The following is a 53,286-nucleotide window of genomic DNA, read 5'->3' as shown; positions in this document are numbered from 1 at the left end:
AATTTACTTTTTGAATAAATGTATGTGATGGGAAATTATATCTAAGTGCTTTATCTGTGTAAAATATAGAAAATCTTCTTTTTGCAACATCTGTTAAACTATAATAAGGTGTTTCTAAAATAAGTTGATTTGGCATTTTATTCGCTGCTAAATAAGTTGCTATTCCTGTTCCTAAAGAACGCCCATAAATAGTAATTTCTGATTCATTATAATGTTTTAAAACGTAGTTATAACACATTTCTGCATCTGTATAAAATGCTTCTTCACTTAACGTTCCTGTACTTTTACCGTAAGTTCTGTAATCCATTATAAAAACATCGTAATTCAATTCAACAAAAAACTCGGTAATTTTTCCCCATCTACTTAAATCTCCCATATTTCCGTGAAAATAAAGTATAACTCCTTTTGGGTTTTCTACTTTAAAATGAAGCGCATTAATAATTGCCCCATCTTCAGATTTTAAGAACAGTTCATCAAATTTATTCGAAAAATTATAGGAATAATTCTGTGGTAATATGGTTGGCCTAAATATTATTTTTTCTTGAAAAAAATACAACGAAGATGCTATCATTATGTATAATATTATGAAACTAAAAACGCCTATTTTAAGCCTTCTCATTTTTTGTTTTTTTAGCATGATTTACATGAATGCTAGAACCTTCTAAGTTAACTTCTTTGGGAACAGAATTTATGATTTCACCTAACATTTTATGGTAAGACTCAAAGTTATTTAAGTTTTTATGACCGCCACCAATTACTGTATACAATCGAGTAATTTTAGGTTGAATTTGGGATAATTTTACACTTGTTTTAAACGGAATTAATTTATCATGTGTTCCATGAATAATATGAATTGGACATTTAACATATTTCAACCACTTGTACGTTGGTAAAGGGTATTTCATTAAAATTGATAAAGGCATAAAAGGCATATAACGCCCTGCAACCTTTCTTAAACTGTAGTAAGGCGCATCTAAAATTAACATTTTAGGGTTGTTCATGGAAGCTAATTTTGAAGCAAAACCAGAACCCATTGAACGACCATACACAATAATTCTTTCTTCTGATGATTCTTCTTTTACTCTATTATAAATCACTTGAAGATCTCTTTTAATTGCCTTTTGAGAACGTTTCCCTGTACTCTTTCCAAAACCTCTATAATCAACCATAAGTACGCTAAAATCGTGTCTAGTAAAATCAACTGCAAACTTTCCCCAGCCTTTTATACTTTTAGAGTTTCCTTTAAGGTACAAAACAACACCACGAGATGCGTTTTTAGGTTTAAAAAGCAAGCCATTAAGTGTCGCTCCATCTCTGGTTTCTAAATTATATTCCTCAATCTCCTGATTGTCATAGTAAAACTGAAAATCTTTAGGTAGTTTTTCAGGCTTAAATAAAAAGTAATCCTGAACGTAATATAAAATGATACTTAGCACCAAATAGGTTGCTAAAATTAAAACCAATACGTATAACCAATAAGGCATGTTTAAAAAATTTAAAAACCCAATGTACAAAAATTAAGATTAATGTTTTTTAACACTTCTTATTTTGCTTTCATAAAGTTGAATTTTAATGAAATTTAAAACTTAAATAGTTAGTTGAATTCATAAAAATAATAAACAAAAAATAAGCCTATTAATTTTAAATTAATAGGCTTATTAAATTAATTTACAGTGTTTTATAAAATTTATTTTGAGAAATCTAAGTTTAAAATTTCTAAAATTTCAGTTGTTACATTGAGTGATTCATCACCATATAAAACCGTACCTTGTCCTGAAGTTCCAAGAATAAGTTTATACCCTTTATTTTTAGCAAAATTAGCAACAAAACTATCTACTTTTTTAGTTAGTATTTCGCTTTTCTCTTGGTTTTCTTGTTGTAATAATTGAGAAGCTTGTTGTTGTTTAGATTGCAAAAATTGTTGTTCTTGTTGTAATGCGCTTTCAGTTTCAGCTCTTTTTTGAGTTGACATCTTTTCAGCTTTTTGATAATACTGCTGAACTTTCAACTGAAACGGAGCGCTAATACTATCTAATTCTTTTGCCATTGATTCTTGTTTGGCTTTTAATGAAACTTCTAATGCTTTGGTAGCTTCATAATCTTTCATTAATGCTTCAATATCTATATATGCAATTTTGGTTTGATTACACGATGCAAATATAAGTGCAATAGCTACAATTAATAATTTTTTCATTTTTAAAGTGATTTGGATTGTTGTATAAATTTTTGCGAATATATAAACAAAAACAGAAGTTTCCCCTAATATTTCTCAGTATTAGATTAATTTATTGTTAAGTAATAAACCATCATAAAAATTTATAAAAAATGGATTTACCACAGCTTTTTTACGTGGTTTTCATAAAAACTGAATATTAGTTCACATATTACAGGTTAAAACGAGCTTAAATCGCTTTAAAATAGATTTTATGTCTTTTTTATGACATAAATTAATGAAGAATACTCTTTTGTTCCCATAGCTTTTAAATTTGATAGGAAGCCAATACAAAAAGCTTTGACAAAATTGTTTTTACAATTTTTATATTTTTCACTTAGAAGGGATACATAAAACGAATCAAATTTCATTGGAAGTATTTTTACAACATTCATTTGTTGTGCTGAAAAAAGTAATTGAATTGATTTTTTTGAAAAGTGCCATAAATGTCTTGGCACGTCAAAAGCAGCCCAAAATTGTTTATAGTAACTAGCGTCGTAACTTTTATAATTTGGAACTGCAATAACTAAAACTCCGTTAGGTTTTAATAAGTATTTCAGTTTTGAAATATATTCTGAAAGGTTTGGAACATGTTCTAACACGTGCCATAATGTAATAACATCAAATTTTTCTGAAGTAATTTCAGTTATATCTGAAAATATTTTAGAAGTTTTAATTTTTGAAAGTTTAGTTTCAGCTAAACTATAAGCATTTGAATTTGGTTCTACTCCCACTACATTCCAACCATTATTTTTACACTTCAATAAAAAATCACCTGTACCACAACCAACATCTAAAATATTTTTCTCTTCGGTTTTAAACGAATTTATGAGCTTTAATTTTTGATTTAAAGCATAACCTTTTACAACTTGATATAATTTATCAATAACAGATTTCTTTGAATCTGTGTGAGAAATATAATCAACACTTTCATAATATTTACCTAAGTCTTCAATTTTTGGTTGAGGAAATGTTTCTAATAATTCTAACTTTATATTATAAACCAACTCAAATTTTTCATTTGAAACTGTATAATCTTGACACGTTATCTTATTGTTTTCAAAAAAAATCATTCTTAAGAATTAGTTTTATTAGTTTTAATTGACTTCTTATTTCTAGACCATTCACTCCAAGAACCAACATATAATTTTGGAATATTAAAACCTGCATATGTAAGTGCTAATAATGTATGACAAGCTGTTACTCCAGAACCACAATGAACAATACTATTCTCTGATTTGGTGTTTTTAAAAATTGCTTGATATTGTTCTTTCAACTCTTTTGGGTTTTTAAACAAACCATTGTTATTTAAATTAGTAGAAAAAGGAATGTTTATTGCTCCAGGGATATGACCAGCAATTAAATCAATTAGTTCTTCAACTCCATTATAACGATCCTTTTCACGAACATCTATAACTTTATAGTTTTTATTTAATGAGTATTTTTCTACTTCTTGTATATCTGCTTGTGGAAAAATCCAAGAAGTTATTTTATATTCTGTAGTTTTTTTAGAAATTACCACATCTGAATTCACAGGAAAACCTTTTCTTTCTGCTTCCTGAAAACCTCCATTAACAACTTGTACTTTATTGTGTCCAACTGCTTTTAACATCCACCAAAAACGAGCGGCTGAATTTGATCCATTTTTATCATCGTAAATTATTACGTGACTTTCTTTAAAAATACCTAACTTATTTAATGTCTCAGAAAATTGATTTATTGTTGGTAAAGGGTGTCTTCCTCCTATTGAAACATCTTCTTTTATAGAAGATAATTGTGTGTTTAAATTAACTACTAAAGCGCCTTTTAAATGCTTTTTTATATAGTTTGTTTCATCTCCATTACACGCATCAATAATAATTACATCTTCTAATTTGTGTATTTTTAAAAGTTCGTCAACTTCTATTATTGGAGAAATAATCGTATTCATTTTATGCTTTTTTATTGAAATTATTTTAAACGTTCCACGTGGAACGTTTAAAATTACCTTCCCATATACACCAACAAAACAGAAATATCGCTAGGTGAAACCCCACTAATTCTACTTGCTTGTGATATAGTTATTGGTTGTATTTTAGTTAATTTTTGACGAGCTTCAATAGATAAAGATTGTACTTTAGTATAGTCAAACTTTGAAGGGATTGATACGTTTTCTAATCTGTTTAATTTATCAGCTTGGTTCTTTTCCTTCTCTATATAACCAGCGTATTTAACATGTATTTCTGTCTGTTCTACAATTTCTCTATCAATAGAATTCTCTTGAACAAATGCTTCAACACTTTTAAGTTTTCGTACATCATCAAAGTTTAATTGTGGTCTAGCAGCTATCTTAAATAACTTCATAGATTGAGATATTTTAGCAGTATTATTCTCTTCTAAAATAGGATTTATATCTTCAGGTTTCACACTAGTTTGTATCAAAAACTTAACAAACAAATCTGTTTTAAGTTGCTTTTCTTGCACTCTATCCATTCTTTCTTTTGAAGCTAAACCTAATTTAAAACCTAAAGGTGTTAACCTTAAATCAGCATTATCTTGCCTTAATAAAGTTCTATATTCAGCTCTTGATGTAAACATTCTATAAGGTTCTTCTGTTCCTTTAGTAATTAAGTCATCTATTAAAACACCTATATAAGCTTCATTTCTTTTTAGTATAAATGGCTCTTTATTCTGAATACTTAAAGCAGCATTTATTCCCGCCATTAATCCTTGAGCTGCCGCTTCTTCATAACCAGTAGTCCCATTAATTTGACCAGCGAAATATAAATTTTTAATCAGCTTTGTTTCTAGCGTATGTGTTAATTGTGTAGGTGGAAAATAATCGTATTCAATAGCATAACCAAACCTGAGAAATTTCACATTTTCAAAACCAGCTACTTTTCTCAAGGCTTTATCTTGAACATCTTCAGGTAAAGAAGTTGAAAACCCATTTACATAAATTTCAACAGTATCCCAACCTTCAGGTTCTACAAAAATTTGATGACGTTCTTTGGTTGCAAATCTGTCAATTTTATCTTCAATAGATGGACAATATCTTGGACCAATACTTTGTATTCTACCATTAAACATTGGCGACCTATCAAAACCTGTTCTCAATAAATCATGTACTTCTTTCGAAGTATAACTCATATAACAAGAACGTTGATTTTGTAATGATTTTGTAGTGGTTGAATAAGAGAATTTTTCAGGGTTATCATCACCAGGTTGTTCTATCATTTTTGAAAAATCTAACGAACGAGCATCCACTCTTGGAGGAGTTCCTGTTTTCATTCTTCCAGATTCAAAACCAACTTTTACAAGATCTTCTGTAATTCCAATTGAAGCACTTTCTCCTGCTCTACCTCCACCAAAAGTTTTATCACCAATATGAATTAATCCGTTTAAAAAAGTTCCTGCAGTTATAATAACTTTCTTAGCTTTTATTTCAATCCCTAAACTTGTTTTAACACCTACAATTGTATTTCCATCAAAAATTAAACCCGTAACATTATCTTGATAAAAATCTAAATTATTAATTTGCTCTAGCATAGTTCTCCAACATTCAGCAAAACGCATACGGTCACTTTGTGCTCTTGGACTCCACATTGCTGGACCTTTAGATTTATTCAACATTTTAAATTGAATCGCAGTTTTATCTGTCACTATTGCACTATAACCGCCCAAAGCATCAATCTCTCTTACAATTTGTCCTTTTGCAATTCCGCCCATTGCTGGATTACAACTCATTTGCGCAATATTTTGCAAATTCATTGTAATTAAAAGTGTGTGCGCGCCCAAATTAGCACTTGATGCCGCCGCCTCGCTTCCTGCATGACCACCTCCAACAACTATAACATCGTAAACTGTATTAAACATATTTAATTAAATTGTGTTCCACGTGGAACGTTTTTTAAGATTCTAATAAAGCTAAACATTTATCTTCTTCAACTCTCATTTGAGCTTTATTTGTCTCATTTTTATCTTTAAAGCCAACATAATGCAAAATACCGTGAATTAAAACTCTACTTAACTCGTTGTCAAGTGTTTGACTTAATTTTTTAGCATTTTCTTTAACTCTTTCTACAGAAATAAAAATATCACCACTAATTAGCTTTCCAAGTGTATAATCAAAGCTAATAATATCGGTTAAAGTATCGTGTTCTAAAAATTCAATATTTAACTTTAGCAAGTATTCATCATCGCAAAAAATATAATTTATTTCACCTTCAGAAAAACCATGTGAAGCAATACAATTAGAAATCCATTGTTGAGTTACCTCCTCATTGTCTAGTTTAAAATCGGTTTCGTAATTAAATAAAATCATTATAAATTTATTGTTGCTCTGTTTTAAAATACTCTTGTACTTTCTTTTTGTAAATAGTGCGCAAAGGTAATGATTGTCTGTTTAATATTTCATTATAATTAAAATACAGATTTTGTAATTTTAATTTATCAATAGTTCGTTTTTGAAATTGTTCAATATTAGTTTCAGATGTGCGTTTTTTATCTTCACCTTGTTGTAAAGTAGCTTTCTCTAATTTTAACAATTCATAATTTAATTGTTGCATTTTTTGAATAACTTCTTGCGTAAAACCTTTCTCTAATAATTGCTTTTCAAGTTCTTCCATTTGCTTCACGGCATCACCTGATCCGTTGCCTTTTTTGACTCCTTCTTTACCTAAAATTTCTTTTAGTAATTCTTTTAATTGAGATTGTTGTTTGTAAATTTCATACAATTCACCATTCATTTGCTCTTCTCCTTCTCCTGGTTTGTTACCTTTTTTTTCTCCAGGTTTATCTCCTGGTTTCTTACCTTTTTTCATTCCCTCTTTCATTTTATCCATCAATTCACCTTGCTTTTTAATAATGTCAGGCAAACTAAATTCTTGCGGACTTCCTTTTCCTTTTCCAAAACTAGGTGAAGCATTCATTAAACTTTCTAATAAATTACTTAAAGAATTCGCTAAATTATTTGCTGCAGTTATTACAAATTGTTGGTTTGAAATTCCTTGATCAAATCTGTTTTCGGTAAAATTTAATAATGACTCATCAATATGATAATGTGCGTCTGAAACTTCCTTTTGAATAGCGCTACTCATTTTTACTAAACGTAATGAAAGCACATACAAACTATCATCAATATGTTCAAAATATTCTTTTAACACATGTTGCTGTTTAATGTTTTTTGGATATTCAGGATGGTGATTATCTGAACTTGAAAATCGATCTAACAAATCTTCTTGTTGAAAAGAAAACTCAATTAAGTTTTCTACAATTTTTCGTAAATCTTCAATGTTTTCATCAATAAATTCTCCTTCTGAAGCTTCCATAGATTGTTCCATAGCTTCGCTCAATTCCTTCATTTTTTTGGAAGCTGATTTTTGACTTTTCTTTGCGCTATTTTTATCTTGCTTTTTTAAATCGTCTAACGCTTTGTTTAAATCTTTATCAATATCACTTTTCTCATCTTCACTATCAGGAAGTTTCATAGGGCGTTTTAAATCCTTATTCTGTTTTTCTAATTCTTCAAAATCTTTTTTAATCGCTTCAAAATCTTTTTTAATTTCTTCTTGTTTTTCAGAAGTATTTTCTTCTTCGTTTTGTTTAGATAACTCTTTTTCTTTTTTAGCAAGTTCGTCTAATTTTTCACTAATCTGATTTGCCTTTTGTTCCACATAAAAACGTTTAGTGAGTTCTAAAATACGCTCTAAACTTTGCTCGTTTTGTTTATTCTTTTTTGCAAGCTCTTTTAACTTATCAACCAAATCTTCTTTATCCAGTTTTTCAGTAAGTTCTTTTAGCTCGTCTACTAATTTTTCCTGTTCAGCTAATTTTTTTGTTTCTTCAATTCTTTTTTGAAGTTCTTCTTGTTTGTCTTTTAAATCCGGATCTTTTGATTGTTCGTTTAAATTTTCTTCTAACTGATTGGTTTGCTTTTTAAACAATTCCTGATACTTAGTTTGACGTTTTATAAATTCTTCTAATTTTTTAGTATCGTTCCAATTTATATCAGCTTTCTTTTGAAGTGTGTTTTTAAATTTTTCAACTTCAGCATTTGATAGTTTAGATTTTTCTAAAGTCTTTGAAATATTATGAATGGTTTCTTTTTGTTCTTTTAACAATGCTTCTTTTAATTCTTTTTCAGTTTTGTTGTAATAACTAAAAACGTTGCTCTTGGTTTTTTTACTTCCATTTACAGCATCGTTATCAAAAACCTCAAAATACAGTTCATAATCTATACCTTCTTCAATAGAAATTCCTTCAGGAAAAACATAGTAAAAATCTGAAAAAGAGGATTTTGAAACTGTAATTAAATAAGTTTTAAGTACGTTTTTCTCATTTTTATTATAATATACTAACTGAAGCTTTTTTATACCGTAATCATCACTTATTTGACCAATAAACTGTGCTGGTCCTCTGCTAATTGAATCAATATCAGATTTTACTATTATTTTTGGATGCTCATCTAAAATTACTTGAATTCCAAAATTTAAAGATTCATGATTGGTTAATTGTGTATTTGAAGTTGCTATTTTATAATTTATAGATGAAAATACGTCTTTTGAATAACTAAAATAATCATTAGAAACTTGTTTAAAATTAACAGCATTTTGTTGTTCAAGAAAACTTATACTATTTGTTTGATGCGTTTCTATTTGCCAAGAAATATTGGTTCCTTGTGGCACAATTGCATTACCCGTATTTTGAATTACTTCATTACGTTTTCCTGTGTAATTAGGATAATTCAACACCATTTTTAAATTGGTAATAACAGGTGTAGCAATACTATTTATTTGATAGGTTTTTGAAATTACACCATTTGCTTCTAAAGAAAAATGAATCGATTTTTTTACACTCGAAAACACATATTGAAATTTTCCAAAACCTAGATTTTCTAAATAATAATTTTCATTGAAAAAATTAATTTTAGCATCTTCTGGAATTATAGTTCCTTTCGTTTCAATTTGAAGTGTATAAGAATCTCCTTCAACAACATTAAATGAGGTATTTAAAATAATAAAAGAAAACGGCGCGGGTGGTTCAAATTGTGTATTATAATGTACAACTCTTGAAAAACTATCGTTAAAAATTGTGATATTTCCTGTTACATAAACCAATAGCCAAATTACAATTGGAATTAGCGCATATTTAATAAATTTCTTGTTTTTAGAGAAGTCTACAGCGCCTCTAAATGGAATGGGTTGTAATTCTTTAGATTTCTGCTCAATACTTGCTGAAATAAGTTCAGAATTTTGTTCAGTATTATATAACTGCAACATATTCAATAACTTATCATTTATTTCAGGAAAATGATTTCCTATAATTTTAGAGGCTTCAACTTCTGAAATTCCCTTTTTAAAACCTACTAATTTAACAATTGGAATTAATATATAGAACGTAAATAAACTTAATTCAACAAGTATAAAAACCCAAAATAAAGCAGTTCTCGCAAAAGGTTTTAACCATAAAAAATGTTCAATAAAAAGAGTAGCAATAAAATACAATAAACCAATACCAAAAAACAATAAAAGTCCTTTTATAAGTTCATTATAATAAAACTTTTTAATAAAGTTTTGAAGTTTAACTTCTATGCTTTTATAAGTGCTCAATAGTAAATTTTTAACCTTTAGTAAAAGCTAAATTAAACTAAAAATAAATTATAGGATTACAATTTATTCTTAAATAATATTCAACACATAACCAATACGGTGTTTTTGATTCTAATTTTTTGAATAAAATTCACATATTCCTATTGAAAAATTATCTTTGCACTTTAAAACAAAACAAAATGAAGAACGTTAGAGTACGATTTGCTCCAAGTCCAACCGGACCTTTACATATTGGCGGTGTTAGAACTGCCCTTTTTAACTACTTATTTGCTAAAAAACACAACGGTACTTTTATATTAAGAATTGAAGATACAGACCAAACACGTTATGTGGCTAATGCTGAACAATATATTATTGATGCGTTAAACTGGTGTAACATTCCTTTTGATGAAGGACCGAGAAAAAATGAAAAATTTGGACCTTATCGTCAATCTGAACGAAAAGACATTTACAAACAGTATGCAAATCAATTAATTGAAAGTGGAAATGCTTATTACTGTTTTGATACTGCTGAAGAACTTGATTTTCATAGGAAAAACCATGAAGAAAAAGGGAAGACATTTATTTACAATTGGCATAATAGAACTAAATTAACCAATTCAATTTCTTTATCAAAAGAAGAAGTTGAACAACGTATTTCAAATGGAGACAACTATGTTGTTCGTTTTAAAATGCACGATCCTTTGAAAGATGGTGAAAGTGCCATAATTTCATCAACAGATATTATAAGAGGAAATGTATCCTTCAAAAAAGAATTATTAGACGATAAAATTTTGTTTAAAAGTGATGGAATGCCAACGTACCATTTAGCAAATATTGTTGATGATCACTTAATGGAAATTAGCCACGTAATTCGTGGTGAAGAATGGTTGCCTTCACTCCCACTTCATATTGCTTTATACGAAGCTTTTAATTGGGAAATTCCTGAATTTGCACATTTACCTTTAATTTTAAAACCTGTTGGAAAAGGAAAATTAAGCAAACGTGATGGAGATAAACTAGGGTTTCCTGTATTTCCGCTAGCGTATACAAATTCTGAAACTAAAGAAGTTTCTAGAGGTTATAAAGAAGATGGTTATTTTGCTGATGCTTTTATAAATATGCTTGCTTTATTAGGTTGGAATCCAGGTACTGAACAGGAAATTTTTACGCTAGAAGAATTGTGTAAAACATTTACTTTAGAACGTGTAAGTAAAAGCGGTGCTAAATTTAGTCCAGATAAAACCAATTGGTTTAATCAACAATATATGATGCAAAAATCAAACAGCGAATTGGCTGAATTATTTAGTGCAGTATTAGTTGAAAAAGGAGTTTCTTCAGATATAAATTATACTAAAAAAGTTGTTTCGTTAATTAAAGAGCGTGCCACTTTTGTAACTGATTTTTGGGAATTAAGTAGTTTCTTTTTTGAAGCTCCTCTAGAATTTGATGCAAAAGCTTCAAAGAAAAATTGGAAAGAAGGTACTCCTGAATTAATGAAAGAATTAATTGAAGTTCTAAATACTATTGAAGATTTTAATTCTCAAAACATTGAAACTATAGTTAAAGAATGGATCACTTCAAAAGAAATAGGTTTTGGAAAAGTAATGCAACCTTTTAGATTAAGTTTGGTTGGTGCAATGAAAGGTCCTCACCTGTTTGATATTACTGAAATGATTGGGAAAACTTCAACTATTGAAAGAATTAATAAAGCTATTAACACTTTATAACAGAAAAAAAGGAGCTAATTAGCTCCTTTTTTTATATCTCAATTTTTACATTGTATCCTTTCAGTAATTCACTGTAATTATCAGCAGAAAAGTTTTTATTGCTAAATTCAATCTTACGTTCTTTACGCATTTTAATGTGTTTAATGGAACGTAAAAAACGCCGTAAACCGTTAACGTCTTCAATAATAAGACCTGGTACTTTTACCGATTTTCCACTTTCATCTCTAGCTACCATTGAAAAATAAGATGAATTACAATGTTTTATAACGCCTGTTTTAATATTTTGAGATTCAACTCTAATACCAACAACCATAGAAGAACGTCCAACGTAGTTAACTCTAGCCTTCATAGTTACCAATTCGCCAACTTCAATAGGATTTAAAAAATCAACTCTATTAACAGATGCTGTTACACAATATTCTCCCGAAAATTTAGACGCTGAAGCAAAAGCTGCTTTATCCATTAATGACAAAACAAACCCTCCGTGAATTTTACCACTGAAATTAGAATGTGACGGAAGCATTAATTCCGTTAATATAATTTCAGATGCTGCAGTAGTTTTGAATTTTTTATCCATAAAATTTAATATAATATTCAAATATGAGTATAAAATCTCAGTTTAATATTAAATCATTGTGTTTTCTTTAAGTTATAAATATTATTTCTAACTACTTTGTAACATAACCAAAATTAAAACTACATATAGATAAAGATATTAAGGATTGTTGTATCTTTAAATTGAATTATTAACCTTATAAAAAAAATTAAAATGATTGGAACGTATATTATTATTTTTGTTGCTGTTGTACTTATAGCATCAGGCTTATTTACCGTAAAACAACAAACAATTGCGGTTATTGAACGCTTTGGTAAATTTCAAAGTACTAGAAACGCAGGTTTACAACTTAAAATACCTTTAATTGATAAAGTAGCTGGACGTGTAAGTTTACGTGTGCAACAACTAGATGTTATTGTTGAAACCAAAACTCAAGATGATGTATTTGTACATTTAAAAATTTCAGTGCAATTTTTAATTAGACAAGGTCATGTGTACGATGCTTTTTACAAACTTCAAAACCCACATGAACAAATCACAGCATTTATTTTTGATGTTGTACGTGCTGAAGTACCAAAAATGATTTTAGATGATGTTTTTGAAAAGAAAGAAGAAATAGCTTTAGCAATTCAACGAGATTTAAAACAAGCGATGCTTGAATACGGATATGATATTATAAAAGCATTAGTAACAGATATTGATCCTGATGAGAATGTAAAAATAGCCATGAACCGTATTAACGCAGCTGATAGAGAAAAAATTGCTGCACAACACGAAGGTGATGCACAACGTATTTTAATTGTAGAAAGAGCCAAGGCTGAAGCTGAAAGCAAACGTTTACAAGGTAAGGGTATTGCAGATCAACGAAGAGAAATTGCACGTGGTTTAGAAGAAAGTGTTGATGTATTAAATAATGCAGGTATTAACAGCCAAGAAGCATCTGCATTAATTGTAATTACACAACATTATGATACATTGCAAAGTATTGGATCTGACACAAAATCTAACTTAATTCTATTACCAAACAATCCAAATGCAGCTAGTTCAATGTTAAATGATATGGTTACAAGTTTAGTTGCTGCTAATAAAATAAATGAATCAGATTTAACTCCTAAAAAAACTAAAAAGTAATGATTTTAACAACTACAAATACATTAGAAACTCATACCGTTAAAGAATATATTGGTATTGTATCTGGTGAAACTATTATTGGTGCAAATATTTTTAAAGACTTTTTTGCAGGTATTAGAGATATTGTAGGTGGTAGATCTGGTTCTTATGAAAAAGTACTTAGAGAAGCTAAAGAAATTGCGTTAAAAGAAATGGAAGAACAAGCACAAAAGCTTGGAGCTAGCGCAATAATAGGAATAGATTTAGATTATGAAACTGTTGGCGCTAAAGGAGGTATGTTAATGGTAACTGCTTCCGGTACCGCAATTAAATTTTAAAAATTATTATCTTATATAAACGAAAAAACCTGTACAAATTGTACAGGTTTTTTTATATACTATGGTTCAAAACTATTTTTTTTCTTTTTCTTCTTTTTCTTTATCGGCTTCTTCTTCTTGAGAAGCTTTTTTAAACTCTTTTATTCCACCTCCAAGGCCTTTCATCAACTCCGGAATTTTCTTTCCACCAAACAATAATAATACTAAAACAACAACTACCACTATTTGCCAAGGGCCAACCATTCCTAAAAATATATGTAATGCATTCATAATTTTAAATTTTGAGTTACAAAGATAGTAATAAATTCAAAACTAAAATTAGTTTTTACTTTTAATAGTACCTCCAATTATTTTTTTGGTTTTTAAAACTTCAGGGGTTCCTTTATAATAAATTGTACCACCAAAACGTACTTTCGCATCTAAAACCTCACTTGTTTTAACTTCAACTCTTGCTCCTGAAGCTGCTGTAGCAATTACTTGTTTACTTTGTAAATAAAATGCTTCATAAATAGCACCGGTTGTAGCTTCAATAGTTTGATTTTGAGTAGCTCCTCTTAATTTTATAATACCTCCTGATACTGCTTTAACAACTAAATGTTTTGTTTCTACAGGTATTTTAATAACAGCTCCTTCTTGTACTTTAACTTCTAAGTGTTGCTGTTTAATTGTAGTCTCTGAAATAATTCTAGCACCTTCATTTGCATCTAAAATATCAATATTACTATTATAATAAAGTGTTATTTTAACATCTTCCGAAGTAAATCCTTCAGGAAATTTTAATCTTATTTTTAGTATTCCATTAGCATTTTTGATGGAAACATTTTCCGCTTTTTCTCCTGAAATTACAATTTTAGCATTTGCTGATTTTTCTAGTTTAACTGTTAAACCATTAAAAACTTTTAAGGTGTTAAAATCTCCAAGGTTTTTTGTAATTGGTTCTTGCGCAAAAAGTATTGAACAAGTTAATGTAAGTAATAGTGCTAGTTTTTTCATTTTAAATTCATTTTTATCATATAACTCACAAAATAAACAATAATTGTGCCTTTTTAAGTTAATTATATATTAATCTTATCTAATAAGGTGAAATCTAAATGTTTTCTTTCTAAATCGGTATGTTTTACTTTTATTAAAACGTGATCTCCTAATTGATACATGTTTTTTGTTGATTGCCCAACCAATGCATATTGCTTTTCATCGTAAATATAATAATCATCTTTAATTTCACGAATTCTACACATTCCTTCACATTTATTTTCAATAATTTCAACATAAATTCCCCATTCAGTAACACCAGATATCACACCTTCAAATTCTTGATCTTTATGATTATCCATGTATTTTACCTGCATATATTTAATAGAATCACGTTCAGCTCTTGAAGCTAAGTATTCCATTTCTGAAGAATGTTTACATTTTTCTTCATAAATCTCAGCTTTTGGTGATTTTCCTCCATCTAAATAATGTTGCAATAATCTATGTGTCATTACATCTGGATATCTTCTAATTGGTGAAGTAAAATGACTATAATAATCAAAAGCTAACCCATAATGACCAATATTTTGTGTTGTATATTCAGCTTTACTCATAGAGCGAATAGCTAAAGTTTCAATCATATTGGCTTCTCCTTTTCCATGCACATCATTTAATAACTGATTTAATGATGTTGAAGTCGTTTTTTTACTAGTTGTATCTATCTTATTTTTATAACCAAACTTACTTACAATTGCTTGAAGACCTTCTAATTTATCTAAATTAGGTTCATCGTGCACACGATATATAAATGTATTTTTACTAGCTACACCTTTACTTCTACCAATAAATTCAGCTACTTTACGGTTAGCAAGTAACATAAATTCTTCAATTAACTTATTAGCATCTTTAGACTCTTTAAAAAATACTCCTAAAGGTTCTGCATTTTTATCTAAATTAAATTTAACCTCTACTCTATCAAAAGTTATAGCGCCTTGCTGTAAACGTTTTTTACGAAGTTTTTTTGCGAGTTCATCTAATTTTAAAGTTGCTGTAACTATTTTAGGTTCAACCGTATATTCTTCACCGGTTATTGAAATTTCAGAAGAAATAGTAGTTCCTTTAGTTTCAATTATTTCCTGAGCTTCTTCATAAGCAAATCTCTTATCGGAATATGTAATTGTTCTCCCAAACCATTCATTTACAATTTGTGCTTTTTCATTCATTTCAAAAACTGCTGAAAAAGTTAACTTTTCTTCATTTGGTCTTAATGAACAGACACCGTTTGATAATACTTCAGGAAGCATTGGTACTACTCTATCAACTAAATAAACTGAAGTTGCTCTGTTATATGCTTCTTCTTCTAAAATTGTTTTTTCTTGCACATAATGTGAAACATCTGCAATATGAATTCCTATTTCATAATTTCCATTTTCTAATATTTCAAAAGACAACGCATCATCAAAATCTTTTGCATCTTTTGGATCAATGGTAAACGTTAAATCTTTACGCATATCTCTACGTTTTGCAATCTCAGCTTCAGTAATTTCTAATGGAATTTTACCAGCTTCTGCTTCTACATTTTCAGGAAATTTATAAGGTAAACCATATTCTAATAAGATAGAATGAATTTCAGTATCATGGTCGCCTGGCATTCCTAAAATTTCTTTTATTTTTCCAAAAGGATTTTTAGATTTATCTGGCCAATTGGTCATTTCTACTAAAACTTTTACACCATCTTCGGCACCTTTTAATTTATTTTGAGGAATAAAAATATCAGCATACATTTTTGAATCATCTGGAATTACAAATCCAAAATTTCTGTTTAATTGCAAAACACCTACAAATTCAGTTTTAAAACGTTTTATAACTTCAACAACATCACCTTCTTGCTTTTTACTGTTTCTACGATTGTATAAATAAATTTTAACGGTATCCTTATCTAAAGCTTTATTTAAATTACGTGCAGGAATGTAAATATCATGTTCTAAATCATCACAAATAAAATACCCATTTCCGTTAGTTGTTGCATCAATTGTTCCAATATAATACTTATCTAATGGTAGTATTTTAAATTTTCCACGTTCAACTTCTTCAACTTTTTGTTGACCTTTTAATTCTTCTAATTTTTGAATAATTTGATTTCTTGCATTTGCATCAGACAACGATAATTTTGACGAAATTTGTTTGTAATTAAAACTATTATCTGGTGATTGATTTAATATTTGTAATATTTTTCGAGTTAAATCTTTTAGAATATTCCCTTTCTTTTTATATATCTTTTTTTTACTTGACATTCATTTATATTTTAATCAAAAGTACAAATATTTACAGTTGATGCGGTTATTAAATGATTTTATAAACTACAATTTGTATTTTGTGCAATATTTAATTTTTATTTATGATTAATAAATGGTTTGTAATTGTAAATCCGGTTGCAGGAAATGGCGCTGCTAAAAAAAAATGGCCCAATATTTACAATGAATTAAAAAATGAGAATTTTAAGTTTGAAGTTACTTTTACAGAGTATGAAAATCACGCTATAAAATTAGTTGAAAAAGCTATAAAAAAAGGATTTAAAAAATTTATTTGTGTTGGTGGTGATGGTACATTACATGCTATTGTAAATGGTATTTTAAGTTTAAATTCTATACATCTTTCAGAAATAAAAGTAGGAATAATTGCAATTGGAACTGGAAACGACTGGATAAAAAATTACACTATTCCACAAAACTATAAAAAAGCTATTCAAGTACTTAAAACTTCAAGTACAATTAAACAAGATATTGGAAAAATTATTATTTCTTCAACTAATAAAACTGTGTATTTTAATAATTTAGCTGGTATTGGTTTTGATGGATTTGTTGTAAAAAATGTAAAGAAATATAAAAAGTTTGGTGTGTTAGCTTATTTAATTGGTGCTTTGGTAAGTTTAAAAAGTTATAAAAAACCATTATTAGAAATTACTTTTAATAACAAAGTTTTAAAAGGTAAAACATTACTTTTTTTAATTGGTTTGTGTAAATATTCTGGAGGTGGAATGCAATTAACTAAAAATTCAAATCCAACAGATGCACTTTTTGATATTTCTTATATTAAAAAAATAAAGCTACTAACAATTTTAGGTAATATAAAAGGGTTATTTAATGGTACTATTACCAATCATAAATTAGTAAGTACTTATAAAACTTCAAAAATAAAAATTAAAGTATTAGATACTACTAAAACATACATTCAAGCAGATGGAGAGCTTATAGGTACAGGTAATTTTACAATATCTATATTGCCAAAATCTCTTAATTTTATAGTTCCTTAACATAAAAAGTTAAAATTTTCTTAATAAGAGTGTAACAAATGTTAAAATTAATCGTCTTTTTAACATACAACACTATTACAATGAAACGGTTATATAAAATTATCATCTTATTTTTAATTATATTTTTTGCAGGAATTTACTTCACTGTAAAAAGTATAAATAATTCATTTTCTTCAGATGAAACTATAGAAACTGTAACACCTAATTCTACCCTTTTAAAACTTTCTATTAAAATATAATTATTAGTTTATAATAACTTTTTTAATACCTATTCCTTTATTAGTTTCAACTTTTAAAAAATATACACCTTTAGATAAAGTTGAAACATCTAACATAGTTTTTTTACTTTTTAATACATTTTCACCTAAATAATCAAAAATATTTACTGAAATAAATTTTAATTCACTTGTTAATTGAATGTATAAATTTGTACTAACAGGATTAGGATATATAGTAAAATTTTTAACTACAAACTCATCTGAAATACCTAAAATTTCAGATGATAAATCATAAACTCGTGCATGACCTGAATCAGCACCATTTCCATTATTTGTTGGTGCACCAATAGCTACAATACTTCCGTTACTAAATAAATAAACACTATTACCTAATAAATCACCTCCTACTTCTCCATTAATATTAATACCTACCTGAGTCCAGTTTCTTTATATATTTTGATAAATTCATGACCTGAATCACTTCCTGTTTCATCATTATAAGGTGCAGTAATTGCTAGAATACTTCCATCACTAGATAAAGAAACACTATGTCCTAAATTATCTCCAGCTGCTTCACCATTTATATCAACTCCTATTTGAACTTGTGAAAATGTAATTAATGGTATAATAAAAAATAAATAATGTAGTATTTTTTTCATAACAATTAAATTATATAGTGTAAAAATAGTATTTTTAATTTTAAAATTAAGCTACAAAGGTTATTAACAACTATAATAATAATAGTAAGTTTTATTTAAATTTTAAAAAAAGAATGATGTCTATTATAGCGTGTTAATATGTACAATAAATAAGTGATTATATATTTTTATTTATCACTTATTAATAGATATAAACAACTTATAATTTTTTAAAAGCTTCAAAATCAATCAAATTATATAGGTTATAAACAATCTACTAAAAACGTTAGTTAACAGTTTTTTTGAATAAGTTTACAAGTACTAAATGTTTATAACAGGTATAAAACTAGTTGATAACTTCTTTTGAAATAATAATAAATAAATTTGGGTATTAAATAGTGATTTTTGCATTATGAAATAATTGTTACATACCAAATATTAGTTATCTTTTTTAAGTCATTATTTATCCACAATCTTAATTTAACGTAAAGTAATTGTAAATCAAGTTTTTAAAAATTACTATTAACAATTACTTTTTTTACTGTTAATAACTGTGAATTTGTACTTTTGTACTTTAAAAATATAATTAAAACACTATTTATGACAATTGCAATTGGTAATGATCACGCCGGAACTGAATATAAATTCAAAATTATAAAACTGTTAGAAAACAAAGGTATTAAAATTTTAAATTTTGGTACAGATTCTAATAATAGTATGGATTATCCTGACGCTATTCATCCAGTTGCTGATGCAGTAGAAAACAATAAAGCTAGTTTAGGTATTATTATTTGTGGAAGTGGTAATGGTGCTCAAATTACAGCGAATAAACATCAAGGTATTAGAGCTGCGTTGTGTTGGAATAATGAATTGGTTGAATTAGCACGTTTACATAACAATGCAAATATTTTAAGTATTCCTGCTCGTTTTGTATCCTTACAACAAGCGTTAGGTTTTGTAGAACTATTTTTAAATACTAAGTTTGAAGGAGGAAGACATCAAACACGTGTTGAAAAAATACCAACTAAATGTTGTTAAAATATGGGTCATAATCATTCTCATAATCATTCTACATTATCAGGTAAAAATTTATTACTCTCAATAGTTTTAAATCTTATAATAACAATTGCACAACTTATTGGTGGTTTTATTTCAGGAAGTTTAGCATTAATATCAGACGCTGTTCATAATTTTTCTGATGTTATTTCATTAATTATTAGTTATGTAGCTAATTTATTAAGTAATAAAAAAAAGCAAACACTTCATCAAACTTTTGGATATAAAAGAGCTGAAATAATTGCAGCTTTTATAAATGCAAGTACGTTAATTATTATTGCAATTATTTTAGGTATTGAAGCATTTAAAAGATTTAACAATCCACAAGTAATAAATAGTACATTAGTTATTTGGTTGGCTATTTTAGGAATAGCTGTAAACGGTTTTAGTGTTTTATTACTTAAAAATGATGCTAAAGATAACCTAAACATGAAATCAGCTTATTTACATTTATTAACTGATATGTTAACATCTGTAGCTGTTTTAATTGGTGGTTTATTAATGAAATATTACCAAGTTTATTGGGTTGATGCAACGTTAACGTTACTAATTTCATTATACTTAATTTATTTAAGCTGGGATATTTTAATTACATCTTTAAAAATTTTAATGCTATTTGCTCCCGAACATATTAAAATTGAAGATGTTGTAAATGAAGTTTTAAAAGTTAAAGGAATTAGAAATATACACCATGTACACATTTGGCAATTAAACGATCACGATTGTCATTTTGAAGCACATATAGAATTTAAAGAAAACATACAACTTTCAGATTTTGATGTGATTTGTGAACATATTGAAGAAATTTTAACTACAAAATTTCAAATTCATCATTGTAATTTACAACCAGAATTTAAAAGAAACGATAGTAAAGAAATTATAATTCAAGATTAACTATGTTACAAGTTTTTACTAAATCTTTTTCTGAATTAACAACCAATGAATTGTATGCAGTTTTACAATTACGTTCAGAAGTATTTGTGGTTGAACAAAATTGTGTGTATCAAGATATTGATGATAAAGATCAAAAAGCATTGCATGTAATTGGAATTAAAAACAATAAAATTGTTGGGTATACTCGAATTTTTAAACCAGGAGATTACTTTGAAAAAGCTAGTATTGGTAGAGTAGTGGTTGCAAAAAATGAGCGAGAATTTGGTTATGGACATGTAATTATAAAACATTCTATTAAGGCTATTAAAACTTATTTTAATGAAACTATTATTAAAATTTCAGCTCAAACGTATTTGAAAATTTTTTATGAATCTCATGAATTTCAACAAGTTGGTGAGGAATATTTAGAAGATGGAATCCCACATATTGGAATGTTAAAAAACTAAAATTATATGTCAAATCCAAAAGTTAAAATTAAGAATATAAAAAACTTATCTAACGATTGGTACACTTTAGACAAAGTGAATTTTGAGTATCAAACTAAAAACGGAGAATGGCAAAATCAAAACAGAGAAAGCTACAATAGAGGAGATGGCGCTGCTATTTTATTGTATAATTCAACTAAAAAAACTGTAATTCTTACCAAACAGTTTAGAATGCCAACATATTTAAATGAAAATACGAATGGTATGATGATTGAAGTTTGCGCGGGTTTATTAGATAAAAATAATCCGTTAACTTGTATTATAAATGAAGCCGAAGAAGAAACAGGTTTTAAAATAACGACTGCTAAAAAAATATTTCAACTGTATTCTTCACCAGGTGCTGTAACCGAAATTATTCATTATTTTATTTCTGAAGTAAGCGATGAAATGAAAATACACAAAGGTGGTGGTTTAGCTTCAGAAACCGAAGAAATTGAAGTGTTGGAATTAGACTTTAATATAGCTTTTAGTATGATTTTAACAGGTGAAATACAAGATGCAAAAACTGTAATTTTATTGCAATATGCTAAAATTAATAACTTGTTGTAAAATATTAAAAGTTGTTAATTTGAAATTATCGCAAGTGCTTTTAGAAGTGTTATTTCAGAATTTCACACTACTAATAATCAATTATTATAAGAAACTGAATGCTATTCAGTTACCTCAATTACTCGCTCAACAGTATCTAATTTAGATAATGTTAAACGCACAATACTATCTTCTTTAGCAACCAAATCATGTGGTATACTTGCTTCAAGTGAAACCAAATCTCCTTTTACTAAATTATAAGTTGTTCCTTTTACACCAAAATCAATAGCGCCTTCAAAAATTTCAACAGTAATAGGAAATGAAGTTTTGTGTTCTTTCATTAACTGATCTTTTTTAAACACAATTCTAATTTCTTTTGTGGTTTCTGTTTCAAATAATACTGAAATTGAAGGTTTCGTTTCGTTGTAAGTTATATTTTCTGATAAAGATGATTTTTTCATTATAAAAATTTATGTGTGATTACCAACCGCTATATTTTGGAGGTTTAATATTATTTAAGTTCAAATATACAATTAATTGTCCTCTATGATGCGTAACATGGTCTTGTAATAAGTTTAAAATTTGTAATTTACTTTTCGGTCCAGTAAAAAAATTGACTTCAGTAGTTAAATCATCTAAAGAAATTGTTTTAACAATAGCAGAAACTCTATTAAAAGCAATTTCTAATTCATTAATAATTTCTGTTTTAGTTTTTGGTGTTATTTTTTCTGATTTTATAAAATTAGTACCTGTAAAGTAAGTTTCACTTAACCAAACCATATTTTCTATTATATGAAGTAGTTGTTCTTGAAAACTCATTTATTGCTCTGTAGGTTTATAATTATAAGTGTCTTCAGGCATTATTGTTGCTATTTCTAGTAAGTAATTTTTTGAATTCTCCCATTTCAATAAAAAAGCAGAATTCACGTCATTTTGTGCGTTTAAATTAGTTAAAATCAACACACTAATTAAAATTAAATTGACTATTTTTTTCATTGTAAAAACTGTTAATATTATTTATAAAGAGTCTAAATATACTCAATACTTTTTTCTATTTTAGCATAAACTATTTTATACACATTTTAATTCAGATTATGGCAGACGATAAAGAAAAAGCAGCAAAATTAAAAGCATTACAACTTACATTAGATAAATTAGATAAAGCTTACGGAAAAGGAACAGTTATGAAAATGGGTGATGTTGCTATTAATGATATTGATGCTATTTCATCAGGGTCATTAGGGTTAGATATTGCTTTAGGAGTTGGAGGTTATCCAAGAGGTAGAGTAATTGAAATTTATGGTCCAGAATCATCAGGTAAAACCACATTAACTTTACATGCAATTGCTGAAGCTCAAAAAGCAGGTGGTATTGCAGCTTTTATTGATGCAGAACACGCTTTTGATAGGTTTTACGCTCAAAATTTAGGAATTGATGTAGATAATTTAATAATTTCACAACCAGATCACGGTGAGCAAGCATTAGAAATTGCAGATAATTTAATTAGCTCTGGAGCAATTGATATTATTGTAATTGACTCGGTTGCAGCATTGACGCCTAAAAGTGAATTAGAAGGTGAAATGGGAGATTCTAAAATGGGATTACACGCACGTTTAATGTCTCAAGCACTTCGTAAATTAACAGGTACAATTCATAAAACAAATTGTACAGTAATATTTATCAACCAATTACGTGAAAAAATTGGTGTTATGTTCGGTAATCCTGAAACAACAACAGGTGGTAACGCATTAAAGTTTTACGCATCAGTTCGTTTAGATATTAGAAGACGAACTCAAATTAAAGATGGAGATAAAGTAATAGGAAACAGTACAAAAGTAAAAGTGGTAAAAAACAAAGTAGCACCACCGTTTACTATTGCTGAATTTGATATTATGTACGGTTTAGGAATTTCTAAAACAGGTGAAATATTAGATTTAGGTGTTGAATTTGGTATTGTTAAAAAAAGCGGTTCATGGTTTAGTTATGGCGAAACAAAATTAGGTCAAGGTCGTGATGCAGTAAAAGCATTGATAAAAGACAATCCAGAATTAGCTGATGAATTAGAGGGAAAAATTAAAGAAGCTCTTAACAGTGAAGAATAATATTTCTTAAAAATGGAAATTCAGTTTCAAATATTTAAAGAGAAAAACCTTTTAATTCAAAAATATAAAGGAAATTTTTCTATTCCAAAATATAAAGCTCAGGTTATTAAGATTATCAATAACCCCGATTGGAAAAATATTGATAAAGTTCTAGTTGATTTAAGAAATATAAATTTAAAAAATGTATTGCAACATATTGAAGAATTAGTAGAAATTAAAGAAAATATTATTAATAAAAAATATGTTACAGTTCACCTTGTTGACGAACCCTCAACAACTGTTTTTTCACACCTTTATAAAGAAGAATTAAAGGAAGAAAGCTATAATATTAACTATTGTAGTACTATAGAAAAAGCTATAGAATTATTAAAATCGAATACATCAAAAAGGGAATTAGAAGAAATGATATCTAATTTAAACTCTAGCTTTTAAATCAATTTTTAAAATATAAAAAAGAAAACGCCTTAATAAAAACTAAGGCGTTTTTATTTTAAAATGCTCAAAATAAACAATATATCGTTTGGTTATACTTCAAAAGAAGTACTTAAAAACATTAGTTTTCAAGTAAATAAAGGTGAGTATATTGCTATTGTAGGTGAAAGTGGCTGTGGAAAAAGTACACTGTTAGAAATTATTTACGGCCTACTTCATATTGCAAAAGGTGCTGTATATTGGAATAACGAAAAACTACTTGGACCAAAATTTCATTTAATTCCAGGCGAAGAATTTATGAAATATCTTCCGCAAGATTTTGACTTAATGCCATACATAACTGTTGAAGAAAATATTGGTAAAAATATATCAAGTCTAGACCCAAATAAGCAACAACGTATACAAGAATTACTAGAAGTTGTTGATATGGCAAACTTTCTAAAAACGAAAGTTAAAAATTTAAGTGGTGGTCAAAAACAACGTGTAGCTATAGCAAAAGTAATAGCAAAAGAGCCTAAAATTTTATTGCTAGACGAACCTTTTAGTCATATAGATAATTTTAGAAAAAATAAGCTAAGAAGAAGTCTTTTTAAGTATTTAAAATTAAAAAATATTACGTGTATAGTTGCCACACATGATACAACTGACGCACTTTCTTTTGCTGATGAAATTATTGTTTTAAAAGATGCTAAAATAGAAGTAAAAGGAACTTCTGAAGAACTATATAACCACCCAAAAAGCGCTTACGTTGCTTCTTTTTTTAATGAAATTAACGAAATAAAGTTAAGTGAAATTGATTCAAAATTAACTTCAAAAGAGACAATTTTAGTGTATCCAAATCATATTAAAGTTGTTAAAAAATCAATATTAAAAGTAACAGTAATCTCTTCTTATTTTAAAGGAAACCATTATTTAATTGAAGCTAAATTAAAAAACACAATTGTATTTTTTGAGCACTCAACTTCAATAAAAATTGGTAAAGAAGTGTGTATTGAAATTCGTTATTCTGAATAATGTCACACTGAGTTTGTCGAAGTGTTATTTCATAATCTTATTATATTGGTTTCCAACCATTATGAGAACCTGAATCAAGTTCAGGTTGACGTAACTTGTATTTTAAAAAGTTCAGCAATTAAACAATTTAACAGGAATCATTAAACACCAGTACTTCCAAATCCACCAGTTCCACGCTCAGTTTCACTCAATACATCAACAATATCCCATTCTGCACGTTCATGTTTAGCAATTACTAATTGTGCAATTCGTTCACCATCATTTATCACAAAATCATGGTTAGATAAGTTTACTAAAATTACGCCAATTTCACCTCTATAATCAGCATCAACAGTTCCAGGAGAATTTAATACAGTAATTCCTTTTTTCGCTGCGAGCCCACTACGTGGACGTACTTGCGCTTCTGTGCCCACAGGCAATGCAATAAATAAGCCTGTTTTAACAATGGCGCGTTCTAAAGGTTTTAAAGTAATTACTTCAGAAATATTTGCACGTAAATCCATTCCGGCAGATGCAATGGTTTCATAATTAGGTAGTGCGTGTTTTGATTTGTTAATGATTTGTACTTTCATTTTTATTAAATAATATTGATTTTTTAATAGAATTTTATGTTGTTTTTCAACTACTATTTTATGTTATACAACCATGAAACAACTTCAGAAAATTCACTTTTCCAAAATGCTTCATTATGATTTCCTTCGGGATTTATTTTAGAGGTTAAATTACTTGGTTTAAAACCTGTTTCTAACAATAATTTTTTAATTTTTTTAGTTCCAGAAACCATATCATAACCTTCTTTTTCACCAACTAATAAGAATAGCTTAACCTTTTTAGTATTTCCAAATTCTTTCGTAAAACTTTCTACTTTATTAGAAAACCAAAACGAAGTGGATAGCGCACCAATTTTCCCAAACACAGTTGGGTATTTAAGTCCACCATAATATGAAATTAAACCACCTAACGAACTTCCTATTAATCCTGTATGTTTTGCTTGTTTTTTAGTACGGTAATTGGCATCAATATATGGTTTTAACGTATGTACCATAAAATCGATATAAACAGCGCCTTTTCCACCACCGTATTTTTCATTTTTCCAAGGTGTATATTCGTTAATTCTTTCAGTTCCTCCATTTTCAATACCTACAACAATAAATCCTTTTCCAGTTTTTTTAAACAATGAATTTAAGGACTCATCTATTTCCCATTCACCAATGTATGAAGTTGCATTGTCAAATAAATTTTGAGCATCGTGCATATAAATTACAGGATATTTTTTTGAAGTCTCAGCATAATTTGGAGGTAAATACACCCAAATTTTATGACTGATTTTATTTAAACCTGAAATTACAAATTCCTTTTTAATAATTGAAACATTTTTAGAAGCTGTAGATTTTTTTTCTTCAGTACTTTGTGAAAATAAAGAGGAAACAGTTAAACAAAAAAGTATAAAAAATATATTAAATTGTTTCATGATTTTATCGTTTTAGAATTGTTGTTATTTCCTTTTTTTCATTCCAAAATATTAAAATTCCGAAGGCTAAAACAAAGCCAATTGAAATGATATAATTTTCTCTAAAAAACTCAAATGACACAAATGAAATTAAAATTGCAGCAATTAAATAACTTCCAGATTTTTTTAAATTATACGGAACTGGATAGTGTTTTTTTCCAATAAAATAGGAGAGAACCATCATAGTTCCATACGCTAATAAAGTAGCCCAAGCCGAAGCAATAAACCCAACAATTGGAATTAAAAGAACATTAATTAAAATAGTAATTAGAGCACCAATTATGGAAAATAACATGGCAAAACGTGTTTTATCGGTTAATTTATACCAAATAGCTAAATTGTGATATACACCTAAAAATAAATTTGCCAACAATACAATTGGAACAATAATAATTGCTTCCCAATATTGTTGATTGATAAAAAGTTGCTTTAAAATATCAATAAAAACTACAATGCCAACAAAAACTAGTGACCCAATAATGATGAAATAATTTAGAATTTTAGCATAGGTTTCTTTTGCATCTTTTTTATCGGCGTAGTTAAAAAAGAAGGGTTCAGCACCTAAGCGAAAAGCCATAATGTATAAATTCATAAAAATAGCCAACTTATAACAAGCTGCGTAAATACCCATTGTATTTTTATCTATTAATTGTCCAATTAATATTTTGTCTAAATTTTCATTTATTACATAAGCAACACCCGCAACAGCAATTGGCCAAGAATAGGAAAGCATTTTTTTAAATAAAACAGTATTAAAACTCCACTTAAATTTTAATAAATAAGGTAGTAATAAAAGTAATGAAATAGCGCTTCCAATTATATTGGCTATAAATATAAAGTTAACAATGGCAGTACTGTTAAAAATGGTATCTAAAAATAGCGGAATGTCTTTTCCATTGTTTTTAAATTCAGGAATAAATTTTAAAAACAATAAGTTAATGCTTACTATAATTGCAACATTTATTAATTTTATAGTTGTGTATTTTATTGGTCGGTTTGAAGCTCGTAAATACGCAAAAGGAATAACCGCCAACGTATCAATTGCTAAAATTCCAATCAATAATTTAAGTTGTAATGGATTTCCACCAAAATCAAAGATGTTGGTAAAAAATTCAGAAAAAGTAAATGCTAAAACCATAAAAATTAATGCAGTAGCAAAAACACTTATAAATGCAGTAGAAATTAAGGCATCTTTTTTTTCTTCAGCTTTATAAAACCGAAAGAAAGCAGTTTCCATTCCAAAGGTTAATAGCACAGAAAATAAGGCTGCCCAAATATAAAAGTTGGTGTTTTCAGCGTAATTATTGGTTGGTAAAGCATCAGTATGAACACGAACTAACAAAAAATTAATTACGCGTGGTAAAACGGCTGCAATACCATAAATTATAGTGTCTTTAAAAAATCGTTTAAGTGCGCTCAAGAGTGAATTTTATTGTAAAAAAGATTTATCGCATAAATGTACAAAAGATTTCGGTTTATTTTAGTGATGGAAAATTTGAATGGATTAATATATCTTTTTAGTATTGTTAAACCTTAAGTTTTGGACTTTATTTTAGTTTGTTTACATTTGAAATCTAAATACTTTATAAATGAGTAAAAACCCTAAAATTGCCGTTTTCGGCGGCGGAAGTTGGGCAACAGCCATCGTAAAAATGTTATGTGAAAACTTAGAACAAGTTGGTTGGTATATGCGAAATCAAAGTTCTATAGATTATATAAAAGAAAATGATCACAATCCAAATTATTTAAGTTCGGCAGAGTTTGATGTAGAACAACTGTATTTGTCTAGCGATATAAATGAATTAGTGAATTATGCAGATATTTTAATTTTTGCGATTCCTTCAGCATTTGTAAAAGCAGAATTAGATAAAATAACAGTAGATTTTTCTTCAAAAATAATTTTTTCAGCAATTAAAGGTATTGTTCCTGAAACAGGTTTAATTGTTGGTGAACACTTTCATGAAAAATACAATATACCTTTTGAAAATATTGGAGTAATTACAGGTCCTTGTCATGCAGAAGAAGTTGCTATGGAGCGTTTATCTTATTTAACAATTGCATGTACTGATACAAAAAAAGCAAAATTGGTAAGTAAATGTCTTTCTAGTAAATACATAAAAACCAAAACATCAGATGATATTATTGGTGCAGAATACGCGGCTATGTTGAAGAATATTTATGCAATTGCAGCGGGTATTGCACATGGATTGGGTTATGGAGATAATTTTCAGTCGGTATTAATGTCTAATTCTATTCGTGAAATGAAGCGTTTTATTAAAAAGGTTCATAAAATGAAGCGCAATATTAATAACTCTGCATATTTGGGCGATTTATTAGTTACAGGTTATTCAGTTTTTAGTAGAAACAGAATGTTTGGAAATATGATTGGTAAAGGATACACCGTTAAAAGTGCTCAAATGGAAATGAGTATGATTGCTGAAGGTTATTACGCTTCTAAAAGTGCTTATTTATTAAATGAAAAAAACAAAGCTGTTACACCTATTATTGATGCTGTTTATGCCATTTTATACCAGAACAAAAACCCGAAGAATATTTTAAAAAAATTAACAGAACATTTAGATTAGCAATAGGTTACGTTAGTTCATTTTAAAGAAAAGAAAATAATTTATTAAAAAAAACAGACACAAGTTTGAAATAAAACTATCTTTGCACTTTAATATATTTATATACAATAATGAAAAAAGGTACAGTAAAATTTTTTAACGAATCTAAAGGTTTTGGATTTGTAACAGAGGAAGGTTCAGGAACAGATTACTTTATGCACATTTCAGGCTTAATTGACGAAGTGAGAGAAGGTGACGAAGTTGAATTTGAACTAAAAGAAGGTAAAAAAGGGTTGAACGCGGTTAATGTTAAAGTACTTTAATAGCGTAATTCTTTTGAAAAACTTAAACCAGTCAATTTTTTGACTGGTTTTTTTTGTTTTACAATTTAGCTATTTACCTGAGTTCGACATAAAGACTTCTGATTATTAGTCATTTACGAATTCTATAGTGAAAAAGGATGTCATTCCTGCGAAGGCAGGAATCTAAACTCATCATGTTTATGGATTCCTGCCTTCGTAGGAATGACAAAAGAACTATAAAGCGCACTAATTCAATAACTCACATCATTTTGCTTATATCGAACTCAGGTTATTTGTAAGATTGATTTTTAATTGACATATATCATACGAACACTTTATAGAGTTTTGTAAATTTACAAGTGTTTAAACAATATTTAAAAACCCGTTGTGCATTTTGATTTATTTTATACATTTGAATGTCAGTTCGAGTAATTTTTGATAGAAAATTGTATCGAGAACTATTTTGAAAACGAAAATTTGATTCTCGATACTAATTTTACTCATTTCCATTCGTAAAATTCACTAGAATTGACAAATTTTATTCAAAAGATACAACGCGTATTTAATAGTTTAATTTTAAACTACAACTATGAAAGTTAAAATTGGAATAATCTACGCAACGGTTGATGGTCAAACATTAAAAATTAGCAAAGTACTTCAAAAAGAATTATTAAAAAGTGGCAACCTTGTTGAAATCTATTCAATTGAAGATTTTAATGAAAAAATCACTAATTTTGATACACTTATTATAGGTTCAAGCATTAGATATGGTGTACATCACAAAAAAATTATAGAATTTATTAATTCAAACAAACCTAAATTAGACACTATTAAAACAGCCTTTTTCTCGGTTAATTTAGTAGCCAGAAAGCCAGAAAAAAATACACCAACTGCAAACCCATACGTTGTAAAGTTTTTTAAAACTATTACTTGGAAACCTACTATTGTTGAAGTTTTTGCAGGAAAATTAGACTATAAAAAGTATCCTTTTTTCGATCGGATTATGATTCAATTTATTATGTGGATGACCAAAGGACCTACAGACAAAACGGTTGAAATAGAATATACCAATTGGGATAAAGTAGCAAAATTTGGGAAAACACTTCAAAATTTATGAAATCCTTTATTGATAAATGTCATAGTATCAAACACCTACTTATTGTAAATTTAGAGATTACACAACTATTAAGAATAAGATTTTTAATGTGATTGTGTTTTTCCCATTCAAATTAATGCTAATTTATAAGATTTGTTGCTATGAATACAAAACCCACTTACCAAGAATTAGAAAAAGAATTAGAAAATTTAAAAAACCAAGATTGTTTTAAAACGGCATTAGAATTTAAACAAAACTTACTTGTTGAAATAGGCACTAATGGTAATGTTACACATGTGAACCCCAAAGCCTGTGAAGTTTTAGGTTATAGCGAAAAAGAAATTATTGGTAAAAATTGGTTTGATAATTTCATTCCCGATAAAACAAAATTAATTGTTAGTCCAATTTCTAAAAACTTACTTCAAGGTGAAATAGAAGGAAATAAAAGTAATGAAAACCGTATCTTAACTAAAGATGGTGACGAAAGAATTATCAGGTGGCACAATGCAATAATAAGAGATAATAAAGATATTATTACCGGACACTTAAGTATAGGTGAAGATATTACAGAACAAAAAGAAGTAGAGGAAAAACTTTCCCAAGCAACAGAAATTATTGAAAGAAGCCCATCGGTAGTTTTTTTATGGAAAAATGAAAATAATTGGCCAGTTGAGTATGTATCTAACAATGTAAAATTAATTTTTGGTTATTCAGCTGACGAATTTCTAACAAACAAAATAAATTACAATCAATTAATTCACCCTGATGATGTTGATGTGGTTTCAAAAGAAGTGAAGTTTTTTAGTGAAAATAACGAGATATCATTTACACATAAACCTTACAGAATAATAACCAAAAAAGGAAAAATAATTTGGGTAAAAGACCAAACACAAATTCAAAGAAATGAAAATGGAGAAGTAACACATTATGAAGGAATAATTTTAGATATTACTGAAAGTATAGAAACTGAAGAAGATTTAAAAAAATTAAACATAGCTCTAAATAATAGTATTAACGAAGTCTATATTTTGGATGGAGAAAACTCAAAATTCACATATATAAACAGAGGAAGCATACATAATTTAGGATATACCTATGAAGAATTGCTAAAAATATCTCCCCCAGATATATCGTCAAATTTTACTTCAAAAAAGTTTAAATCATTAATTAAGCCTTTAACAACCGGAAAAGTTGATAAATTACAATTTGAAGCAACCCATCAACGAAAAAACAAGACCATATACCCTGTTGAAGTAAATTTAAGTAAATTTAAGCTACATGGTAAACTTCATTTTTTAGCATTGATAATTGATATTACAGAACGAAAAAAAACAGCGGCTAAATTAATTGAAAGTGAAGTTAACTTTAAAGCATTTACGAGTCAATCTTCAGAAGGAATAAGTGTAGCCGATTTAAAAGGAAATTACACCTATGTAAATCCTGAATTTTGTAATATGGTTGGTTATACAGAAAAAGAGTTACTAAAAATGACGGTTTTTGATATTACTGCAGATAAAAAAGACAAATCTACATTTAAAAAAACAAAAACAGTTAAAGAAGGAGAACCTGTTTTTGTAGAACTTGTTAGAAAAAATGGCACTACGTTTATTGCAGAAGTTATAGGGAAAAACTTATTAATTAAAGATAAAAAAAGTATTTTAGGAACTGTTAGAGATATTACAACACGTAATCTTTCTGAAAAAAAAATAAAAGACAATGAGTTTTTATTAAAAGAAACTCAAGAAATAGCTCAGTTAGGATCGTATGTTTTAAATATTTCTTCTGGCCTTTGGACAAGTTCTCCTGTTTTAAATAACATACTTGGAATTGATGAGAACTATAAAAAAGACATCTCAGGATGGTTAGGAATCATTCATTCTAAAGATGAAAAAGAAATGTTTAAGTACCTATCAACAAACGTACTTATAAACCATGAGTTTTTTGATAAAGAATACCGTATTAAAAGAATTAGCAATAAAGAAGTACGCTGGATGCACGTGCTTGGTAAATTAAAATTTAATAAAGAAGGAACTCCAATTGAAATGATTGGAACCATTAAAGATATTACAGATCGTAAAAATGCAGAGAAAGTACTGTTACAACAGCAACAAAGTTTAAAAACAGTTAATTCTGAAATTAAAACGAAGAATAAAAAACTTATTGAAAGTGAAAAACGATTTAAAACCCTATTTGATAATAATCCAGTTTCACTTTGGGAAGAAGATATTTCAGAAGTATTAAAATTGTTACATAAAAAATCTAAAGAAGTAGATAACCTAAAGCTTTATTTAGATGAAAATCCTGATTTTGTTTATAAGTGCGCTTCAAAAATAAAAGTGTTAAATGTTAATGAGAGCGCGTTAAAGTTATTAGGCATTAAAACTAAAGAAAAACTGATAGCTAATTTAAGTATGAGTTTTAATTCAAATTCTTTTGAAACGTTGAAAGAAGAATTACTAATACTACTTACAAAAGATAAAACATTTGAAAGAAATACAGAGTTTGTTAGAAGTGATGGCGAACTAATTTACGTGACTTTAAAACTTGTTATTATTGAAAAAACAAAAGTTATTATTTCATTTAGTGACATTACAGAATTAAGAAAAGCGAAAGAAAAAGCAGAAGAAAGCGACCTTTTAAAAACAGAGTTTATTAACAACATGTCTCATGAAATTAGAACACCAATGAACGGTATTTTAGGATTTTCAGAATTGTTAATAAACCAAGATGTTACAAAAGAAAAACGTGAGTTTTATGTAAAATTAATTAAAAATAGCGGTCATCAATTATTACAAATAATAGATGATATTTTAGAAATTTCAAGACTAGGAACAAAAAAGGTAAAAGTAATAGAAGAACACGTAAACATTAATGATTTATTATTAGAATTATTTTCAATTTTTGAGCCAAAAGCCAAAGAAAATAAAACACCTTTATATGTTGAAAAACATTTAACAGACAAACAAAGTACCATTATAACTGACAGAACCAAACTAAATAAAATACTAAGTAATTTATTAGAAAATGCGTTAAAATTTACAAACGTAGGAAATATAACATTTGGGTATCATTTAAAACCAGAAGGCGATAAAAAACAATTAGTAATTTATGTAAAAGATACAGGCGTAGGAATTGCAGAAAAAGATCAAAAAATGATTTTTGAACGCTTTTCTCAATCGGGTAAAGAGGCTTCAAAAAAAGTAGAAGGCCTCGGTTTAGGATTGTCTATAGCTAAAGAAAACACGCTATTATTAGGTGGTGAAATAACTGTTGAATCTGTAAAAAGAAAAGGAACAACCTTTTTTGTAAATATTCCTTACAAGCCAGTGTTTACAACTATTGAAACAGAAAACTTAAAAAATAAAATAACCATTTTAATAGCTGAAGATGAAGAAGTAAATTATTTGTACCTTCATACGTTAATAAAAGATGTTTTTAACTTAAATTGCAACCTTATTCATGCAAAAAATGGACAAGAAGCTATTGATATTTGTAAAAGTAATACAATCATAGATTTTATACTTATGGATTTAAAAATGCCTGTATTAAGCGGTTATAAAGCTGCAACAGAAATAAAAAAAGTACGACCAACTATTCCTATAATAGCGCAAACAGCCTATTCTACAAAACAAGAACAACAAAAAGCCATTGCTGCTGGTTGCACAGATTTTATTTCAAAACCAATTAGTAAAGACGAGCTCTTTAAATTATTAAACAAGTTTTTACCTCAAAATGAATAAACAGTTAAAATACATTGAACAAGCAATAGAACTTCTTAGAACACAAGGCTATAATATCTCAGCAGATGAGTTTCTTCAAAAAATAGCAATGTTTTTAATAAAATCATTTGATATAGAATATGTATTAATCAATCAATATTTAGAGAAAACCCCAAGCATTACAGAAACGGTAGTTGTATGTAATAAAGAAGGTGTAGTCCCTAATTTTTCGTATGAATTAGTAGATACACCTTGTGAAAATGTAATAAATAAGGATGTTTGCATATATCCAACCAACATACAATCGCTATTTCCAAAAGATGAGTTATTGGTGCAAATGAATATTGAAAGTTATATTGGTATTCCTTTATGGTCTTCTACAGGGGTTCCAATAGGGTTAATAGCGTTGTTAGATAATAAGCAACTAAAAAATGTAGAAGAGATAAAAATTGTACTACAAATAATTGCCTTAAAGGTTGAGAAAGTTTTAGAAAAGAGGCTTTACAAGAAAGAATATACACTTCAAACCAGAGAATTAGAACTTTTAAACATAAAAATTCAGCAAAAAACAGCAAAACTAACAGAAGCACAAAAAATAGCAAAGCTTGGCCATTGGGAACTAAATATTAGTACGAATAAATTAACATGGTCTGATGAGATTTACAAAATTTTTAACTTAAAACCACAAGAGGTTGAAGCTTCTGAAGCTGTTTTTATGGAGTTAATTCATCCAAATGATAGGGAAAAGGTAGATAAAGCATATTTAAAATCTTTTAGAAGTGGAAAAGAATATAAAATTGAATATAAGTTATTATTTAAATCAGGAAAAGAAAAACACCTATTAGGAAAAGGTATTGTAGAGCACAATACCAAAGGAGAACCTATACATGCTTTGGGTACAATTTTAGACATTACAGCACAAAAAGAACTGGAAGAGCGTTATAAAGCACTTTCTGAAGCTTCTTTTGAAGCCGTTTTTTTATCAGAAAAAGGTATTGGAATCATGCAAAATAAAGCAGCTCAAAAATTATTTGGTTACACAAATAAGGAGATTCTTGGAATGGAAGCTACAAATATAATTGTTCCAGAAGACCGTGAGTTGATAATGAATAATATTTTATCTAACAATAATAGCTCTTACGAAATAACTGCTTTACGAAAAGACGGAACAACATTTCCTGCGGTAATACAAGGTAAAAAGTCAAATTATAAAGGGAAAGCTGTACGTATATCAGCATTTAAAGATATTACAATACAAAAAGAACTAGAAAAAACACTTAAAAAAAGTGAAGAAAAGTTTAAGAAATTATCTAATCTTACTTTTGAAGGAATTTTAATACATGATAATGGAGTAGTAATGGATATTAACCGTTCGTTTTTAAAAATGTTTGGTTATAAAAGCAATGAATTAACAGGAAAAAATATAGTTAACCTCCTTTTCCCTAAAAAGTACCACAAACAACTTTCTAAAAGTATTACTAAAAGGTACACAATACCTTATGAAATTGAAGGAATAAGAAAAGACGGTACTATTTTTCCTATAGAAATTGAAGCCAGAGAAATAGATAGCGATAAAGATAATACGTTAAGAGTTTCGGCCATAAGAGACATTACGAAGCGAAAAAAATTAGAAGCAGAAACACGAAAATTATATGCAGCAGTTGAACAAAGCGCAAATACTATTGTTATTACGGATACCGAAGGAAATATAGAATATACAAATCCTAAATTTACAGAACTTACTAAGTTTTCTGCTGCGGAAGCACGAGGAAATAACCCTCGAGTTATAAATTCAGGAAATCAACCAAAGGAGTATTATACGAACATGTGGAAAACCATTAAAAGTGGTAATAGTTGGTCTGGTGAATTTCAAAATAAATCTAAATGTGGTACTATATTTTGGGAACAAGCTACCATAACCCCTATAAAAAATAGCGAAGGAAAAATAGTTAACTTTTTAGCAGTAAAAGAAGACATTACCAAACGTAAAGAGGATGAACAAAAACTTACGATAGCGTATGAAACAATTAAAGAAAGTGAAAAAGCCCTAACTACAATTTTAAAAACCGCTAATGAAGGTTTTTGGATAATTAACATACACACAATTACATTAGAAGTAAACCCTGAAATGTGTAAAATTTTAGGGTGTGAAGAAGAGGAAATTATAGGGAATTCTATTTTTGAGTTTGTTGATAAAGAAAATGAACAAATTTTTAAACAACAATTGAAAGAGAGAGATTTAGGGGTGTCATCTACCTATGAAATTGAATTAACACAAAAGAACGGGAATAAAATTCCTTGTTTATTTAAAACATCACCACTATTTAATAAAGAGCAAGAAAGAATAGGTTCGTTTGCTATGGTAACAGACATATCTGTACAAAAAAATGCATATAAAGTATTAGAAGCTCAAAATGAAGAATTGGTATTATTAGGCAAAGAGTTATCTGAAAACGAAAGTAGATTTAAAAACTTATTTGAACTAAGTCCTGTCTCCATTTGGGAACAAGATTTTTCAGAAGCTATAGAATTATTGAATAAAAAGAAATTAGAAACTACAGATATAGAAATATATTTAAATGAAAATCGTACTTTTTTGAATGAATGTATTTCAAAAATTAAAGTAGAAAACGTAAATAAAAAAACATTAGAATTAATAGGGGTAACAACCAAAGAAGAACTGATAACTCATGTTAGAAAAACAAACAATAAAGTAGCAATCAATTCATTAAAAAAAGAATTAATATCAATAGTTTCAGGGGGAAATAACTTTATTTACGAAACAGAGTTTACTAAAGCCAATGGTAAAGTTCTTAAAGTAATGGTAAAATCTACTATGATTGGAGATAAAGGGAAAAATATTGCTTCCATTATTGATATTACAGCACTAAAAAGTACAGAGAAAGACCTTCAAAATTCTAAAATAGCAGCTGAAAAAAGTGAAATGTATTTTCGAGCTATTTACGATTCTCATATTGAGCCAATTACAATTACTCGTTTATCAGATGGTAAATATGCCGACATTAATGAAGGGTTTACAAATATAATTGGTTATACACGCGAAGAAATTATAGGAAAAACATCTAAAGATTTAGACCTATGGGTAAACTATAAAGATAGAGAATACATAGCCGGTGAATTAAAAAAACATGGTGCTATTCCTTATTTTGAATCACAAATTAGAATAAAAAGTGGTGAAATTTTAACGACAATAATGTCTTTAAAAGTTTTTAATTATAATAATGAATCGCATATTTTAACGGTATCTCAAAATATTACATTGCAAAAGAAAATTGAACAAGAACTAATTACTAAAAATAGTGAATTACAAATAGCCAAAGAAGCAGCTGAAGAAAGTGACCGTTTAAAAACAGAATTTTTAAATAATATGTCTCATGAAATTAGAACACCTATGAACGGTATTTTAGGTTTTTCAGAAATGTTAAATGAGCCAGATTTAGACCCAATAAAAAGAAACAATTTTGTAAACATTATTCAAAGTAGTGGAAACCAATTGTTACATATTATTGATGATATTATAGAAATCTCTAGACTTGGAACAAAACAAGTTAAAGTAAAAAATGAAGAGGTTTGTTTAAATGATGTTTTATTAGAATTATTTTCAGTTTTTGATGTAAGAGCAAAAGAAAATAAAACACCATTATACCTTAAAAAAGAACTATCAGATAAGCAAAGTACTTTTATAACAGATAAAACAAAATTAAAAAAAGCACTAAGCAATTTATTAGACAATTCCTTAAAATTTACAAATAATGGTATTGTTGAGTTTGGGTATTACATAATAAATGAAAACGAACAAAAACAAGTAGAAATATTTGTAAAAGATACAGGGATTGGTATAAAACCTGAAAAACATGAACTCATATTTAAAAGGTTTGAACAAGCAGAAAAAGACCTTTCAAAAAAAGTTGGAGGTTTAGGACTTGGTTTATCAATAGCAAAAGAAAATACCGAATTATTAGGTGGAAAAATTGCTGTTAAAAGCGAAATGATGAACGGCTCTACATTTTTTGTAACCTTACCATTTAATCCTATATACATAGACATAGAAGAAGAAAACACTATTAAACACACCATTTTAATAGCTGAAGATGAAGAGGTAAATTACATGTATTTAGAAACTATTTTAGTAGATGTTTTAAAATTAAACTGTACTATTATTCATGTAAAAGATGGAAGAGAAGCTATTAATTTTTGTAAAACCAACACGAATATAGATTTAATTTTAATGGATTTAAAAATGCCTATTTTAAATGGGTTTAAAGCCACGCGTCAAATACGTAAATTTCTACCTAACATACCTATAATTGCCCAAACAGCATATTCAACGGTTGAAGATAAAGAAAAAGCAATTGAAGCCGGTTGTAATTATTTTATTTCAAAACCTATTGATAAAGATGCTTTATTTGCTATTATTGAAATTTTTTTACTGAAATAAACTTGTTAATACAAACAACTTAACAAGCAATATTAATTACCCTAAAAATGAATTTAAAAAGAACCTTTACAATTATCCATATTATATTAATAGTTTTATTAATTGTATTAAGTGGACTTAGCCTTTTAATGTTTAAAAATAAAGCAAATGTTAAAAAGTATAATAAAATAAAAATGGAGTCGTATGCCATCGCATCAAAATTACGAAAGACGTCTAATAATTTAACGCGGAATTGCAGAACGTATGTTTTAACAGGTGATGATAGTTGGGAAAAAAAGTATTGGAACGCTTTAGATGTAAGAAATGGAATTAAACCCTGGCCTAACGGTAAAACAATTTCATATCAAGATAGCCTAAAATATTTTGATTTAACGCCCTTAGAAATTTCTAAATTAACCCTTGCAGAAGAAAACTCAAATAAATTAGTTTTAACAGAAGAAAGAGCTATGAATGCCATGAAAGGATTGTTTAAAGATAGCATAGGCAATTTTAGTATACAAGGAGCTCCTAACCCTGTTTTAGCACGTACCATATTGTTTGATGATAATTATTTGGAAGGTAAATCCAAAGTACTGATTCCTATTGAGGAATTTTTCGAAGTATTTAACCAAAGAATGGAAAATCAGTTTAACAAGTACGATAAACTAAGTTATTTGTTGTTAGGCGCTATTAACATATTAATTTTTCTAATTATTTCAATTTCAACAGTTTCATATATTATAATTAAAAATAAAATTATTATTCAATTAGAGGAATTAAAAATAGCGAAAGAAAATGCTGAAGAAATAGCGAAAGAAAACAAAAAACTTTCAGTAGCTGTAGAGCAAAGCACTAATACGGTAGTAATTACTGATACAAAAGGAAATATTGAATACATAAATCCAAAATTTACGGTACGAACTGGTTATAGCTCAGAAGAAGTAATTGGTAAAAGCCAGCGAATATTAAAGTCAGGAACGCAAACCAAAGAGTATTACGCTAATATGTGGAAAACAATTAAAGCAGGTAATACATGGAAAGGAGAATTTCATAATAAAGCTAAAGACGGCACTTTCTTTTGGGAGCATTTAACCATTACACCAATAAAAGATACTTCAGGAAAAATCATAAATTATTTAGGAATAAAAGAAGATATAACAGCACTTAAAGAAAGTGAGCAGCGTTTACATACTTTAATTAACGCCTCGCCAGACATTATTTTATTTCAAGACGGAGCAGGAAGATGGGCTGAATCCAATGAGGCAAATTTAAAGCTCTTTGAATTAACAACAATAGATTACAAAGGTAAAAACAATATAGAATTAGCAGAGGAGGCTGTTTTTTACAAAGAAGCATTGTTAGCTTGCAAAGCTTCAGATGAGATTGCATGGCAAAAGAAATCTATTTCACACCTTGAAGAAAAAATACCAACACCTAGCGGAACTGATATAATTTTAGACGTAATAAAAATACCACTATTTAATAAAGATAACTCAAGAAAAGGGTTGGTAATAATGGGAAGGGATATTACTGAAAGAAAACACACACAAAAGGTTTTAAAAGAAAGTGAAAACAATTTTAAAACTGCACAAAAAATCGCAAAAATTGGAAGTTTTAATATAGATTTAATAACTCAATTTGCGACTGTATCAGATACGTTTAATACAATTACAGGTTTTGGTACTAAAGAAGTATCACTAACTAATTGGAGAAAAATTTTACACCCTGAAGATCTTGAAAACAACATAAAAGTTTTACAAAACTGTATTAAAAACCATGAAAAATTCGATTTAGAATATAGAATCATAACAAAAGAGACTCAAGAGTTAAAATGGATTCATGGGTTAGGAGAGATAATATATAATGAAGGTAAACCAATAAATTTTATTGGAACGCTTCAAGATATTACTGAACGGAAACAACAAGAATTATTGTTAAAAGAAAGCGAAACTAATTTAATAAAGGCACAGGAAATTGCAAAAATTGGAAGTTTTAATTTAGATTTAAGAACACAATTAGCTGAAACCTCATTATCTTTTGATACAATTACAGGATTTAGTGAAAATGATGTTAAGACACTTGCAGTTTGGAGAGCAATAATACACCCTGACGATGCTGGAAAGGATAAATATTTACTTGAAAAAGTAGTTAAAACAGGCAAAAAAATATATAATAGAGAATATAGAATTTTGACCAATAACACTCAAGAGTTAAAATGGATTCACAGTGTTGGTGAAGTAACATATGAAAATGGAGAACCAAGAAACTTTACAGGAACCATTCAAGATATTACAGAACGTAAAACAATAGAGAAAGAATTAATAGCTTCAAAACAAAAAGCTGAAGAAAGTAATCGTTTAAAAACCGAATTTTTAAATAACATGTCTCATGAAATTAGAACCCCAATGAATGGTATTTTAGGTTTTTCAGGCATGTTAGCAGAAAAAGATATTGACAATGATAAAAGAACATATTTTGTAAAAATTATACAAAATAGTGGAAAACAATTATTGCGTGTTATTGATGATATTATTGAAATTTCCAGGTTAGGAACCAAACAAATAAATGTAATTACCGAAGAGGTTTGTTTAAACGATTTATTTTTAGAGCTATTTTCAGTGTTTGATTTTAAAGCCAAAGAAAATAAAACGCCTTTATATCTAAAAAAAGGACTTTCAGATAAAGAAAGTACGGTGTTTATTGATAAATCAAAGCTGAATAAAATTTTAAGTAATTTATTAGAAAATGCTTTAAAATTTACAAATAATGGTTTTATTGAATTTGGATATGAACTTCAAAAAAACAACATAAAAATTTACGTAAAAGATACAGGAATTGGAATTAGTAAAAGTGAGCACCAACAAATTTTCGATCGTTTTTCACAAGCTGAAAAAGAGCTTTCTAGAAAAGTTGGAGGTTTAGGCTTAGGTTTATCAATAGCTAAAGAAAATGCAGAATTGTTAGATGGTGAAATTTTTGTTGAATCTAAAAAAGGTGAAGGAGCTACATTTCATGTAGTAATTCCTTACAAGCCTACACATTCATTAGCAGCTGCAATTATTGAAACTAATAAAAAGAAATATACTATTTTAATTACTGAAGATGAGGAGGTTAATTATTTATACTTAGAAACAATTTTAGTAGATATATTAAATTTAGATGTGCATATTCTTCATGCAAAAAATGGAATTGAAGCTATTGATATTTGTAAATCAAATTCAGAAATACATTTAATTTTAATGGATTTAAAAATGCCTATTTTAAATGGTTTTGAAGCTACTAAAAAAATAAAGAAATTGTATCCAAATCTACCTATAATAGCACAAACAGCTTACTCTACAGAACAAGAAAAAGAGAGTGCTATTTTAGCAGGATGTAACGATTTTATTTCAAAACCTATTGATAAAGAAATGGTATTAAACCTAATAGAAAAGTATTTATTAAAATCAAGAAAAGTTACTACTTAGAATATGTGAAATTTATAAATCCTCCTTATATGTTAAGTTTATTTCTTTTCTAATAGCATCTAATAAAGTTATTAAATCCAAACTGTTTTGGTGAGACCAAGTAGTGCTTTCAATCTTGTTTTCTAATAGGCAATTAGTACATTCAACAATTTCATGACTAAAACCTTTTCCAACGGTTGGTAAAGAAATAAGAGAAGCTTCTTCGTTGTTTTTTTGAATTGTAAAAGAATTGGTTTCGTTCCAAGGTTCATTAATAATTATTTCACCCAAAGTACCACTTATTTTAGCAACTCTTTTTGAAGTAGAATTAAAACTACTAAATAAAATGGCTTGAGCATTTTTATAATTAAAAAGCATGGCTAATTGAGAATCTGCTCCTGATTTATAATAATGTGCATTGGCATTTATTTTTGTAGGAATACCTAATAGTAAATATGCAAGAAAAACAGGATAAATACCAATATCAAGTAATGAACCACCACCTAATTCTTTATCGTAAATACGTTGAATAGAAGTGTTTGCTTTAAAAGAAAAATCTGCATTTATATACTTTACTTCACCAATTTCACCACTATCAATACTGTTTTTTATTTTTTTTATACTTGGTATAAATCTTGACCACATGGCTTCCATTAAAAACGTGTTATTATTTTTTGAAGCTTCAATCATGGTATAAACCTGCTTTTTATTTATAGCAAAAGGCTTTTCACATAAAACAGCTTTTTTGTGCTCTAAAGCTAAAACTGTATATAATTTGTGTGAATTATTTGGTGTTGCAATATAAACGATATCAACTAGCAGATTTTTAAATAACGCTTCATAAGAATTATAAAAAGAAGTTGCATTGTATTGTTTTGAAAAAGACTCAGCCTTCTTTAAATTTCTAGAGGCAACAGCTTCTAAAGTACATTTTTCAACCAACAATAAATCTTTAACAAATTTATGTGCAATACTCCCAAGTCCAATAATTCCCCATTTAATAGTCGTTTCCAAAATATGAATATTTTAAAATAAAGTATAGAAGATAAATTTAAGTGTTTTATTTTATAAAGTAAAAAATTAGATGGGTAGAGTTCAAAAAAGAGTTATAACTTTTATTATTTAGCATTTTTAATAAATCCCTCTAAAACCAACTAGCGAGCGAATTTAGGGAAGTATATTGTATTGATTATCAGTTTTTAAGATTATTTACTCGTTTATTTAAAAAAATAGCAAAATGTTAAAAACTTACCTATAAATGTGAATAAGTGCACTTTTTTATAGCGTATTTTTTTACAATATTTGTTTCACCCGTTTTTTTCGAAACAAGCAACTATTTACCAACTAACAAAAGCAAAGATTAATGTCGTTTATTGAACCTATTTTACAAGAAAACAAAAACCGCTTCGTAATTTTTCCAATTCAACATCATGATTTATGGGAATGGTACAAAAAACAAGAGGCGAGTATTTGGACAGCTGAAGAAATAGATTTACACCAAGATGTTATTGATTGGGAAACAAAATTAAACGATGATGAGCGCTATTTTATCAAACATATTTTAGCCTTTTTTGCAGCTTCAGATGGTATAGTAAATGAAAATTTAGCTGAAAACTTTGTTTCAGAAGTACAATATACAGAAGCAAAATTCTTCTATGGCTTTCAATTAATGATGGAAAATATTCACTCTGAAGTGTACTCGTTATTAATTGATACTTATATTAAAAATGAACGAGAAAAGGATGAATTGTTTAGAGCTATTGACATTTTTCCAGCCATTAAAGAAAAAGCAGATTGGGCGTTGAAATGGATTGAAAGCGATAGTTTTGCTGAACGTTTAATTGCTTTTTCGGCAGTTGAAGGTATATTTTTCTCAGGGAGTTTTTGTTCTATTTTTTGGATGAAAAAAAGAGGATTATTACCAGGTTTAACATTCTCAAACGAATTAATAAACCGTGACGAAGGGTTGCATGCAGATTTTGCTGTGCATTTACACCAAAACCATATTGTAAACAAAGTTCCAAAAGAACGTATTACCGAAATTTTAATTGATGCTTTAGATATTGAGCGTGTATTTATTACAGAATCATTACCAGTAAGTTTAATTGGCATGAATTCAAAACTAATGACCCAATATTTAGAATTTGTAACCGATAGATTATTGGTAGAATACGGTTGTGATAAAGTGTACAACGCGACAAATCCATTCGATTTTATGGAAATGATTTCATTAGAAGGAAAAACAAATTTCTTCGAAAAAAGAGTTTCAGAATATCAAAAAGCTGGTGTAAAAAGTGGTGGAACTGGAGATATTAGCTTTGATGCAGATTTCTAATTATTGTAGCAACTAAACAAATTTAAATTGCAATTCAAACCCTCTTGAATTTGAATTATTCAAAAATCAATAGCGCAATCGCCTATATGATTTTTAAAAAATAAAACTAACTAAAAAATACGTGTAACCTATGTTTGTATTAAAAAGAGACGGAAGAAAAGAACCTGTGATGTTCGATAAAATCACAGCTAGAGTTCGTAAAATGTGTTATGGTTTAAATAAACTGGTAGACCCAGTAAAAGTTGCCATGAGAGTTATTGAAGGGTTATATGATGGAGTTACAACATCAGAATTGGATAATTTAGCCGCTGAAATTGCTGCAACTATGACCGTTCAACACCCAGATTATGCCAGACTTGCTGCTCGTATTGCCGTTTCAAACTTACATAAAAACACAAAGAAAACTTTTTCAGAAGTCATGAAGGATTTATATTTATATGTAAATCCACGTACAGGAAAAAAAGCACCATTATTATCTGATGCAACGTATAAAGTTATTGTAGACAATGCTGCAAAACTAGATTCTACCATTATTTATAATAGAGATTTTAGTTATGATTATTTTGGATTTAAAACCTTAGAGCGTTCGTATTTATTAAAATTAAATGGAGAAATAGCTGAACGCCCGCAACATATGTTAATGCGTGTAGCCATTGGTATTCATCAAGAAGATATTGACGAAGCTATTGAAACGTACGAGTTAATGTCTAAAAAAATATTTACACACGCTACACCTACATTATTTAACTCAGGAACACCAAAACCACAAATGTCATCTTGTTTCTTACTACAAATTCAAGATGATAGTATTGATGGAATTTACGACACCTTAAAACAAACGGCAAAAATATCACAATCTGCAGGAGGTATTGGTTTGTCTATTCACAATGTGAGGGCAACTGGTTCGTATATTAGAGGAACCAACGGAACTTCAAACGGAATTGTTCCTATGTTAAAAGTGTATAATGATACGGCTCGTTATGTAGATCAAGGAGGTGGAAAGCGTAAAGGTTCTTTCGCAATTTATATGGAACCTTGGCATGCAGATGTTTTCGACTTTTTAGATTTACGTAAAAATACAGGAAAAGAAGAAATGCGTGCGCGTGATTTGTTTTATGCCATGTGGATTTCAGATTTGTTTATGAAACGTGTTGAAGAAAATGGTGATTGGACATTAATGTGTCCTAATGAATGTCCGTATTTATTTGATACCTATGGTGATGAATTTGAAAAATTATATACAGGTTATGAAAAAGCAGGAAAAGGAAGAAAAACCATTAAAGCTCGTGAACTTTGGGAGAAAATATTAGAAGCTCAAATTGAAACTGGGAATCCTTATATGTTGTATAAAGATGCAGCAAATAGAAAATCGAATCAGAAAAATTTAGGAACTATTCGTTCTTCAAATTTATGTACTGAAATTATGGAATATACAGCAAAAGATGAAGTTGCTGTGTGTAATTTGGCGTCTATTGCAATTCCAATGTTTGTTGAAGAAGATAAAGAAGGTGTGAAGTTTTTCAACCATAAAAAACTACTTAAAGTCACCAAAAAAGTGACAAGAAATTTAGATACAGTTATTGACCGAAATTATTATCCGGTAAAAGAAGCCGAAAATTCAAATGTTCGTCATAGACCTATTGGACTTGGAATTCAAGGTTTGGCAGATGCATTTATAATGCTGCGTTTACCTTTTACAAGTGATGAGGCTAAAAAATTAAATCAAGAAATTTTCGAAACTATTTATTTTGCAGCAGTAACTTCATCTATGGAAATGGCAAAATTAAAAGAACCTTATTCTACATTTAAAGGTTCTCCAATGTCAAAAGGTGAATTTCAATTTAATATGTGGGGAGTTTCAGAAGACGATTTAAGCGGAAGATGGGATTGGAAAGCTTTACGCAAAAAAGTAATGACAAATGGTGTGCGAAATTCATTATTAGTTGCACCAATGCCAACAGCTTCAACATCACAAATATTAGGAAATAATGAAGCTTTTGAACCATATACTTCAAATATTTACACACGAAGAGTTTTAAGTGGCGAATTTATTATTGTAAATAAACATTTACTAGAAGATTTAGTAGAATTAGGGTTGTGGGATAATGATATGAAAGAAGAAATTATGCGTGCCAATGGTTCAATTCAGCATATTGATGTAATTCCACAAGAATTAAAAGAGTTGTATAAAACAGTTTGGGAATTAAGTATGAAAGATATTATAGATATGTCTCGTCAAAGAGGTTATTTTGTTGATCAATCACAATCTTTAAACCTATTTATGCAAGATGCTAATTATTCTAAATTAACCTCCATGCATTTTTACGCTTGGAAAAGTGGTTTAAAAACGGGAATGTATTACTTACGTACAAAAAGTGCTGTGAACGCTATTCAGTTTACAGTTTCTAAAGAGAAAAAAGAAGAAGAAAAGCCATTAACACCTGAGGAATTAAAAGAAATGTTAATCGCATCTCAGAACAATCCAGACGATTGTGAAATGTGTGGTTCATAACTAAAAAAAAGTCAGCCCTCTAAAAAGAGCTTTCAACTTTGATTAGTAGGTTGAGGCTCTTTTTTTTTACTCATTAAACTCCAATTATTTTTGTATTTTTAAAACTTTAGTTTTAAATAAAAAAACTGATATATATTAGTTTTTAGACATTGTTAACATTAATTTAATATTAGCGTTAATATTTGAAGTAATTTTGCAAAATAGTTAATCAAATAAAAAATGGGAGATATTTACATATTAATACTTGTTGCACTTGTTGTGCTTGCAGTAATTGATTTAGTAGTTGGTGTTAGTAATGATGCTGTGAATTTTTTAAATTCAGCAATAGGATCAAAGGCGGTTTCAATTAAATGGATTTTAACCATTGCAAGTTTAGGTGTAGCAATTGGCGCAATAACATCAAGTGGAATGATGGAAGTTGCTCGAAAAGGAATTTTTAATCCGGGTGAGTTTTATTTCGATGAAATAATGTTCATTTTTATGGCAGTAATGATTACTGATGTATTGTTGTTAGATGTGTTTAATTCATTAGGAATGCCAACTTCAACAACAGTTTCAATTGTATTTGAATTATTAGGAGCAGCTGTAGCTATGGCGTTGATTAAAATTTCATATAATGATACTGAAACAATTGCTAACCTTGGAAAATATATAAATTCAGATAAAGCATTATTAATTATCTCAGGTATTTTATTGTCTGTTTTTATTGCTTTTACCATTGGTGCATTGGTACAATTCATATCGCGTTTAATATATTCTTTTCATTTTGAAAAAAGTAAAAGTTATGTAAATGCTTTATTTGGAGGGTTTGCAATAACAGCAATAACGTATTTTATATTTGTAAAAGGAATGAAAGGAACTCCTTTTTATGGTAATGTTAAACATTTAATAGAAGGAAATACATTTTATATTATTTTATATGGTTTTATTGGTTGGACATTAATATCACAATTAATTATATCAATATTTAAAGTAAATATTTTAAAATTTGTTATTGTTATTGGTACTTTTTCTTTAGCAATGGCTTTTGCAGGGAATGATTTAGTAAACTTTATTGGTGTGCCAATTGCAGCGTGGAATTCATATGAAGCATGGAGTGTTTCTGGTGTTCCTGCACATGAATTTTCAATGGGTGTTTTAGCAAATAAAGTACCATCTAATCCAATGTTATTATTGTTGGCTGGAGGTATAATGGTGGTAACACTTTGGTTTTCTAAAAAAGCCAAAACTGTTATTGAAACAGGAATCAACTTGTCTAGACAAGGTGATGGTCATGAAAAATTTCAATCTAATGCAGCGTCAAGAACAGTAGTTAGAGGTGCCATTCTTTTTAATGAAGGAATTACAAAAATTTTCCCAAAAAAGATGTTAAATTGGGTAGATTCAAAATTTCAAAAACCGGTTATTGAATTACCAAAAGATAAATCGTATGAACTTCCTGCTTTTGATTTGGTTAGAGCTTCTGTAAATTTATTTGTTGCAGGTATTTTAATTTCAATAGGAACTTCATTAAAATTACCATTATCAACTACATATGTAACATTTATGGTTGCAATGGGTACTTCACTTGCAGATAGAGCTTGGGGAAGAGAAAGCGCTGTTTATAGAGTAGCTGGTGTATTTAATGTTATTGGAGGTTGGTTTTTAACTGCACTTTCAGCATTTACTGTTGCTGCTGTTTTTGCATATATAATTTTTATAGGAGAAATTGTATCTATAGCTATTTTATTAATTATTGTATTGTTTTTATTAGGTAGAAGCTCCATTAGACATGCTAAAAAAACAAAAGAGAAGAAAGAAAAAAGACATTTAAAAAGAGCCGAATTAATTACTATTAATGAAGTTATTAATGAAAGTTCAGACCATATATCTGAAGTAGCACGACGTTCAAATAAACTATTTACAAATGTAGTTGATGATTTAGCTGCACATGATTTAAACAAGCTTTCTAAAACTGAGAAACATGTTAAAAAGCTAAATAAAGAAATGGATGAGCTTAGAGAGGAAGTTTTTTACTTTATTAAATCGTTAGATGATTCAACTTCTTCAGTAAAAGCAAGTAGATTTTATTTATTAGTTCTTGGTTATTTACAAGACATAACACAGTCTATTGAATTTATTTCAGCTACAAGTTTTAAACATGTAAATAATAATCACAAAAACTTAAAAAAATCTCAAATAGCCGATTTAAAAACTATTGATAAGGTGTTTTCAAAATTATTTGATACTATTGAAACTGATTTTAATAATAAGTCTTTTGAAAATTTATCTCAAATGGTTGATGATATACAAGAATTAATAAACCATGTTTCTGAATCTATAGATAAACAAATTGGTAGAATTAGAACAGAAGAAACAAGCCCTAAAAACACCACGCTTTATTTTGGTATTTTACTAGAAACAAAAGATTTAATTACAGCTTTAATGAGCTTATTACAATTATATCAAGAATTTCATATAGAAGAAAAACAAACAAGATAAAAACTGTTTTTCTATATAATTTTAAAAGCCTTCAAAATTTTGAAGGCTTTTTTTATTTTAAGAAATATATGTAAGTTTACTAATACCAAAGTAAATTTATATGATTAGACGAATATCCTTTTTACTCTTTTTAATACTATTAGCAATAATACTTGTATTTAACCCAAATTTTAAAACCATTTCTGCAGGGATAGCTATTTTACTTTTTGGTATGATTATGTTAGAAGAAGGCTTTAAAGTTTTTACAAAAGGACCATTACAAACCATTTTAAAAAAAGCAACCAATAAGCTTTATAAAAGCATTACAGTAGGTGCTTTTGTAACAGCTTTAATACAATCCAGTTCATTAGTATCAGTAATTACAATCTCATTTATTAGTGCTGGTTTAATAACTTTAGCAGAAGGTTTAGGATTAATATTTGGAGCTAATATTGGTACTACAGCTACAGCTTGGTTAGTTGCAGGGTTTGGATTAAAAATAAACATTTCAACATTAGCTATGCCAATGTTAGTATTTGGTATTATTTTCTCTTTTCAAAAAAAAATATCTTTAAAAGGAATTGGAAGTGTTTTAGCAGGTTTGGGTTTTTTCTTTTTAGGAATTCATTATATGAAACAAGGCTTTGATGTTTTTAGTAATTATATAGATTTAACTCAGTACTCAGTTTCAGGTTATTTAGGTGTACTTATTTATGCTGGTATAGGAATTATTATTACAACAATACTTCAATCAAGTAGCGCAACGTTAGCCTTAATATTAACAGCTTTGGCAGCCGGCCAAATAAATTATGAAAATGCGCTAGCTTTAGCAATAGGTTCAAATATTGGCACAACTATTACTGCAGTTTTAGGAGCCATTAGTTCAAATATATCAGGAAAAAGATTAGCAGGTGCTCATTTAATATTTAATGTAACCACAGGTGTTATTGCAATTGTGTTTATTTTCCCATTAGCTAATTTTGTAAATTACTTATCTGAAATAGTTGGAATTGGTTTATCTGATTACACACTTAAATTAGCACTATTTCACACTATATTTAATGTTTTAGGTGTACTTATTATGATTCCTTTAATTAGCCGCTTAGAACGATTCTTATTGAAGTTTTTTAAAGATAAAAACGGGAAGGATATTGACGAACCTAAATTTTTAAATGAAGCAATATTAGAATTTCCAGCAACAGTTATATCATCCTTATTAAACGAATCTAAATATTTATATAAAAAAGCAATATTTGAGATTGTAGCACATGGATTAAATATTCATAGAGATGATATAAAATCAGATAAAAAAATTAAAAATATTTTAAAAAAGTCAACAAAAAATTTAAAGGTTGATGTTGAAAATTTATATTATCAAAAGGTAAAAACTATTTATGGTGAAATTTTAAAATATGCATCTACAGCTCAAAAAGAATTAAATCTTTCTGAAAAACAGAATAATAAAATTACCGACATAAAAATTGCCAATCGTAAAATGGTTGAAACCATTAAAGATGTTAAAGAACTTAATAAAAATATTAATCTAGCGCTTACTTTAGAGAATAAACACTTATTAAAAGAATATAATAGTTTTAGAAAAAAAGTAATTAAAGTAATTCGTGTTATTTATTTATATAGGACTGATGAAAACACTAAAAAATATGCAAATAAATTAATTCAACTTAAAAATGAAGCGAAAGAAAATAAGAATTTAAGCAACAAATCTTTAGATAAATTAATTAGACATGATTTAATTACTGCAGAAATGGCATCGTCATTATTTAATGATTATGCCAATGTAAATGATATGATAAAAAAATTAATTGAAGTTGCTGAACTTTTATATGATGATAAAGACTCATTATTTGAATAACAATTCAATGTTAATTTAATGTTATTAACAATATAATTTTAATAACCAAATATTTAAGGGAATACACAATGTTTGGTAAAATGCTCTAAATCAAAATATTGAAGTGTTTTTGAAAAAACTTAATGTAAACTTAACGTTAACAAAAGGTGTTTTAAAGGTAAACCACATACATTTGAACTATAAATGTAGAGTACTAACTAAAAAAGAAAAGAGATGAAGACATTTGTAAACATAATTATGATGTTGTTTTGCATAACAGCATTTTCACAAGAACAAAAAGTAGATTATAAAAAAATAGATAATGATATAGTGCAAGCAACTTACTATTTTGCTGATAATAATGTGATAGTTGAGAGAGAAGGTTTCTTTAATAAAGAAGGAAAATTGCACAGCACTTGGATTAGCTATGATGTTAATGGTAATAAAACCGTAATTGCTAATTATAAAAATGGTAAAAAAGATGGTGTTTGGACCTATTTTAAAAATGATAAAATAAATATTGTTACCTATAAAGAAAATAAAATTATTAATGTTGAAGAAAAAGCATTGGTGGTTAACTAACTAGTCACTCAATTTAAATTTCTCATAAAAAAAGGATGCTATTTTTAGCATCCTTTTTTTATGGAGTTACTACATTTACTCGGACATAATTTTAAGACTGTTTAACTAAAAACAAATATCTTAGAATTATGAAAAAACGACATTACAGTACTGAATTTAAATTAGAGGCTGTTGTTCGCTTAAGTTACAAACGAGATAACATTAAGGAATTAGCTAATGAGTTAGGCGTACAAGTTCAGCGTATTTATAAGTGGCGAGCTACTTACAGAGAAACTTCAAGTTTAACAGTGGTTTCTAAAAAGCAAGAAGCCTCATTGGAGGTTAAACAATTACGTAAAGCTCTTAAAGAAACTCAATTAGAACTTGAAATATTAAAAAAAGCCGTTCATATCTTTTCCAAGAGCGATGGGAAGTCTATCAGTTTATAGCGAGTTATAAACATTTATATCCTGTCGAGAAGATGTGTAAAGTATTAAAAGTAAGCAGAAGTAGTTATTATAGGTGGTTTAGTTGTGGTCCTTCTAATCGAGCGTTAGAAAATAGCTTATTTACCGATTTAATAAGGACTATTTTTGATAGTAGTCAGAGAACTTATGGAAGCCCAAGAATAACAGCTGAATTAAATAGACAAGGGTATCATATTTCAAAAAGAAGGGTTGCTAAATTAATGAGATTGAATGGTATGAGAAGTAAAGTAATTAGAAAATACCGTATTACAACGAACTCTAACCATCGATATCCTATTTGCAGAAATTATTTAAATAGAAACTTTACTCCTAATGATTTGAACGAAGCTTGGGTCTCTGATATTACCTATATACAAACCAAACAAGGTTGGTTGTATCTTACCACTGTTATTGATTTATTTGACAGACAAGTAATTGGTTGGGCGTTGAGCACAACCTTATATACCAACGAAACCATTATTCCAGCTTGGAAAATGGCAGTATCAAAAAGAGAAATAACCAAACCTTTACTTTTTCATTCCGATAGAGGAATCCAATATGCAAGTAAAGAGTTTAGAAAATATATTAAGTCAAATAAACTAATTACTCAAAGTATGAGTAGGAAAGGAGATTGTTGGGATAATGCAGTGGCTGAGTCATTCTTTAAAACTCTAAAGTCTGAATTGATTTATCATCATAGTTTTAAAACCATAGAAGATGCTAAATTAGCCGTATTTGAGTATATAGAAATTTGGTATAATAGAAGAAGGTTGCATTCTTCTTTAAATTATAAAACACCTAAAGAAGTAGAACTAGAAGTTAACAACTTAAAATATGTAGCATAGGTCTTAGAAAATT

At 28.1% G+C, this 53,286-nt stretch carries 45 protein-coding genes; 24 read left to right on the top strand and 21 right to left on the bottom strand.

Features of this window, described 5'->3' with window-relative positions; translation table 11 throughout:
• The 8 genes from GQ540_RS05910 to GQ540_RS05875 form a co-directional block, all read right to left on the bottom strand.
• Window positions 1-571, bottom strand: a 571-nt coding sequence (locus GQ540_RS05910; RefSeq protein ID WP_291798734.1) for an alpha/beta fold hydrolase, incomplete at its 3' end; no start/stop codon positions are given.
• 34 nt (window positions 572-605) lie between these two features.
• A complete protein-coding gene (locus GQ540_RS05905; protein WP_291798731.1) occupies window positions 606-1,484 on the bottom strand; it encodes an alpha/beta fold hydrolase in 879 nt (292 codons plus the stop codon).
• A 203-nt stretch (window positions 1,485-1,687) separates the two neighbouring features.
• Window positions 1,688-2,194: an OmpH family outer membrane protein gene (locus GQ540_RS05900; RefSeq protein WP_291798729.1), complete on the bottom strand. Its 507-nt coding sequence runs from the start codon at window positions 2,192-2,194 to the stop codon at window positions 1,688-1,690.
• 230 nt (window positions 2,195-2,424) lie between these two features.
• Window positions 2,425-3,285, bottom strand: a complete 861-nt coding sequence (locus GQ540_RS05895) for a class I SAM-dependent methyltransferase (protein ID WP_291798726.1) — start codon at window positions 3,283-3,285, stop codon at window positions 2,425-2,427.
• Between the two features lie 2 nt (window positions 3,286-3,287).
• Window positions 3,288-4,142 (bottom strand): sulfurtransferase, encoded by an 855-nt coding sequence (locus GQ540_RS05890; RefSeq protein WP_291798723.1) that lies wholly within the window; start codon window positions 4,140-4,142, stop codon window positions 3,288-3,290.
• A 53-nt stretch (window positions 4,143-4,195) separates the two neighbouring features.
• Window positions 4,196-6,067, bottom strand: coding sequence for a tRNA uridine-5-carboxymethylaminomethyl(34) synthesis enzyme MnmG (gene mnmG / locus GQ540_RS05885; protein WP_291798720.1), 1,872 nt, complete (start codon window positions 6,065-6,067; stop codon window positions 4,196-4,198).
• A gap of 34 nt (window positions 6,068-6,101) precedes the next feature.
• Complete coding sequence (ybeY, locus tag GQ540_RS05880; RefSeq protein WP_291798717.1) at window positions 6,102-6,515, bottom strand: rRNA maturation RNase YbeY; 414 nt, start codon at window positions 6,513-6,515, stop codon at window positions 6,102-6,104.
• A gap of 7 nt (window positions 6,516-6,522) precedes the next feature.
• Window positions 6,523-9,801, bottom strand: coding sequence for a DUF4175 family protein (locus GQ540_RS05875; RefSeq protein WP_291798714.1), 3,279 nt, complete (start codon window positions 9,799-9,801; stop codon window positions 6,523-6,525).
• 179 nt (window positions 9,802-9,980) lie between these two features.
• On the opposite strand from GQ540_RS05875, the gene gltX reads away from it, so the two are divergent.
• Complete coding sequence (gene gltX, locus GQ540_RS05870; RefSeq protein ID WP_291798711.1) at window positions 9,981-11,510, top strand: glutamate--tRNA ligase; 1,530 nt, start codon at window positions 9,981-9,983, stop codon at window positions 11,508-11,510.
• Between the two features lie 31 nt (window positions 11,511-11,541).
• Here gltX and GQ540_RS05865 read toward each other — a convergent pair whose 3' ends face one another.
• A complete protein-coding gene (locus GQ540_RS05865; protein WP_291798708.1) occupies window positions 11,542-12,087 on the bottom strand; it encodes an acyl-CoA thioesterase in 546 nt (181 codons plus the stop codon).
• Between the two features lie 192 nt (window positions 12,088-12,279).
• Between GQ540_RS05865 and GQ540_RS05860 the strand changes: the two genes are divergently transcribed.
• Window positions 12,280-13,197, top strand: a complete 918-nt coding sequence (locus tag GQ540_RS05860; protein ID WP_291798706.1) for an SPFH domain-containing protein — start codon at window positions 12,280-12,282, stop codon at window positions 13,195-13,197.
• Complete coding sequence (locus tag GQ540_RS05855) at window positions 13,197-13,514, top strand: heavy metal-binding domain-containing protein (RefSeq protein WP_291798704.1); 318 nt, start codon at window positions 13,197-13,199, stop codon at window positions 13,512-13,514. Before GQ540_RS05860 ends, GQ540_RS05855 begins: the two co-directional genes overlap by 1 nt.
• 72 nt (window positions 13,515-13,586) lie before the next feature.
• On the opposite strand, the gene tatA is transcribed toward GQ540_RS05855, so the two are convergent.
• The 3 genes from tatA to rnr all read right to left on the bottom strand — a co-directional run bounded on the left by tatA (window position 13,587) and on the right by rnr (window position 16,780).
• Window positions 13,587-13,784 (bottom strand): twin-arginine translocase TatA/TatE family subunit, encoded by a 198-nt coding sequence (gene tatA, locus GQ540_RS05850; RefSeq protein ID WP_291798701.1) that lies wholly within the window; start codon window positions 13,782-13,784, stop codon window positions 13,587-13,589.
• A gap of 48 nt (window positions 13,785-13,832) precedes the next feature.
• Window positions 13,833-14,507, bottom strand: coding sequence for a head GIN domain-containing protein (locus GQ540_RS05845; RefSeq protein ID WP_291798698.1), 675 nt, complete (start codon window positions 14,505-14,507; stop codon window positions 13,833-13,835).
• Window positions 14,508-14,569: 62 nt separating this feature from the next.
• The gene (gene rnr, locus GQ540_RS05840) at window positions 14,570-16,780 is read right to left on the bottom strand and encodes a ribonuclease R (protein ID WP_291798695.1); all 2,211 of its coding nucleotides are present in this window, start codon (window positions 16,778-16,780) and stop codon (window positions 14,570-14,572) included.
• A 104-nt stretch (window positions 16,781-16,884) separates the two neighbouring features.
• Here rnr and GQ540_RS05835 point away from each other — a divergent pair, with 104 nt between their 5' ends.
• Window positions 16,885-17,799, top strand: coding sequence for a diacylglycerol kinase family protein (locus tag GQ540_RS05835; RefSeq protein WP_291798692.1), 915 nt, complete (start codon window positions 16,885-16,887; stop codon window positions 17,797-17,799).
• Window positions 17,800-18,041: 242 nt separating this feature from the next.
• On the opposite strand, the gene GQ540_RS13215 is transcribed toward GQ540_RS05835, so the two are convergent.
• Together GQ540_RS13215 and GQ540_RS05830 are read right to left on the bottom strand one after the other, a co-directional pair.
• Window positions 18,042-18,251 (bottom strand): T9SS type A sorting domain-containing protein, encoded by a 210-nt coding sequence (locus GQ540_RS13215; RefSeq protein ID WP_367205949.1) that lies wholly within the window; start codon window positions 18,249-18,251, stop codon window positions 18,042-18,044.
• Window positions 18,252-18,445: 194 nt separating this feature from the next.
• Entirely contained in the window at window positions 18,446-18,676 is a 231-nt protein-coding gene (locus GQ540_RS05830; protein ID WP_291798689.1) for a hypothetical protein, read from the bottom strand.
• Between the two features lie 579 nt (window positions 18,677-19,255).
• On the opposite strand from GQ540_RS05830, the gene rpiB reads away from it, so the two are divergent.
• The 4 genes from rpiB to GQ540_RS05810 are packed head-to-tail and all read left to right on the top strand — an operon-like array spanning window position 19,256 to window position 21,639.
• Complete coding sequence (gene rpiB, locus GQ540_RS05825; RefSeq protein ID WP_291798686.1) at window positions 19,256-19,693, top strand: ribose 5-phosphate isomerase B; 438 nt, start codon at window positions 19,256-19,258, stop codon at window positions 19,691-19,693.
• A 3-nt stretch (window positions 19,694-19,696) separates the two neighbouring features.
• Entirely contained in the window at window positions 19,697-20,605 is a 909-nt protein-coding gene (locus tag GQ540_RS05820) for a cation diffusion facilitator family transporter (protein WP_291798683.1), read from the top strand.
• A 2-nt stretch (window positions 20,606-20,607) separates the two neighbouring features.
• Window positions 20,608-21,051 carry a GNAT family N-acetyltransferase gene (locus GQ540_RS05815; RefSeq protein WP_291798680.1) on the top strand — a complete coding sequence of 148 codons (444 nt, stop codon included), beginning with the start codon at window positions 20,608-20,610 and terminating at the stop codon, window positions 21,049-21,051.
• 6 nt (window positions 21,052-21,057) lie between these two features.
• On the top strand, window positions 21,058-21,639 hold the full coding sequence (locus GQ540_RS05810; RefSeq protein WP_291798677.1) for an NUDIX domain-containing protein: 582 nt from the start codon (window positions 21,058-21,060) through the stop codon (window positions 21,637-21,639).
• 101 nt (window positions 21,640-21,740) lie between these two features.
• Here the strand turns inward: GQ540_RS05810 and GQ540_RS05805 are convergent, their stop codons facing one another.
• From GQ540_RS05805 to GQ540_RS05795, 3 genes are read right to left on the bottom strand one after another with little or no spacing between them, the layout of a single operon-like run.
• Window positions 21,741-22,079 carry a cupin domain-containing protein gene (locus GQ540_RS05805; RefSeq protein ID WP_291798674.1) on the bottom strand — a complete coding sequence of 113 codons (339 nt, stop codon included), beginning with the start codon at window positions 22,077-22,079 and terminating at the stop codon, window positions 21,741-21,743.
• Between the two features lie 19 nt (window positions 22,080-22,098).
• On the bottom strand, window positions 22,099-22,437 hold the full coding sequence (locus GQ540_RS05800) for a DinB family protein (RefSeq protein WP_291798672.1): 339 nt from the start codon (window positions 22,435-22,437) through the stop codon (window positions 22,099-22,101).
• Window positions 22,438-22,614 (bottom strand): hypothetical protein, encoded by a 177-nt coding sequence (locus tag GQ540_RS05795; RefSeq protein ID WP_291798669.1) that lies wholly within the window; start codon window positions 22,612-22,614, stop codon window positions 22,438-22,440.
• A 98-nt stretch (window positions 22,615-22,712) separates the two neighbouring features.
• On the opposite strand from GQ540_RS05795, the gene recA reads away from it, so the two are divergent.
• The 3 genes from recA (at window position 22,713) to GQ540_RS05780 (ending at window position 25,166) form a co-directional block, all read left to right on the top strand.
• Window positions 22,713-23,720, top strand: a complete 1,008-nt coding sequence (gene recA, locus GQ540_RS05790; RefSeq protein WP_291798666.1) for a recombinase RecA — start codon at window positions 22,713-22,715, stop codon at window positions 23,718-23,720.
• A gap of 12 nt (window positions 23,721-23,732) precedes the next feature.
• Complete coding sequence (locus tag GQ540_RS05785) at window positions 23,733-24,152, top strand: hypothetical protein (protein WP_291798662.1); 420 nt, start codon at window positions 23,733-23,735, stop codon at window positions 24,150-24,152.
• A gap of 63 nt (window positions 24,153-24,215) precedes the next feature.
• Window positions 24,216-25,166: an ABC transporter ATP-binding protein gene (locus GQ540_RS05780; protein WP_291798660.1), complete on the top strand. Its 951-nt coding sequence runs from the start codon at window positions 24,216-24,218 to the stop codon at window positions 25,164-25,166.
• A 140-nt stretch (window positions 25,167-25,306) separates the two neighbouring features.
• Here GQ540_RS05780 and dut read toward each other — a convergent pair whose 3' ends face one another.
• The 3 genes from dut to GQ540_RS05765 are packed head-to-tail and all read right to left on the bottom strand — an operon-like array spanning window position 25,307 to window position 28,096.
• Entirely contained in the window at window positions 25,307-25,738 is a 432-nt protein-coding gene (gene dut, locus GQ540_RS05775) for a dUTP diphosphatase (protein WP_291798657.1), read from the bottom strand.
• A 53-nt stretch (window positions 25,739-25,791) separates the two neighbouring features.
• On the bottom strand, window positions 25,792-26,637 hold the full coding sequence (locus GQ540_RS05770; RefSeq protein WP_291798654.1) for an alpha/beta hydrolase-fold protein: 846 nt from the start codon (window positions 26,635-26,637) through the stop codon (window positions 25,792-25,794).
• A gap of 4 nt (window positions 26,638-26,641) precedes the next feature.
• Window positions 26,642-28,096 (bottom strand): polysaccharide biosynthesis C-terminal domain-containing protein, encoded by a 1,455-nt coding sequence (locus GQ540_RS05765; RefSeq protein WP_291798651.1) that lies wholly within the window; start codon window positions 28,094-28,096, stop codon window positions 26,642-26,644.
• A gap of 169 nt (window positions 28,097-28,265) precedes the next feature.
• Here GQ540_RS05765 and GQ540_RS05760 point away from each other — a divergent pair, with 169 nt between their 5' ends.
• From GQ540_RS05760 to GQ540_RS05735, 6 genes are all read left to right on the top strand, one after another.
• Entirely contained in the window at window positions 28,266-29,261 is a 996-nt protein-coding gene (locus GQ540_RS05760; RefSeq protein ID WP_291798648.1) for an NAD(P)H-dependent glycerol-3-phosphate dehydrogenase, read from the top strand.
• A 110-nt stretch (window positions 29,262-29,371) separates the two neighbouring features.
• Window positions 29,372-29,563: a cold-shock protein gene (locus tag GQ540_RS05755; protein WP_291798646.1), complete on the top strand. Its 192-nt coding sequence runs from the start codon at window positions 29,372-29,374 to the stop codon at window positions 29,561-29,563.
• 568 nt (window positions 29,564-30,131) lie between these two features.
• Entirely contained in the window at window positions 30,132-30,659 is a 528-nt protein-coding gene (gene hemG, locus GQ540_RS05750; protein WP_291798643.1) for a menaquinone-dependent protoporphyrinogen IX dehydrogenase, read from the top strand.
• 140 nt (window positions 30,660-30,799) lie between these two features.
• The gene (locus GQ540_RS05745; RefSeq protein WP_291798640.1) at window positions 30,800-34,378 is read left to right on the top strand and encodes a PAS domain S-box protein; all 3,579 of its coding nucleotides are present in this window, start codon (window positions 30,800-30,802) and stop codon (window positions 34,376-34,378) included.
• Window positions 34,371-38,816 carry a PAS domain S-box protein gene (locus GQ540_RS05740; RefSeq protein ID WP_291798637.1) on the top strand — a complete coding sequence of 1,482 codons (4,446 nt, stop codon included), beginning with the start codon at window positions 34,371-34,373 and terminating at the stop codon, window positions 38,814-38,816. Before GQ540_RS05745 ends, GQ540_RS05740 begins: the two co-directional genes overlap by 8 nt.
• 47 nt (window positions 38,817-38,863) lie before the next feature.
• On the top strand, window positions 38,864-42,262 hold the full coding sequence (locus tag GQ540_RS05735; RefSeq protein ID WP_291798634.1) for a PAS domain S-box protein: 3,399 nt from the start codon (window positions 38,864-38,866) through the stop codon (window positions 42,260-42,262).
• Between the two features lie 12 nt (window positions 42,263-42,274).
• Here GQ540_RS05735 and GQ540_RS05730 read toward each other — a convergent pair whose 3' ends face one another.
• On the bottom strand, window positions 42,275-43,255 hold the full coding sequence (locus GQ540_RS05730; RefSeq protein WP_291798631.1) for a Gfo/Idh/MocA family oxidoreductase: 981 nt from the start codon (window positions 43,253-43,255) through the stop codon (window positions 42,275-42,277).
• A 349-nt stretch (window positions 43,256-43,604) separates the two neighbouring features.
• Here GQ540_RS05730 and GQ540_RS05725 point away from each other — a divergent pair, with 349 nt between their 5' ends.
• The 7 genes from GQ540_RS05725 to GQ540_RS05695 all read left to right on the top strand — a co-directional run bounded on the left by GQ540_RS05725 (window position 43,605) and on the right by GQ540_RS05695 (window position 53,273).
• Window positions 43,605-44,576, top strand: coding sequence for a ribonucleotide-diphosphate reductase subunit beta (locus tag GQ540_RS05725; protein ID WP_291798628.1), 972 nt, complete (start codon window positions 43,605-43,607; stop codon window positions 44,574-44,576).
• Between the two features lie 130 nt (window positions 44,577-44,706).
• The gene (locus GQ540_RS05720) at window positions 44,707-47,088 is read left to right on the top strand and encodes a ribonucleoside-diphosphate reductase subunit alpha (RefSeq protein ID WP_291798624.1); all 2,382 of its coding nucleotides are present in this window, start codon (window positions 44,707-44,709) and stop codon (window positions 47,086-47,088) included.
• Between the two features lie 219 nt (window positions 47,089-47,307).
• Complete coding sequence (locus GQ540_RS05715) at window positions 47,308-49,569, top strand: inorganic phosphate transporter (protein ID WP_291798622.1); 2,262 nt, start codon at window positions 47,308-47,310, stop codon at window positions 49,567-49,569.
• A 100-nt stretch (window positions 49,570-49,669) separates the two neighbouring features.
• Entirely contained in the window at window positions 49,670-51,421 is a 1,752-nt protein-coding gene (locus GQ540_RS05710) for a Na/Pi symporter (protein ID WP_291798620.1), read from the top strand.
• Between the two features lie 213 nt (window positions 51,422-51,634).
• Window positions 51,635-51,982, top strand: a complete 348-nt coding sequence (locus GQ540_RS05705; protein WP_291798617.1) for a membrane-binding protein — start codon at window positions 51,635-51,637, stop codon at window positions 51,980-51,982.
• A 128-nt stretch (window positions 51,983-52,110) separates the two neighbouring features.
• Window positions 52,111-52,410: a transposase gene (locus tag GQ540_RS05700; protein WP_291798615.1), complete on the top strand. Its 300-nt coding sequence runs from the start codon at window positions 52,111-52,113 to the stop codon at window positions 52,408-52,410.
• Window positions 52,353-53,273, top strand: a complete 921-nt coding sequence (locus GQ540_RS05695) for an IS3 family transposase (protein WP_367205947.1) — start codon at window positions 52,353-52,355, stop codon at window positions 53,271-53,273. Before GQ540_RS05700 ends, GQ540_RS05695 begins: the two co-directional genes overlap by 58 nt.
• The last annotated feature ends 13 nt before the right edge of the window (window positions 53,274-53,286 follow it).

This window comes from Lutibacter sp., from assembly GCF_013139515.1.
Lineage (GTDB): Bacteria > Bacteroidota > Bacteroidia > Flavobacteriales > Flavobacteriaceae > Lutibacter.
Note: the sequence above shows the minus strand (reverse complement) of the source record. Positions and strands in the feature narration are given on the sequence as shown.

Excerpts from the sequence above, each read along its gene's own strand:
- GQ540_RS05905 (WP_291798731.1), bottom strand. The coding sequence starts at position 1,484 with ATGCCTTATTGGTTATACGTATTGGTTTTAATTTTAGCAACCTATTTG.
- GQ540_RS05900 (WP_291798729.1), bottom strand. The coding sequence starts at position 2,194 with ATGAAAAAATTATTAATTGTAGCTATTGCACTTATATTTGCATCGTGT.
- GQ540_RS05895 (WP_291798726.1), bottom strand. The coding sequence starts at position 3,285 with ATGATTTTTTTTGAAAACAATAAGATAACGTGTCAAGATTATACAGTT.
- GQ540_RS05890 (WP_291798723.1), bottom strand. The coding sequence starts at position 4,142 with ATGAATACGATTATTTCTCCAATAATAGAAGTTGACGAACTTTTAAAA.
- mnmG (WP_291798720.1), bottom strand. The coding sequence starts at position 6,067 with ATGTTTAATACAGTTTACGATGTTATAGTTGTTGGAGGTGGTCATGCA.
- ybeY (WP_291798717.1), bottom strand. The coding sequence starts at position 6,515 with ATGATTTTATTTAATTACGAAACCGATTTTAAACTAGACAATGAGGAG.
- gltX (WP_291798711.1), top strand. The coding sequence starts at position 9,981 with ATGAAGAACGTTAGAGTACGATTTGCTCCAAGTCCAACCGGACCTTTA.
- GQ540_RS05865 (WP_291798708.1), bottom strand. The coding sequence starts at position 12,087 with ATGGATAAAAAATTCAAAACTACTGCAGCATCTGAAATTATATTAACG.
- GQ540_RS05860 (WP_291798706.1), top strand. The coding sequence starts at position 12,280 with ATGATTGGAACGTATATTATTATTTTTGTTGCTGTTGTACTTATAGCA.
- GQ540_RS05855 (WP_291798704.1), top strand. The coding sequence starts at position 13,197 with ATGATTTTAACAACTACAAATACATTAGAAACTCATACCGTTAAAGAA.
- tatA (WP_291798701.1), bottom strand. The coding sequence starts at position 13,784 with ATGAATGCATTACATATATTTTTAGGAATGGTTGGCCCTTGGCAAATA.
- GQ540_RS05845 (WP_291798698.1), bottom strand. The coding sequence starts at position 14,507 with ATGAAAAAACTAGCACTATTACTTACATTAACTTGTTCAATACTTTTT.
- rnr (WP_291798695.1), bottom strand. The coding sequence starts at position 16,780 with ATGTCAAGTAAAAAAAAGATATATAAAAAGAAAGGGAATATTCTAAAA.
- GQ540_RS05835 (WP_291798692.1), top strand. The coding sequence starts at position 16,885 with ATGATTAATAAATGGTTTGTAATTGTAAATCCGGTTGCAGGAAATGGC.
- GQ540_RS05830 (WP_291798689.1), bottom strand. The coding sequence starts at position 18,676 with ATGAAAAAAATACTACATTATTTATTTTTTATTATACCATTAATTACA.
- rpiB (WP_291798686.1), top strand. The coding sequence starts at position 19,256 with ATGACAATTGCAATTGGTAATGATCACGCCGGAACTGAATATAAATTC.
- GQ540_RS05820 (WP_291798683.1), top strand. The coding sequence starts at position 19,697 with ATGGGTCATAATCATTCTCATAATCATTCTACATTATCAGGTAAAAAT.
- GQ540_RS05815 (WP_291798680.1), top strand. The coding sequence starts at position 20,608 with ATGTTACAAGTTTTTACTAAATCTTTTTCTGAATTAACAACCAATGAA.
- GQ540_RS05810 (WP_291798677.1), top strand. The coding sequence starts at position 21,058 with ATGTCAAATCCAAAAGTTAAAATTAAGAATATAAAAAACTTATCTAAC.
- GQ540_RS05805 (WP_291798674.1), bottom strand. The coding sequence starts at position 22,079 with ATGAAAAAATCATCTTTATCAGAAAATATAACTTACAACGAAACGAAA.
- GQ540_RS05800 (WP_291798672.1), bottom strand. The coding sequence starts at position 22,437 with ATGAGTTTTCAAGAACAACTACTTCATATAATAGAAAATATGGTTTGG.
- GQ540_RS05795 (WP_291798669.1), bottom strand. The coding sequence starts at position 22,614 with ATGAAAAAAATAGTCAATTTAATTTTAATTAGTGTGTTGATTTTAACT.
- recA (WP_291798666.1), top strand. The coding sequence starts at position 22,713 with ATGGCAGACGATAAAGAAAAAGCAGCAAAATTAAAAGCATTACAACTT.
- GQ540_RS05785 (WP_291798662.1), top strand. The coding sequence starts at position 23,733 with ATGGAAATTCAGTTTCAAATATTTAAAGAGAAAAACCTTTTAATTCAA.
- GQ540_RS05780 (WP_291798660.1), top strand. The coding sequence starts at position 24,216 with ATGCTCAAAATAAACAATATATCGTTTGGTTATACTTCAAAAGAAGTA.
- dut (WP_291798657.1), bottom strand. The coding sequence starts at position 25,738 with ATGAAAGTACAAATCATTAACAAATCAAAACACGCACTACCTAATTAT.
- GQ540_RS05770 (WP_291798654.1), bottom strand. The coding sequence starts at position 26,637 with ATGAAACAATTTAATATATTTTTTATACTTTTTTGTTTAACTGTTTCC.
- GQ540_RS05760 (WP_291798648.1), top strand. The coding sequence starts at position 28,266 with ATGAGTAAAAACCCTAAAATTGCCGTTTTCGGCGGCGGAAGTTGGGCA.
- GQ540_RS05755 (WP_291798646.1), top strand. The coding sequence starts at position 29,372 with ATGAAAAAAGGTACAGTAAAATTTTTTAACGAATCTAAAGGTTTTGGA.
- hemG (WP_291798643.1), top strand. The coding sequence starts at position 30,132 with ATGAAAGTTAAAATTGGAATAATCTACGCAACGGTTGATGGTCAAACA.
- GQ540_RS05745 (WP_291798640.1), top strand. The coding sequence starts at position 30,800 with ATGAATACAAAACCCACTTACCAAGAATTAGAAAAAGAATTAGAAAAT.
- GQ540_RS05740 (WP_291798637.1), top strand. The coding sequence starts at position 34,371 with ATGAATAAACAGTTAAAATACATTGAACAAGCAATAGAACTTCTTAGA.
- GQ540_RS05735 (WP_291798634.1), top strand. The coding sequence starts at position 38,864 with ATGAATTTAAAAAGAACCTTTACAATTATCCATATTATATTAATAGTT.
- GQ540_RS05725 (WP_291798628.1), top strand. The coding sequence starts at position 43,605 with ATGTCGTTTATTGAACCTATTTTACAAGAAAACAAAAACCGCTTCGTA.
- GQ540_RS05720 (WP_291798624.1), top strand. The coding sequence starts at position 44,707 with ATGTTTGTATTAAAAAGAGACGGAAGAAAAGAACCTGTGATGTTCGAT.
- GQ540_RS05715 (WP_291798622.1), top strand. The coding sequence starts at position 47,308 with ATGGGAGATATTTACATATTAATACTTGTTGCACTTGTTGTGCTTGCA.
- GQ540_RS05710 (WP_291798620.1), top strand. The coding sequence starts at position 49,670 with ATGATTAGACGAATATCCTTTTTACTCTTTTTAATACTATTAGCAATA.
- GQ540_RS05705 (WP_291798617.1), top strand. The coding sequence starts at position 51,635 with ATGAAGACATTTGTAAACATAATTATGATGTTGTTTTGCATAACAGCA.
- GQ540_RS05700 (WP_291798615.1), top strand. The coding sequence starts at position 52,111 with ATGAAAAAACGACATTACAGTACTGAATTTAAATTAGAGGCTGTTGTT.